Origin of the sequence: Nonomuraea sp. NPDC049695 (genome assembly GCF_040674955.1) — a bacterium.
Taxonomy (GTDB): domain Bacteria; phylum Actinomycetota; class Actinomycetes; order Streptosporangiales; family Streptosporangiaceae; genus Nonomuraea; species Nonomuraea helvata.
On sequence record NZ_JBFANV010000045.1, the window covers coordinates 1 to 57,671 of the forward strand.

Annotated in this window: 46 protein-coding genes and 1 tRNA gene (1 of these 47 running past the window's edge); 28 read left to right on the plus strand and 19 right to left on the minus strand. The window is 68.0% G+C overall.

Annotated features, from left to right (window positions below):
* Window positions 1-125 precede the first annotated feature (125 nt).
* The 3 genes from AB0J64_RS32310 to AB0J64_RS32320 are packed head-to-tail and all read left to right on the plus strand — an operon-like array spanning window position 126 to window position 5,181.
* On the plus strand, window positions 126-1,238 hold the full coding sequence (locus AB0J64_RS32310; RefSeq protein ID WP_364035234.1) for a hypothetical protein: 1,113 nt from the start codon (window positions 126-128) through the stop codon (window positions 1,236-1,238).
* Window positions 1,235-2,920: an ABC transporter permease subunit gene (locus AB0J64_RS32315; protein ID WP_364035237.1), complete on the plus strand. Its 1,686-nt coding sequence runs from the start codon at window positions 1,235-1,237 to the stop codon at window positions 2,918-2,920. The genes AB0J64_RS32310 and AB0J64_RS32315 overlap by 4 nt, the downstream gene beginning before the upstream one ends.
* Window positions 2,917-5,181, plus strand: a complete 2,265-nt coding sequence (locus tag AB0J64_RS32320; RefSeq protein ID WP_364035240.1) for a tetratricopeptide repeat protein — start codon at window positions 2,917-2,919, stop codon at window positions 5,179-5,181. Before AB0J64_RS32315 ends, AB0J64_RS32320 begins: the two co-directional genes overlap by 4 nt.
* A 2-nt stretch (window positions 5,182-5,183) precedes the next feature.
* Here AB0J64_RS32320 and AB0J64_RS32325 read toward each other — a convergent pair whose 3' ends face one another.
* From AB0J64_RS32325 to AB0J64_RS32350, 6 genes are all read right to left on the minus strand, one after another.
* The gene (locus AB0J64_RS32325) at window positions 5,184-5,879 is read right to left on the minus strand and encodes a zf-HC2 domain-containing protein (RefSeq protein WP_364035243.1); all 696 of its coding nucleotides are present in this window, start codon (window positions 5,877-5,879) and stop codon (window positions 5,184-5,186) included.
* Window positions 5,880-6,005: 126 nt separating this feature from the next.
* Entirely contained in the window at window positions 6,006-6,530 is a 525-nt protein-coding gene (locus tag AB0J64_RS32330) for a sigma-70 family RNA polymerase sigma factor (protein ID WP_364035246.1), read from the minus strand.
* 179 nt (window positions 6,531-6,709) lie between these two features.
* Entirely contained in the window at window positions 6,710-9,082 is a 2,373-nt protein-coding gene (locus tag AB0J64_RS32335) for a SpoIIE family protein phosphatase (protein WP_364035249.1), read from the minus strand.
* Window positions 9,083-9,124: 42 nt separating this feature from the next.
* Window positions 9,125-13,378: a HAMP domain-containing protein gene (locus AB0J64_RS32340; protein WP_364035252.1), complete on the minus strand. Its 4,254-nt coding sequence runs from the start codon at window positions 13,376-13,378 to the stop codon at window positions 9,125-9,127.
* A 225-nt stretch (window positions 13,379-13,603) separates the two neighbouring features.
* On the minus strand, window positions 13,604-14,497 hold the full coding sequence (locus AB0J64_RS32345) for a CU044_5270 family protein (RefSeq protein WP_364035255.1): 894 nt from the start codon (window positions 14,495-14,497) through the stop codon (window positions 13,604-13,606).
* Window positions 14,497-15,048, minus strand: coding sequence for an RNA polymerase sigma factor (locus AB0J64_RS32350; protein WP_364035258.1), 552 nt, complete (start codon window positions 15,046-15,048; stop codon window positions 14,497-14,499). Before AB0J64_RS32350 ends, AB0J64_RS32345 begins: the two co-directional genes overlap by 1 nt.
* 230 nt (window positions 15,049-15,278) lie before the next feature.
* On the opposite strand from AB0J64_RS32350, the gene AB0J64_RS32355 reads away from it, so the two are divergent.
* The gene (locus AB0J64_RS32355; protein WP_364035261.1) at window positions 15,279-16,493 is read left to right on the plus strand and encodes a hypothetical protein; all 1,215 of its coding nucleotides are present in this window, start codon (window positions 15,279-15,281) and stop codon (window positions 16,491-16,493) included.
* 55 nt (window positions 16,494-16,548) lie between these two features.
* Here the strand turns inward: AB0J64_RS32355 and AB0J64_RS32360 are convergent, their stop codons facing one another.
* Window positions 16,549-17,433: a helix-turn-helix domain-containing protein gene (locus AB0J64_RS32360; RefSeq protein WP_364035264.1), complete on the minus strand. Its 885-nt coding sequence runs from the start codon at window positions 17,431-17,433 to the stop codon at window positions 16,549-16,551.
* Between the two features lie 154 nt (window positions 17,434-17,587).
* On the opposite strand from AB0J64_RS32360, the gene AB0J64_RS32365 reads away from it, so the two are divergent.
* From AB0J64_RS32365 to AB0J64_RS32380, 4 genes are all read left to right on the plus strand, one after another.
* Entirely contained in the window at window positions 17,588-18,538 is a 951-nt protein-coding gene (locus tag AB0J64_RS32365; RefSeq protein ID WP_364035267.1) for an alpha/beta fold hydrolase, read from the plus strand.
* 49 nt (window positions 18,539-18,587) lie between these two features.
* The gene (locus AB0J64_RS32370) at window positions 18,588-19,355 is read left to right on the plus strand and encodes an alpha/beta hydrolase (protein ID WP_364035270.1); all 768 of its coding nucleotides are present in this window, start codon (window positions 18,588-18,590) and stop codon (window positions 19,353-19,355) included.
* Window positions 19,356-20,421: 1,066 nt separating this feature from the next.
* Window positions 20,422-23,169 (plus strand): alkaline phosphatase family protein, encoded by a 2,748-nt coding sequence (locus AB0J64_RS32375; RefSeq protein ID WP_364035273.1) that lies wholly within the window; start codon window positions 20,422-20,424, stop codon window positions 23,167-23,169.
* A gap of 53 nt (window positions 23,170-23,222) precedes the next feature.
* Window positions 23,223-24,137, plus strand: coding sequence for a hypothetical protein (locus tag AB0J64_RS32380; protein ID WP_364035276.1), 915 nt, complete (start codon window positions 23,223-23,225; stop codon window positions 24,135-24,137).
* A 160-nt stretch (window positions 24,138-24,297) separates the two neighbouring features.
* Here AB0J64_RS32380 and AB0J64_RS32385 read toward each other — a convergent pair whose 3' ends face one another.
* Together AB0J64_RS32385 and AB0J64_RS32390 are read right to left on the minus strand one after the other, a co-directional pair.
* Window positions 24,298-24,750, minus strand: a complete 453-nt coding sequence (locus tag AB0J64_RS32385) for an NUDIX domain-containing protein (RefSeq protein WP_364035279.1) — start codon at window positions 24,748-24,750, stop codon at window positions 24,298-24,300.
* A gap of 196 nt (window positions 24,751-24,946) precedes the next feature.
* Complete coding sequence (locus AB0J64_RS32390) at window positions 24,947-25,231, minus strand: hypothetical protein (RefSeq protein WP_364035282.1); 285 nt, start codon at window positions 25,229-25,231, stop codon at window positions 24,947-24,949.
* Between the two features lie 364 nt (window positions 25,232-25,595).
* Here AB0J64_RS32390 and AB0J64_RS32395 point away from each other — a divergent pair, with 364 nt between their 5' ends.
* Window positions 25,596-26,360 (plus strand): GntR family transcriptional regulator, encoded by a 765-nt coding sequence (locus AB0J64_RS32395; protein ID WP_364035285.1) that lies wholly within the window; start codon window positions 25,596-25,598, stop codon window positions 26,358-26,360.
* Window positions 26,361-26,610: 250 nt separating this feature from the next.
* On the opposite strand, the gene AB0J64_RS32400 is transcribed toward AB0J64_RS32395, so the two are convergent.
* On the minus strand, window positions 26,611-27,456 hold the full coding sequence (locus tag AB0J64_RS32400) for a GntR family transcriptional regulator (RefSeq protein ID WP_364035288.1): 846 nt from the start codon (window positions 27,454-27,456) through the stop codon (window positions 26,611-26,613).
* A gap of 185 nt (window positions 27,457-27,641) precedes the next feature.
* Between AB0J64_RS32400 and AB0J64_RS32405 the strand changes: the two genes are divergently transcribed.
* The 11 genes from AB0J64_RS32405 (at window position 27,642) to AB0J64_RS32455 (ending at window position 35,929) form a co-directional block, all read left to right on the plus strand.
* Window positions 27,642-27,866: a hypothetical protein gene (locus AB0J64_RS32405; protein WP_364035291.1), complete on the plus strand. Its 225-nt coding sequence runs from the start codon at window positions 27,642-27,644 to the stop codon at window positions 27,864-27,866.
* Window positions 27,863-28,219, plus strand: coding sequence for a hypothetical protein (locus AB0J64_RS32410; RefSeq protein WP_364035294.1), 357 nt, complete (start codon window positions 27,863-27,865; stop codon window positions 28,217-28,219). The genes AB0J64_RS32405 and AB0J64_RS32410 overlap by 4 nt, the downstream gene beginning before the upstream one ends.
* Window positions 28,220-28,221: 2 nt before the next feature.
* The gene (locus tag AB0J64_RS32415) at window positions 28,222-28,458 is read left to right on the plus strand and encodes a hypothetical protein (protein ID WP_364035297.1); all 237 of its coding nucleotides are present in this window, start codon (window positions 28,222-28,224) and stop codon (window positions 28,456-28,458) included.
* Between the two features lie 188 nt (window positions 28,459-28,646).
* A complete protein-coding gene (locus tag AB0J64_RS32420; RefSeq protein WP_364035300.1) occupies window positions 28,647-28,838 on the plus strand; it encodes a hypothetical protein in 192 nt (63 codons plus the stop codon).
* 33 nt (window positions 28,839-28,871) lie between these two features.
* Window positions 28,872-29,222: a hypothetical protein gene (locus AB0J64_RS32425; RefSeq protein WP_364035303.1), complete on the plus strand. Its 351-nt coding sequence runs from the start codon at window positions 28,872-28,874 to the stop codon at window positions 29,220-29,222.
* A gap of 344 nt (window positions 29,223-29,566) precedes the next feature.
* Window positions 29,567-31,486 (plus strand): cell division protein FtsK, encoded by a 1,920-nt coding sequence (locus AB0J64_RS32430; protein ID WP_364035306.1) that lies wholly within the window; start codon window positions 29,567-29,569, stop codon window positions 31,484-31,486.
* 459 nt (window positions 31,487-31,945) lie between these two features.
* Complete coding sequence (locus AB0J64_RS32435) at window positions 31,946-32,131, plus strand: helix-turn-helix domain-containing protein (protein WP_364035309.1); 186 nt, start codon at window positions 31,946-31,948, stop codon at window positions 32,129-32,131.
* 87 nt (window positions 32,132-32,218) lie between these two features.
* Entirely contained in the window at window positions 32,219-32,428 is a 210-nt protein-coding gene (locus AB0J64_RS32440) for a hypothetical protein (protein ID WP_364035312.1), read from the plus strand.
* Between the two features lie 11 nt (window positions 32,429-32,439).
* The gene (locus AB0J64_RS32445) at window positions 32,440-33,564 is read left to right on the plus strand and encodes a tyrosine-type recombinase/integrase (RefSeq protein ID WP_364035315.1); all 1,125 of its coding nucleotides are present in this window, start codon (window positions 32,440-32,442) and stop codon (window positions 33,562-33,564) included.
* A gap of 151 nt (window positions 33,565-33,715) precedes the next feature.
* Window positions 33,716-34,324, plus strand: coding sequence for a hypothetical protein (locus tag AB0J64_RS32450; RefSeq protein ID WP_364035318.1), 609 nt, complete (start codon window positions 33,716-33,718; stop codon window positions 34,322-34,324).
* A 111-nt stretch (window positions 34,325-34,435) separates the two neighbouring features.
* Complete coding sequence (locus AB0J64_RS32455; RefSeq protein WP_364035321.1) at window positions 34,436-35,929, plus strand: M28 family metallopeptidase; 1,494 nt, start codon at window positions 34,436-34,438, stop codon at window positions 35,927-35,929.
* A gap of 181 nt (window positions 35,930-36,110) precedes the next feature.
* Here AB0J64_RS32455 and AB0J64_RS32460 read toward each other — a convergent pair whose 3' ends face one another.
* Together AB0J64_RS32460 and AB0J64_RS32465 are read right to left on the minus strand one after the other, a co-directional pair.
* Window positions 36,111-37,610 carry a M20/M25/M40 family metallo-hydrolase gene (locus tag AB0J64_RS32460; protein ID WP_364035324.1) on the minus strand — a complete coding sequence of 500 codons (1,500 nt, stop codon included), beginning with the start codon at window positions 37,608-37,610 and terminating at the stop codon, window positions 36,111-36,113.
* 146 nt (window positions 37,611-37,756) lie between these two features.
* Window positions 37,757-38,704 carry an ATP-dependent DNA ligase gene (locus AB0J64_RS32465; protein WP_364035327.1) on the minus strand — a complete coding sequence of 316 codons (948 nt, stop codon included), beginning with the start codon at window positions 38,702-38,704 and terminating at the stop codon, window positions 37,757-37,759.
* Window positions 38,705-38,753: 49 nt separating this feature from the next.
* Here AB0J64_RS32465 and AB0J64_RS32470 point away from each other — a divergent pair, with 49 nt between their 5' ends.
* Complete coding sequence (locus AB0J64_RS32470) at window positions 38,754-39,350, plus strand: histidine phosphatase family protein (protein WP_364035330.1); 597 nt, start codon at window positions 38,754-38,756, stop codon at window positions 39,348-39,350.
* A 137-nt stretch (window positions 39,351-39,487) separates the two neighbouring features.
* Here AB0J64_RS32470 and AB0J64_RS32475 read toward each other — a convergent pair whose 3' ends face one another.
* A complete protein-coding gene (locus AB0J64_RS32475; RefSeq protein ID WP_364035333.1) occupies window positions 39,488-43,219 on the minus strand; it encodes a S8 family serine peptidase in 3,732 nt (1,243 codons plus the stop codon).
* A gap of 168 nt (window positions 43,220-43,387) precedes the next feature.
* Here AB0J64_RS32475 and AB0J64_RS32480 point away from each other — a divergent pair, with 168 nt between their 5' ends.
* The 3 genes from AB0J64_RS32480 to AB0J64_RS32490 all read left to right on the plus strand — a co-directional run bounded on the left by AB0J64_RS32480 (window position 43,388) and on the right by AB0J64_RS32490 (window position 48,626).
* On the plus strand, window positions 43,388-46,273 hold the full coding sequence (locus tag AB0J64_RS32480) for an AAA family ATPase (protein WP_364035336.1): 2,886 nt from the start codon (window positions 43,388-43,390) through the stop codon (window positions 46,271-46,273).
* Between the two features lie 265 nt (window positions 46,274-46,538).
* Window positions 46,539-46,928 (plus strand): hypothetical protein, encoded by a 390-nt coding sequence (locus AB0J64_RS32485; RefSeq protein ID WP_364035339.1) that lies wholly within the window; start codon window positions 46,539-46,541, stop codon window positions 46,926-46,928.
* A gap of 45 nt (window positions 46,929-46,973) precedes the next feature.
* On the plus strand, window positions 46,974-48,626 hold the full coding sequence (locus AB0J64_RS32490; RefSeq protein ID WP_364035342.1) for an FAD-binding dehydrogenase: 1,653 nt from the start codon (window positions 46,974-46,976) through the stop codon (window positions 48,624-48,626).
* Window position 48,627: 1 nt separating this feature from the next.
* Here AB0J64_RS32490 and AB0J64_RS32495 read toward each other — a convergent pair whose 3' ends face one another.
* On the minus strand, window positions 48,628-49,611 hold the full coding sequence (locus AB0J64_RS32495) for a reductase (RefSeq protein WP_364035345.1): 984 nt from the start codon (window positions 49,609-49,611) through the stop codon (window positions 48,628-48,630).
* A gap of 160 nt (window positions 49,612-49,771) precedes the next feature.
* Between AB0J64_RS32495 and AB0J64_RS32500 the strand changes: the two genes are divergently transcribed.
* Complete coding sequence (locus AB0J64_RS32500; protein WP_364035348.1) at window positions 49,772-51,139, plus strand: ATP-binding protein; 1,368 nt, start codon at window positions 49,772-49,774, stop codon at window positions 51,137-51,139.
* Between the two features lie 32 nt (window positions 51,140-51,171).
* Complete coding sequence (locus AB0J64_RS32505) at window positions 51,172-51,483, plus strand: pyrophosphatase (RefSeq protein ID WP_364035351.1); 312 nt, start codon at window positions 51,172-51,174, stop codon at window positions 51,481-51,483.
* Window positions 51,484-51,546: 63 nt separating this feature from the next.
* Here AB0J64_RS32505 and AB0J64_RS32510 read toward each other — a convergent pair whose 3' ends face one another.
* Window positions 51,547-53,334, minus strand: a complete 1,788-nt coding sequence (locus tag AB0J64_RS32510; protein WP_364035354.1) for a bifunctional metallophosphatase/5'-nucleotidase — start codon at window positions 53,332-53,334, stop codon at window positions 51,547-51,549.
* Window positions 53,335-53,442: 108 nt separating this feature from the next.
* Between AB0J64_RS32510 and mshD the strand changes: the two genes are divergently transcribed.
* A complete protein-coding gene (mshD, locus tag AB0J64_RS32515) occupies window positions 53,443-54,348 on the plus strand; it encodes a mycothiol synthase (protein WP_364035357.1) in 906 nt (301 codons plus the stop codon).
* Between the two features lie 9 nt (window positions 54,349-54,357).
* Here the strand turns inward: mshD and AB0J64_RS32520 are convergent, their stop codons facing one another.
* The 3 genes from AB0J64_RS32520 to dcd form a co-directional block, all read right to left on the minus strand.
* Complete coding sequence (locus AB0J64_RS32520) at window positions 54,358-55,362, minus strand: inorganic phosphate transporter (protein ID WP_364035360.1); 1,005 nt, start codon at window positions 55,360-55,362, stop codon at window positions 54,358-54,360.
* 5 nt (window positions 55,363-55,367) lie between these two features.
* On the minus strand, window positions 55,368-55,985 hold the full coding sequence (locus AB0J64_RS32525; RefSeq protein WP_106243913.1) for a DUF47 family protein: 618 nt from the start codon (window positions 55,983-55,985) through the stop codon (window positions 55,368-55,370).
* 166 nt (window positions 55,986-56,151) lie between these two features.
* Window positions 56,152-56,727 (minus strand): dCTP deaminase, encoded by a 576-nt coding sequence (gene dcd / locus AB0J64_RS32530; protein ID WP_344998011.1) that lies wholly within the window; start codon window positions 56,725-56,727, stop codon window positions 56,152-56,154.
* Window positions 56,728-56,833: 106 nt separating this feature from the next.
* Here dcd and AB0J64_RS32535 point away from each other — a divergent pair.
* A tRNA-Gly gene (locus AB0J64_RS32535) sits at window positions 56,834-56,907 on the plus strand.
* A gap of 103 nt (window positions 56,908-57,010) precedes the next feature.
* On the opposite strand, the gene AB0J64_RS32540 is transcribed toward AB0J64_RS32535, so the two are convergent.
* Window positions 57,011-57,671: the 3' end of a site-specific integrase gene (locus AB0J64_RS32540; protein ID WP_364035365.1), read on the minus strand. Its footprint extends 704 nt past the window's final position; 661 of the gene's 1,365 nt are visible here — the last part of the coding sequence; the start codon falls outside the window, past its right edge; its stop codon occupies window positions 57,011-57,013.

Genomic DNA, 57,671 nt, shown 5'->3' on the forward strand with positions numbered 1-57,671 from the left:
GCTAGAAGCGGCATGCGCGCCCCCTCAGTAGCGAACGGCTATGGTGCGAGCCTTCGCCAGGTCGTCGTGGTTGTCCACCTCGACTGGCCGGCTGCGCCGGCCAGCGGCCGCTGCAGGTGGCGGTGGTGTGGAGCGGCGAGGAGCTGCGGCGCTTCAACGAAGTGGTGGACGAGTACGGGTCCGTCAACGTCTATTCGGCGGGCGACAACATCGGCGCCCTGCTGCGTGGACCGGCCCAGGAGGTCCTTCCCGACGTGGCCGTGATCCCCCGGCTCGGCCTGCTCTTCGACCCGTCGATCCAGAGCCGCATCAGACCGCTGACCGAGGCGGGGTCCAGGCAGCCGGAGTTCTGGCGCGGGCTCGTGACGCCGTACGGGAGCGACGAGCGGCTCGGGGCCTGGTTCAAGATCGCGCACAAGTCGCTGGTCTGGCACCGGGCCGGCGAGGGCACGCCGCCCGCGAACCTGGACGGCTGGCAGCCCGGCAGGCTGGCGATCGGTGCGGCCGACGGCTGGGTGCTGAGCGACTGGTTCGAGAACGTGCTGCTGGCCTACGCCCCCGAGGTCTACGGCGGGCTGTTCCCTCCGCTGGACAATGCCGACTGGTGGCGCGCGCCGCAGGTGGCGAGCGCGCTCAAGCTGCTCGGAACGCTCTGGCGGAGCGCGTTCACCCCCGAGCAGGGCAGGCGCGCTCTCACCATGCAGTTCCACGACTCGATACTCGACGTGTTCGTCTACCGCACCGCCGACCTGGTGGCCGCGCCCGATTTCGCCCTGCCGGTCATCGAGCGTTACGCCGGCAAGGGCGTCGCGGCGCACTTCCGGTTCCCCGCCTACAGGCAGAACCCGGCCCCGCTGGTCGTCGGCGGCGACGTGGCGGTGGCCATGAAGGACGGCGGCGAGAAGGCGGTCGACTTCGTCAGCTGGCTGACCAGGGAGCGCAAGAAACCGGACGCGCTGACCCGCTGGGTGGCCGACGGCGGGTTCCTGACGCCGTTCACGCTGCCGCCGCACGAGCTGCTGCGCGAGCCCGCCCAAGAGCTGAAGTCCGCGGCGAACGCCCACTACGACCTGTCCGACCGGCTCCTCGGCGGCCTGGAGGGCGGCGACGGGCGCGGGCTGTGGCGGGTGCTCACCGAACTGTTCACGGATGTCACCGTCAACACGGTCGAGCCGGACACCGCGGCGCGCACGGCCCAGGACAAGCTCTACGCCGGCAGCAGGGAGGGCGCCCTGTGAACAGCTTCATGTTCGAGGTGGCGCCGCATCACGACGCCAGGATCCCGGTGGTCAGGCACGGGATAAGCCGCTGGCGCGCGTCGCTCTACCTCCTGCTGGCCGTCCTGCTGTCTGCGGGCGTCATCCTGGTCCCGCTCTGCGCGACGGTGGTGCTCAGCCTCTCCCAGGGGCTCGGCGCGTACGACGTGCTGTTCGACGGCAAGGTGCTCCAGGCGCTCGGCAACTCGTTCGTGTGGCTGGTGCTGGCCGTGGTCGTGTGCGTCGTGGGGCTCGGCCTGGCCTGGCTGGCCAGGAACGCGGGCCCCGTGCTCGGCGGCGTGCTGCGCTTCCTGCTGGTGCTGCCGGCCGCCGTCTCCCCGCTCACCACGGGCGCGATCTTCCGGCTGATGTTCGACGCCAACCCGCGGCGCGGCCTGGTCAACGCCCTGCTCGGCACGGAGGTGGCCTTCCTCGGCCCCGTGTGGATCTGGCTGGTGTTCGGGCTGGCGCTGATCTGGCAGTGGGCCGGGGTCGCGTTCCTGGTCTTCCACGAGGCGCTGGCCCGGATGCCGACCAACCTGCTGCGGATGGCCAGGGCGTTCGGCGTCGGGCGGCGGCGCCGGCTCTGGTCCGTGCTGCTCCCCGCGCTCGCCGGCCCGGCCGCGCTGGCGTACCTCTTCGCGCTGGTCGCGGCGGCCCGGGTGTTCGACGTCGTGCTGATGGGCGCGCCCGGGTCGATGCAGGCCGAGATCGAGGGCGGCGGGCTGTTCTGGTGGCGGCACCACGGCGACCTGGGCGACACGCGGGCCTCCGCGCTCTCCGTGGGGCTGTCGGCGCTCGTGGCCGTGATGGCGGTGCCCGCCCTGTCCGGGCTGCGCGGGCGGGCGACCTGGGCCGAGCCGGTGGCCGCCGCGCCTTCGCGGAAGGGCTGGCGGGTGTGGCTGCCGTCCGTGGCGGTGTCGGTGCTCTGGGTGCTGCCGTTCGCGGTGCTCGTGCTGACCTCGCTGCGCGACCCGGTCGCCGCGGCGCAGTCCGGGTGGTGGAGCGGCGGGCCGTGGACGCTCGGCTCGTACGCGGACGCGCTGGCCGACGCCGGATTCGTGCACGCGCTCGGCACCACGTTCCTGCGGGCCTTCGTGGTCGTGTGCCTGGTGCTGCTCGCCGCGGTGCCGGCCGCGTACGTGCTGGCGCACGAGCACCTGCTGCCGCGCCGCGCCTGGCGGCCGGTGCTGCTGGTCGCGGTGGCCCTGGCCGTGCTGCCGCCGCAGGCGTTCGCGGTGCCGCTGCAGCAGTGGCTCAGCCCGGTCGGCACCGCTCCGGCGCTGGCCATCGTGCACGCGGCGCTGGTGATCCCGCTGGCGGTGCTCGTGCTGCACAACGCGTTCGTCCGCGTGCCTGCGCCCATGCTGGCGCGTGACCGCTGGGAGCTGTTCCACGTGGTACGCGAGGCGCGCCCCGCCGTGGTGCTGGCCGGGGTTCTGGCGTTCGTCCTGGTGTGGAACGACACGGTCGTCGGGCTGCTGCTCAACTGGCAGGCGGGCGACCACCTGCAACTGATCGTGCTGGAGCAGTCGCGCCACTTCATGAGCGCCGCGAGCGCGGTGGCCGCGCAGTCGATGATCGCGACCGCGGTGCCCGTGCTGGTGGTCGTCGCCACCGCGCGCTGGCTGTACAGGGGGCTGACGCGAGGGGTACGCCGATGACGGACATCTCGCGAAAGGACCGCCTGCTCTTCCGCCTGTCCCGGCTCTCCAAGCAGGCCGGGGCACACCTGCCCGAGCTGGGGCTGGGCGGCCTGGTGACGGCGGGCGGCACGGTCCTGCTGCTGCAGGAGAAGCTGATGGAGCGGGTGGCGGAGTGGCTGCCGCCCTGGCTGCTCGTCATCCTGATCCTCTCGCTGCCGGTCGCCACGGGCTGGCTCACCCATGTCGTACGCAGCCGCCGCAGACCCGAGCCCCAGCCGATCTTCCACCGCCAGCCGTTCCCTGACAGGATCGACGGGCTCGTCGGCAGGGACGCCGAGATCCAGCAGGTCCAGGAGCGCGCCAAGGAGCGCGGGATCGTCGTCGTGCAGGGCGCGATGGGCATGGGCACGTCCGCCGTGTCGATCGCGGCCACCTGGGGCCTGACCGCCGACGCCCGCAAGCAGCGGTACGCCGACCTCCGCGGCCCCGACAGGGACCGTCCGGAGACGCCGCTGAGCGTGGCCCAGCGCGTCCTGCGTACCCTCGACCGGCCGCCCGGCGCCATCCAGGAGCCGCAGGACGCCACCGCGCAGGTGATGGAGGCGCTCACCGGCACCGACCGGGTGCTCCTGCTCGACAACGTCAGCACGTGGAGCCAGGTCGCCTGGCTGCCGCCCAGGGTGCCGGGCGCGCACATCGTGGTGGCGGGGACGTTCACCGACGAGCTGCCGCAGCACGTCGAGCCGATCCGGCTCGGCCCGCTCTCCTCGGAGGACGGGCGGCGGCTGCTGGCCCGCCACGTTGGCGAGGAGCGCGTCAACCGCGACCCCAAGGCGCTGGGGCTGCTGGTGGACGCCTGCCTCGGCACCCCGCTGGAGATCATCAGGATCGGCCGCTGGCTCGCCCGCAACCGCAAGGTCACGCTCCAGGACCTGGTCGACGACCTGCGGAGCGTGTCCGTCGACAAGATGCTCGACTTCGTGCTCGAGCGGAGCATCACGCAGCTCAGGCCGATGGCCCAGCAGCTGTTCGTCCTGCTGGCGGGGCTGCCGATCGCCGAGGTGGATCATCTGGCGGCCGCCGCGCTGCTCGGCGTGCCCTCGGCCGGGGACGCCATCGGAGAGCTGGCCGACCTGGGCCTCGTCGAGAACGTCCGCATGACGCGCGTCCGGGTGGCCGGCGCGTTCCGCCGTGGCGGCACCCCCCTGGAGGCCGCGGCCTGGCGGCGCCTGGTCGAGCACTTCGCCGACCGCGCCGACACGTACGGCGCCCTGCTGCCGGGCGAGGAGGCCCGCGCCTGGTTCGCGATCGAGGACCGGGTGCTGCTGCAGGTGCTGGCGTTCGAGAGCCCGGTGCCCAAGACCGCACGGGCGCTGGCGCGGATCGCGGACGGGCTGGAGACGTGGTTCAGGCTCGAGCAGCGGCACGAGGACCGGCTGCGGGCGGCGGAGGCGCTGGCCAGGGCGGCCAAGACGATCGGCGACGAGCACGTGCAGGCCACGGCCGAGCTGCGCCAGTGCGCGATCCTGCTCACCTGGGGCGACCCGCGCAAGGCGCGCCAGCACTTCGACCAGGCGGCGGCGCTGCGCGTCAAGGTGGAGTCGTGGCCCGCCGAGCTGCACCTGCAGCACGCGGCCATCCTGCTGGCCGGCGGCGACGAGTTCACCGCCGTCGAGTCCGCGCTCGTACGCTACGGGCAGGCGCTGTCCGGTGGCGACTTCGCGGGACACTCGATCCGGCTGACCAACGTGGCCGCGCTGCTGCTGCGCAAGGGGCAGACGCTCGACCACGACGGCCGCGGCACCGAGGCGCGGCGCCTGTACGTCGACGCCCGCGCCGTCCTGTACGAATCGCTCGCCCTGGCGGAGCGGGCCTCGGATCCGAGCGCGGCGGCACACGCGCAGGAGCTGCTCGCGCTCGCGCACCACTACCTGGACCAGCCCCACGACGCGAACTCCCACCTGAAGGAGGCCGAGCGGCTCTACGCGGAGAGCGCGGACGAGGTCGGGCGGGCCCGCTGCCTCGTGCAGCGGGCCGTGGCGCTGCTGGACCAGCCCGATCACCGGCAGGACGAGGTGGTCGCCCTGCTGGAGGAGGCCGAGCCGCGGCTGCCCCCCGCGGGGGTGAGCATGGCGCTGACCCACCTGCACCTGGCCCGGCTGCGGCCCGACCGGGCCGCGGAGCACCGGGCGGCCGGGCTGGCGGCGCTGGCCCCTTGGGACGGGATCGCCGAGCCGCGGCAGGTCAGCGAGTTGCGGGCGAGCTTAGCGGCTCTCTGATCTCACACCTGGATGGTGGCCAGGGTGCGGCCGTCGAAGGTCTCGACCGTGAAGTGGTTCAGCTCCGACTCCGGGAGGCTGGTGCCGCCGTGCAGCAGCAGGGGGTCGGGGGACCCGGGCACGCCGTACCCCTTGTCGGGGACGCCCCAGCTCGCCACCGTCTCCGAGCGGCCGTCGTCGCCCACCGCCATGAGCCGGCACTGCAGCGGGCCCTTGACGCCCTTGAGCTCCAGCGCGACGTGGGTGCCCCAGCCCTTGTCCTCCAGGCCGACGACGGCGGACACGCCGGTGGCCGGGTCGGCGGAGGAGTACGTGTGGCCGGTCATGAGGAGCGCACGGGCCGGGCTGTGGATGCTGTCGGGGTTCGGGCCGCCGGTCACCGAACTGACCGCGAGGAACACGCCGGCCGCCACGACGAGGCAGGCGGCGGCGGACATGAACGCGCGATGCAGCCGCCGGCGGCGGCGCTCGGTGGCGGCGCGGCGTACCACGAGCGACTCGACCTGGGGGTCGGGCGGGTGGGGCAGGAGATCGTCCGGGTGCACGCCCTTGATCAGCTCCCCCATCGCCGCGAACGCTCCGGCCTCCTCCGCGCAGCTCGCGCAGCCGCTCAGGTGACGTTCGAACTCGGCGCGCTCCTCCTCGCTGAGCAGGCCGAGCGCGTACGCGGCCACGTCCTCGTGACGCACCTCCGTCATGAGCGCGTCACCTCCTGCCTGCTGTCGTGACGCGGCTCTTGTGTCATGGCAACGTCACCCCCCTTTCCCCGTGACTTTCGTTGCGACTTTCCCGGTGACGCGGCTCCCGTGTCATGGCAGCGTCTGTCATGGCAGCGTCACCCCCCGTTCCTCCAGCGCGACCCGTAACGCCCGCATGGCGTAGTAGACGCGGGACTTCACGGTGCCCACCGGCACGCCGATGGTCTCCGCGGCCTCCTGGACGGTGCGATCCAGCAGGAACGTCTCTGTGAGCACCTGGCGGTGGGCTGGCGAGAGCGAGAGCATCGCGTCCGTCACGACGATCTCGCGGAGCAGCCGGTCGTCCTCCGCCGCCACGGCGTTGGCGCGTTCCGGGACGTCCTCGACGGTGTCGAGGGGGCGAGAGCCGGAGCGCCGCCGGTTGTCGATCACCACCCTGCGGGCCACCGTCGCCAGCCAGGGCATCAGCGAGCCGGAGTCGGTGCGCAGGTCGTGAAGGTTGCGCCAGGCGCGTACCAGGGTCTCCTGCACGACGTCCTCGGCCCAGCGCCGATCGCCTCCCGTCAGGCGGACGGCGAAGGCCATCAAGGGGGCGCCGTACTCGCGGTACAGGGCTCTGACCATGGCTTCGTCGGTTACGCGGTGATTCACGCCTCGGGCTCCTCGCACTGCGGATATCCCGAAATATCCCGCTGATATTGGAATTCTCACTGTAGCCAGCAGAAGAGCCGGGGGATGGCACTTTGCGCTTCTCGCTGTAGCGCTGGATTGATCGGCCGACGCAGGCGGACGCAGCCCGAGCCCCAGGGCCGCGCGGTGGCGCCGGCCGATCAGCGGAGTTGGATGCCGACCAGGCAGGTGTCGTCGTCGGTGTCCGAGTTGCTGTGGGTGAGCAGGTAGTCGAGGCGGTGCTCCAGCGTGGACGTGTGCCGCGTCGCCGTCCGCAGGAGTTGCTCCTGTGAGTGGTGCAGGTCGCGGTCACGCCGCTCGATCAGTCCGTCGGTGTACATGAGGATGATGTCGCCCTGCTCGAGCTGGACCTGCCCCTCGTCGTAGTCGGCCTCGGACACCGCGCCGAGCAGAACCCCGCCGATCATGTCCATCTCCACCGCCTCGTCCCCCCTGATGAGGATGGGGGGCAGGTGTCCGGCCCTGGCCCAGCGCAGCACACGGGTGTGGGGGTCGTAGAGCGCGCAGATGGCGGTGGCCGTGACGTTCTCGGTGAGGTGGTGGGCGACCAGGTTGAGCCAGCCCAGCATCTGGCTGGGGCTGGCGCCGGTGGCTGCCAGGCCACGCAGCGCGTTGCGCAGCACGACCATGCCGGTGGCCGCCTCGATCCCGTGGCCGGCGACGTCGCCCACCGACAGCAGGATCTGCTTCGACGGCAGGATGGTGGCGTCGTACCAGTCGCCGCCGACCAGATGCTCGTGCTCGGCCGGCCGGTAGCGGACGGCGATGTTCAGGTCGAAGGCCTCGATCGGCCCTCGGGTGGGCGGCATGATGGCCCGCTGCAGTTGCAGGGCCAGCCGGTTGCGCTCGGCGGCCTGCTGCTCGCTGTGGGCGAGCTGGTCGCGGGTGGCGGCAAGCGCCACCTCCGTCCAGTGCTGGGAGGAGATGTCCTGGAACGCGCCCCTGATGGCCAGCAGCCTTCCGTCGGGGGAGAGGACGGGGTCGGCGACCACACGGATGTGCCGGGCGATGCCGTCCGGCCGCTGCAACCGGAACGTGGTGGAGTCCGGCAGGCGGTGATACAGCAGCTTGCGCAGGAAACGGCCGATGGCATCGGCGTCGTCGGGGTGGGCGTAGTCGGCGAGCTGCTCCAGCGGGATGGGAGGCTGGCCCGGTTCGAGCCCGTGAAGGGCGTAGAGCTGGCTGCTCCAGATGATCTCCCGGGTGAGCGCGTTCTCCTCGAACGCGCCGATGCGGCCCAGACGCTGGGCATGCTGGAGCAGGCTGGCCAGGCGCGCCGACTCGTCCTGCAGCCGCCAGATCAGCAGCACGCCCTCGCCGTGACGGGTGACGCTGACGGTGGCGATGTTGTCCAGCGGCACCTGGTCCACCAGCGCCGTGATCGTCATGTGGTCGGCGATGAACGGCTCGCCGGTCGCGTGCACGCGCTCGATCACCGAGAACAGCCCGCCTTCGTCGGCGGCCAGCGGGTACGCCTCCAGCATCAGCGCGCCGCTGACGACGCCGGCCGGGCGGCCGGCCGGGTCCACGAAGCGGGGGTTGATGTGGCTGATGCGGAAATCGGCGAGATCGCCGTCACCGTCAAGATGCGGAGTCAGCACCAGGGCGGCGTCCGGCAGCGCGTCGGCCAGGTTGGTCAGCTCCGCCAGGCCGGGCGTGCCGCCGGGGTCAGCGGGCAGCTCGAGGGTGTGCGCGCACAGGTCGGCCAGGGCCTCGACCTGCTTGATCACCTGCGGCGGCTGCGGCTCCAGCGGAGTCGGCCAACCGATCTCCAACACGCCCAGGATGCGCCCGCCCGTCCCCGCAGGCACGGTCACCCGCCCCCCGTCCGGAGCCTCACGCATCCCGATCGAGGGCAGGCCGACCTCGCTGAGCGCCCGTGTCCACACGGCGTCCCGCTCGATCAGCGCGCAGTGGGCGGGAGTGGCGACACCCGGCGGGACATAGCGCCACCGCCCGGCCTCCGCCGCGCTGAAACCGGCATGGCCGACAAGGGTGAGGGAGGCGTCGGGTCCCGCCGCCCAGATGGCCACGCCCGTCGCTCCCAGCGGCGCAAGGGCGTGCTCCAGCAACGACTGCGCCACAGCCTGGGACTCGGTGGCCGCCAGCATGCCGATCTCGGCCGAGCGCAGCCGAACCGCCACATCGGCCACCTCGCGCGGGCTCCGTTCCGGCCGCATCGCGTCCAGGAAGTCACGCGCGGTCTGGCTGATGCGGTCGCGCGCCGCCTGGTTGATGATGTCGGCGGCCAGCTCGAGCTGGGTTAAGTCCGCCTGTTCCGCCAGGGTGGCGAGCTGCTGCGCGGCCGCGGTCGGGCCGCACTGCAGCCGTTCGACCAGGATGCCTTTGGCCACCTCGATCAGGGCGCGCCCCTCAGCGGCACGCTGGGCACGCCGGATCTCCTCACTCAGTCGGTCGACGGTGGCCGCCAACCGCCCCACGTTCGTGGCGGCGTCGGCTTCCGTACGGACGACCCGTGAGAGGGGGGCAGTCGGCTGCTGATGGCTTTGCAACTTCGGATGCTCCTTGCCGGTGACCTGCTACCTCGGTGAGCGTCAGGCGTTGAGCCAGTATTGGATCTGCTCGATGAGATAGCTGGTGTCGACGGGCTTGGTGACGTAGTCACTGGCCCCGGCCGCGATGCTCTTGTCCTTGTCGCCCGGCATAGCCTTGGCGGTGACCGCGATGATCGGCAGAGTAGCGTACTGCGGCATGGCCCGGATGGCACTTGTGGCGGCGTACCCATCCATCTCCGGCATCATCACATCCATCAGGACGATATCGACGTCGGGGTGGGCGATCAGGGTGTCGATGCCCAGCCGGCCGTTCTCGGCGTGCAGCACCGTCATGCCGCGGCTCTCCAGCATGCTGGTGAGCGCGAACAGGTTCCGCGTGTCGTCGTCGACCACGAGGACCGTCCGGCCCGCCAGAGGGCTGTCGCTCTCGACTACCGCGGGCGCCTGCACCGGTTCGCGCCGGATCAGCGGCGGCACCTCCCCGGCCCGATTGGCGGTGAGGTGCAGGGCGATGCGCTCGCGTAGCTCGTCCAGGCTGGACAGCTGTTCGAGCGGCCGGTCCGGGGAGTGCGCGGGCAGGCGCGTCTCCTGCCGGGTGGTGGTGCGCCAGCTGCTGTAGGCCAGGACAGGCACCCCGGCCAGTGCGGGGTCGCTCTCCATGGTCTCCAGCAGGTGGTAGGCCGCCCCCTCGGGCAGGTCCAGGTCGAGCACGATGCAGTGACAGGGCTGGTCGGCCAGCGTGGTGGCCGCCTCCTGCACTCCGGCAGCGGTGACGAGCTCGATCGTCTCGTCCCATCTTCCCGACAGCTCCGTGACGACCGTCTCGGTGACCAGGGAGAGCAGCCCGCGGGGCCGATGCTCGATCACCAGGAGCCGGCGGCGCTGCGGGGACGGCGCCGCCGGTGGGCCGGCTTCCGCGGGCTCGTCCTGTCCGGCCTCCTGCGCCTCGCTGGAGGGCTCCGCGAGGGCGGCGCGTTCCTCGAAATCGGGGTGGGCGATCGGCAGGTACAGGGTGAAGGTGCTGCCCTGGCCGGGCGCGCTCTGCGCGGTGATCGCGCCACCGAGCAGATGGGCGATCTCGCGGCTGATCGACAGGCCCAGCCCTGTGCCGCCGTACTTGCGGCTGGTGGTGCCGTCGGCCTGCTGGAACGCCCCGAAGATCATTTCCAGTTGGCGCTCGTTGATGCCGATGCCGGTGTCGATGACCCGGAAGGCGAGCGCCGCGCCGTGGGCGCGTACCGTGGCGGGGAGCTCGTTGTGGCCGGCCGGCTCGATGCGCAGCTCGACGCCGCCGCTCTCGGTGAACTTGACCGCGTTCGACAGCAGGTTGCGCAGCACCTGGCGGAACCGCGCGTCGTCGGTCAGCAGCTCCACGGGGATGCCGGGCGCGGTGACGATCTGGAAGTCCAGGCTCTTCTGGCTCGTCATCGGCCGGAAGGTGGCCTCGACGTAGTCGATCAGCTTGGGCAGGGACACCCGCTCGGGGTTGACGTCCATCTTGCCTGCCTCGACCTTGGACAGGTCGAGGATGTCGTTGATGAGCTGCAGCAGGTCCGAGCCGGCCGAATGGATGATCTCGGCGTACTCGACCTGCTTCGGGCTGAGGTTGCGCGTGTGGTTCTGGGCCAGCAACTGGGCGAGGATGAGCAGCGAGTTGAGTGGGGTGCGCAGCTCGTGGCTCATGTTGGCCAGGAACTCGCTCTTGTACTTGGACGCCAGCGACAGCTGGTGGGCCCGCTCCTCCAGCTCTTGGCGGGCCTGCTCGATCTGCAGGTTCTTGGCCTCGATGTCCTGGTTCTGGCTGGCCAGCAGCCGCGCCTTCTCCTCCAGCTCGGCGTTGGAGTGCTGCAGCTCCTCCTGCTGGAGCTGGAGCTGCGCGGAACGGGCCTGCAACTCGGCGGTCAGGCGCTGGGACTCGGCCAGCAGCTCGTCGGTGCGGGCGTTGGCCACGATGGTGTTGAGGTTGACGCCGATCGTCTCGGTGAGCTGCTCGAGGTAGGACCGGTGGACCGGGGTGAACGTGTGCACCGAGGCCAGCTCGATGACACCGAGCACCTGCTCCTCGAAGATGACGGGCAGCACGACCAGGGCGCTGGGCGGCGCCTCGCCAAGACCCGAGGAGACCTTGACGTAGTCCGGCGGGAGATCGGTGAGTGCGATGCTCTTGCGCGTGCTCGCGACCTGGCCGACCAGCCCCTCCCCCACCCTGAACCGGGTGGGACGGCCGGAGTCGGCGGAGTAGCCGCAGGCGCTGATCAGCCGGAGCTCCTCGCCGTCGGCCAGGAAGAAGGCGCCGTACTGGGCGGACACCAGCGGCGTGAGCTCGTTCAGGACCAGCTCGGCCACCGTGGCCAGGTCGCGGTGGCCTTGCATGAGCCCCGACATGCGGGCCAGGTTGGACTTGAGCCAGTCCTGATCCTCGTTGGCCCGGGTGGTCTCGCGCAGCGACTCCACCATCGAGTTGATGTTGTCCTTCAGGTCCGCCAGCTCGCCCTCGGCGTCCACGGTGATCGACCTGGTCAGATCGCCCGAAGTCACCGCGCTGGTCACCGCCGCGATGGCGCGCACCTGCCGGGTCAGGTTACCGGCCAGCTCGTTGACGTTCTCCGTCAACCGCTTCCACGTGCCGGAGACGCCCTCCACCTCGGCCTGGCCGCCCAGCCGGCCCTCGCTGCCCACCTCGCGGGCCACCCGCGTCACCTCGGCGGCGAACGACGACAGCTGGTCCACCATCGTGTTGATCGTGGTCTTCAGCTCCAGGATCTCCCCGCGCGCGTCCACGTCGATCTTGCGGGTCAGGTCGCCCCTGGCCACCGCCGTGGTGACCTGGGCGATGCTCCGTACCTGGTTGGTCAGGTTGTCGGCCATGGAGTTGACGCTGTCGGTGAGGTCCTTCCACGTGCCGGCCACGTTGGGGACCCGCGCCTGGCCGCCCAGCTGCCCCTCGGTGCCCACCTCGCGGGCCACCCGCGTCACCTCGTCGGCGAACGCGCTCAGCGTGTCGACCATCGTGTTGATCGTCTGTGCCAGGGCGGCCACCTCGCCCTTGGCCTCCACGGTGATCTTCTGCGACAGGTCGCCGCGTGCCACCGCCGTGGCCACCTGGGCGATGCTCCGCACCTGGCTGGTCAGGTTGGAGGCCATCACGTTGACGTTGTCGGTGAGGTCCTTCCAGGTGCCCGACACCCCGCGCACGGTCGCCTGGCCACCCAGATTGCCCTCGGTGCCGACCTCGCGGGCGACCCGCGTCACCTCGTCGGCGAACGACGAGAGCTGGTCGACCATCGTGTTGATGGTCTCCTTCAGCTCCAGGATCTCGCCGCGTGCGTCCACCCGGATCTTCTGCGACAGGTCGCCCTTGGCCACGGCCGTGGTCACTTCGGCGATGTTGCGTACCTGGGCGGTGAGGTTGTCGGCCATCACGTTGACCGACTCGGTCAGCGCCTTCCAGGTGCCCGAGACGCCCTTGACGTCGGCCTGACCGCCCAGCCGCCCATCGGTGCCGACCTCGCGGGCGACCCGCGTCACCTCGTCGGCGAACGACGACAGCTGGTCCACCATCGTGTTGAGCGTGTTCTTCAGCTCCAGGATCTCGCCGCGCGCCGACACGGTGATCCTCTGTGACAGGTCGCCGCGCGCCACCGCCGTGGCCACCTGGGAGATGTTGCGGACCTGGTCGGTGAGATTGCCGGCCATGAAGTTGACCGAGTCGGTCAGGTCCCGCCAGGTGCCGGCCACGCCCTTGACGTCGGCCTGACCACCGAGCTCGCCCTCGGTGCCCACCTCGCGGGCGACCCGCGTCACCTCGTCGGCGAACGACGACAGCTGGTCCACCATCGTGTTGACGGTGTTCTTCAGCTCCAGGATCTCGCCCCTGGCGTCCACGGTGATCTTCTGCGTCAGGTCGCCCTTGGCCACGGCGGTGGTCACTTGGGCGATGCTGCGTACCTGATCGGTCAGGTTGCCCGCCATGGCGTTGACGGACTCCGTCAGATCCCGCCAGGTGCCTGAGACACCCATGACCTCGGCCTGGCCGCCGAGCCGCCCGTCGGTGCCCACCTCACGGGCGACCCGCGTCACCTCAGAGGTGACCAGGGACAGCTGGTCGACCATGCCGTTGAAAACCGAGGCGATCTCACCGAACAGGCCGTCGGCGTCGGCGGGCAGCCTCGTGCCGAAATTGCCGTCCTTGATCGCCGTCAGTCCGGCGAGCAGCTGCCTCAACTCCGGCTCTCCCACCTCGGCCCCGGGAGTGCCGGCCGAGCGGGACCCCTCGATGGTCGAGCCACTCATGTCCACCTCACTGTCTGCCTCACGGTCAAGCCCGGTGCGATGCTGCGACCCATCACGAGGCGATCATCGCGCCCCGATCGACGCCCAAAGAGGAGCCTTGTTTCCTGAATCTTTAGACGTGAGATTACTTGATGGGGCACCGTTTGTAATCCGGCGGGATGTGCCGGGAAGGTAACATCGCAGTTAGAGGCGGCAGTCTCCTCGGCTTTACGGACGCCGCGGCATTCAGGCCGGTATGCACTTCGGCTCGGTGAAGGTCACCTTCTCCTTCGGGAGCGTGTCGAGCAGCTCCACCCTTTCGACAGCGCCTCCGCCGACCAGCTGTCCCTGCTCGTCCAGCGAGTTGTAGCCCAGGTAGCGGTAGGTCTCCGGCTCGAAGATGAGGACCAAGCGGTCCGGAGTCTGCACGCCGATGCCGCTGCGCCCCAGGGCGTCGGTGACCGACGGCTTGATGGAGACCCCCCTCATCTCCGAGATCAGCTTGAACAGCGAGGCACGCAGGCTGGGCCGTACCGCGGACATGCTGATCAGGTCCTGGAGCGTGTACATCTCGCGCAGCTCCGGCTTGGCGGGGTGCTTGGCCGCCGCCTGCCGTACCCGCTCTCTGAGCGCCGCCACGTCCGTGGGCCAGTTCTCGAGGTCGAGGTAGGTCGTGCCCATGGCTCTGCTGAAGCTGTCGGAGCAGAGCTTCATGAGGGTGACCTGCTCGCCCTGGCGCATCATGAACTCGCGTGAGCCGTCGGCGGGCGACCAGTCCTCCCGGGCCTCGGCCTGGATGCCCGAGGAATCGCCGGACCTCGCGCCGCTGGAGTAGAGGTCGCGGCCCACCGTATGCACGATCTGGCCCGGGCGCGGGTGGAGATCCGGCTCCGACCCGGCCGACTCCGCCGCCCTTGCCAGCAGTTCCTGCGCACTGGCCGGTTTGGCGTCCGTGGTCACCTGTACGGCGGCGAACCCCACGGTCAGCGCCGCGGCCAGCCCCCCTGCGACCGCGAATCTGACCCTCGCGCGGTCGCGCCGGGGCTGTCGCATGCCGTTCAGCAGCCGGCGCCGGGCCCCGGCCAGGTCGCGCTCGGTGCCCGCGGGGATCTCCGCCCACATGGTCTTGAGGTCGTCCATCACTTGTCTCCCAACGTCTCGCGAATCTTGGTGCGGGCCCGGTTGAGCCGGGAGCGCACTGTTCCCACCGGGATGCCGAGCGCGCCGGCCACCTCCTCATAGGTGAGCTCCGCCCAGGCGACCAGCAGCAGTACGTCGCGGTCGCCGCGCTTGAGCTTCAGCAGGGCCGCGGCCAGCGGCCGGTTGACGGCCAGCGTGTTGACCTCGTCCTCCACCGGCGGCACCCCCGGATGCACGCCACTGCGGACATACGCCTGGTACAGGCTCAGCTCGGTGCGTTTTCGCTTGCCTATGACATTCGAGGCGATGCCGTACAACCAGGGGCGCGCGTCGGGACGCGAGCGGTCGTAGCGGTCCCGGTGCTTGAAGGCCGCGAGGAAGGTGTCGGAGACGACGTCCTCGGCCGCGTCCGGGCCTAATCTGCGTACGGCATAGCGGTGCAACAGGGGTGCGTGCCTGTCGAAGAGCGCCGCGAAGACCTCCGGTTCACGGAGTGACTCTTGGATGAGGGTCGCGTCGTCGGACTGGTCGACTTCGCGGGTGATGGTCATGCATATGAGCCCTTCTTGGTATGTCAGCGGACATCGTTACTTACCGCCGCACGCCGAAAGGGTTCACGTTCGGGCCTGGGTGTGATGGCGATGCGTACGCTGCCAGGGAGCCGCGCACGCCATAGAGGGGTTGAAAGGTGCCGGATCCAGAGATCGTCGCAGAGGTCGCCGCCCTGGTTTCGTGGGGAGCCGCCGAACGAGATCACCGCCCGTCTCAACCATCTCGTGCCATGAGTGCCAAGCGCCTGGCCGCGTTATGTGCGGCTGCCGTCCTGTGCGCGGCGTGCACCGCGGCGCCGCCGCCGCGAGGTGCGTCCGCGCCGGCCGCCGGCTCTCCAAGCGTCACCGCGGCGCCCCCCGAACCCGCTCCAGTCCGTACGGCCCGGGGCCGGGGCTGGCGACTCGAGCACGTCGGCGACCAGCGCGGAACCCGGCTGAAAGCGGTCGCGGCCAGCGGCCCGCGCGACGTGTGGGCGCTCGGCAGCCCGCACGAAGGCACCGGCCGGCTGCTGCTCCTGCACTTCGACGGCGAGCGTTGGCGCGAGCACCCCGCACCCGAGGTGACGTGGGACTCCAAAGATGACGAGAGGTTTCCCGCGCTGGCGACGACCGGACCGCGCGACGCCTGGATCTTCGCCGCAACCGCCGCTCTGACCGCGCACCACTGGGACGGGGAGCGCTGGAGCCGGGTTCCGCTGCCGGACATGGACTACAACTCGGGCGAGCGGGCCGGCGCCACCGCCCTCGCGCCCGACGACGTGTGGCTGGTGGTCGGGGATCACGCCGCGCACTGGGACGGGCGGGCCTGGGCCGTCATGCGCCTGCCCGCCTGGGCGGCGTCGGTGTCAGCCGCCGCACCCGACCAGGTGTGGGCGGTCGGCGGCACCGGCCGGCCGCTCGCGCAGGGAAGCTTCAGCTCGCAGGCGGCGACCATGCGCTGGGACGGCCGGTCATGGCAGCTCGTCCCCGCGCCCGAGGACCGCACGCCAAGCAAGGAGATCAACAGCCAGGGCCGGCCGGACGGCAGCATCCCGTCGATCAGGCTCACCCGGGTCGTCGCCCACGGTCCCGGCAACGTGTGGGCGATCGGCACCCGCAAGGTGTTCGACTACGAGGACGGCAGCAGGAGCTCCACGATCACCATGCACTGGGACGGCACGGCCTGGTCGCGAGCGCCGGGCTCGGCCCACGTCAGCGCGGCCGGCTCCGACGGCGCGAACGGGATCATCCTGGTCGACTGGGACACCGCCACGGGCGGCTTGAGCGGGACCATCCAGGTCGCGCCCGACGGCAGCCGGACCGAGCTCCCGCCGATGGCTGGGGCGGACCGCAGACGCGAGATCGACGTCTCCGCGGTGAGCGCGGTGCCCGGAACGAGGACGGTCTACGCGGTCGGCCTCGCCTATGGCAAGAACTCCGGGCCCATGATCGCCCGTTACCACTGAGTTCACTCATGGTCTGAGGAGGTCGGACGGGGAGCCTTCTACCTGCGCAAGCGTCTCAAGCCGTCGAGAGCTGTCGTCGCAGGTCCGAGCGCGGTGGCTGGTTGGGCCATGCGGTGTCGTCAACCGCCAGCCATGGTTCGCCGGCCAAGGTCGTGGGGGTCACCCCGGTGAACGTCATGACGTCCCGATGCAGGTGGGACTGGTCGGCGTAGCCGCCGTCGGCCGCGACCTGGGCCACGCCTTCACCCGCGACCAGGCGGTGGGCAGCATGGTCGAAGCGGACCAGCTTCGCGGCGCGCTTGGGTGGCAGGCCGATTTGGGAGTGGAATCGGGACCACAGGCGTTTGCGGCTCCATCCGACCTCCGTCGCCAGGTGGTCGATCCGGACGAGGCCTCGGCTGACGGCGATCCGGTGCCAGGCCCAGGCCACCTCCGGGTCCACTGGCGGCGCCGCCTCATGTCGGCGGGCGAGCACCGCGTCGGTCAACGCGAAGCGATCCTTCCAGGAGGAGGCATCGCCCAGTTGCTCCCGGATCCGTGACGCCTCTCGGCCCCACAGGTCCTCAAGGGTCACCACGACATTTTCCAGCTCGGCCGGGCTGACGCCCAGAATCGCGCGTGCCACCGTCGGAGCCAGGCGCACCTGCACGCATTCGACGTTCTCGCCTCGCACCCGAATCGCGCCTCCGAACCCGACCCCGAGCCCGGCGACGACACTTCCCCGATGCTGCCGTCCGGCGGCGTCGTCCACGAAGGGTATGCCGTCACCGAACTCCACAGCCAGCATCACGGCCGGGTGCGGGACCATCCGGAGGCCGACCGCGGCCAGGCTACGGACACCGAACCCAGCCATGCTGACACCGGCCGCCCGGCTGGGCCGCGCGGGGCGTGCGACGTCCCACGCAGTCACATCGTCACGTTCGTACGCGGTGGACCGCATCGTCACATGCTAGGCGAGCCGACTGATCGGAACATTCGTTCAAGACGCTGACGCGCACCTGCAGCGACCGTAGACCCATGGTGATTCCTCTGGGGCTCGATGACCCCGCCATTTCGACGACACCGACCCGCGGACTCCGCACCGGCAGGCTGAGGTGAGCCGCACGGCACGGCGCCGGCGGCGCCTCCTGATCGCCTCGGCTGTCCTCTTCGCCGTCGTCGGGTTGCTTCTCGTGAACGCGGAGCTGGTGACGCGCCAGGGCGCCGAGGCCAGCGGGAATTCAACTCTGCCCCTCGACGGCGGGAACATCTACGTGCGCCAGGACGGCCCCAGCGATGCCCCTGCGCTCGTACTGGTCCACGGGCTCGCCGCGTCGACCCGCTCGTGGGACGCTCTCGTTCCGCTGCTGACCAAGTCCTATCGCGTCATCCGGATCGACCTGCTCGGGCACGGCCGGTCGGCCAAACCGGCCGGCGGCGGCTACGAGATCCCCGAGCAGGGACGCCGGGTCGGAGAGGCAATGGACCGGCTCGGCGTCAAGCACGCCGTAGTGGTCGGCCATTCCACCGGCGGCGTGGTCGTCACGTCCCTCGCCGAGCAACGACCGGACCTAGTGACCGCGCTCGCGATCATCGACACCGCACCCCGCTTGGACGCCTTCGTATCGAACAGCTTCGTCGGCGGGCTCGTGGGTGCCCCCGTCATCGGGCAGCTGCTGTGGCGGTTTCGGACCGACAGCGTGATCCGCAACGGCGCGAGCACCGCGTTCAGCCGCCGCGGCTACAAGATCCCGCAAGCGATCGTGGACGACGTGCGCGGCATGACCTACCACGCGTTCACCGCGACATCGCAGGCCGGCGACGACTATCTGAAGCAGCGCGCGCTCCCCGATCGGCTGATTCCCCTCGGCAAGCCGCTGCTAGTGATCTTCGGCAAGGAAGACCAGAGATGGCGATCCTCATCCGCCGCGGAGTACCGCGCCGTTCCTGGCGCGAAAGTCGAGGTGCTGCCCGGCATCGGACACACACCCATACTCGAGGATCCGCCACGGACCGCCGGACTTCTGCTGGCTTTCACCGCGAGCCACACTGCGCCATCGCACTGACCGAGACAGTGAGCCCGACGACAAACTTCGCCGAACCTAGGAGATCGCGATGCCACACACCAGTTCAGGCATTTACTGGGAGGAACACGGCCAGGGCCCTCTGACACTTGTCATGTTGCCGGGATTCGGCGCCTCGGCTGACCTCATGACCGGAATCGCGCGACACCTCAGCGGGTTCCGCGTCCTGATCTTCGACCTGCCCGGACATGGCCAGTCCGTACGCGCGCCGGCGGACGGGAGACTGACCACGCTGGCCGCGACCCTGCACGACGCGATCAACGACACGGGCGTCGACGCTTACTGCCTGGTCGGCTACTCCCTTGGCGGTGCGATCGCGATGCGTATCGCGCTTGACCACCCGGAGGAGGTGCGTGCGCTGGTCGGTGTCGTTCCGTGGAACGCCGCGGGGACGACCGCCGGCGACGAGGTGATCGCCGGCTTCGATGCCGCGTACGGCGATGTCGAGGCCCTCACGCAAGCAGTGGCAGCAATCTCCTTGGACCCGTCGAAGACCTCGGGTCTGACGAGCAGCATGCTGACCGTCACAGAGCGGATGTGGCACGGCTGGCTGGCCGGCGGCGCGCTGACAAGCCAGGCCGACGAGCTCTCTGAGATACGCGTACCGACCTGCTACATACTCGGCGGAAAGGACATCGTCGTAGATCAAGCCAAGCAGCTTGACGACGTGCGGCGCATCCCCGGAGGCCGTGCGGTCCTGCTGAGCGATCTTGGCCACTTGTGTGGCCTCGAGATGCCCGACGTCGTCGCGAATGAGATCTCGAACTTCCTGGAGCCAGTCCTCAAAGGTGGCCGGTGATCTGGCTGGAACCCCATCGGCTTGACCTTGACGCGACGGCAAGGAGAGCGGGTCCGGGGAGGTCTGAGGGGGTCGGACGGGGAGCCTTCTACCTGCACGAACGTCTCTAGCAGTCGGCACCCGTCGCTACAGGTCTGACTGCGTTGGCTCCCCCACTTGGCCCCCTCGCCCCGAACCGTCGGGTGGCCCGGAGGAGTCTCACCTCCGGGCCACCCGGCGGTTCGGGGCCCAGGGTGAGCACGGGTGTGCCTTCCCTACCGACGTTGGCGCGTCGGTCATGCTTGTGGATTCACATGATCACGGGAAGGTACACCCCTTCCCGATGATCCACAGATCTCAAGCATTGCTCTGGCGGCATCTACGGGAACTACTGGGGACAGGTCCTCCGCGATGTAGACACCGAGAATCTTGACCCCTTCGACCCAGGACTTGAAGCACTCGACGAGGATGGCGGTGGCGATCCGGAGGATCTCCTCGACGAACTCGGACTCCTATGACAAGCGTCCTCACCTGCGTCCGCGTGCCATGCATGAACACGGTCATGGAGAGATGGGGGCAGTCCCGCCGCCACGAGCTCTTGGACCGCTGCCTGCTCTGGAATGAACGCCACCTACGGCATGCCTTGCACGAGTACGAACACTTCTACAACGAGCGATCGCCTCCCCCGTCCGCGGCATCAGGCCAAGTGTGGTAGGCGAATCAAGTGTCCGGATCTTCCCGTCGATGCGGGGACGGCCAACGTCCTCAACCGCCGTACAGATGCCGTGCATTTTAACTTCAATGAGAGGTTTGGTCGGCTTGGCTTACCGCTCCTGTCGCTCTCACTTGCCACAGGCTAAACCCGGCCGAGGTTGAAAACTGATTCGCGAGTTCCATGGAATTACCTATTGATCGCCTGGAGATCTCCTTCGGAGGAGTCTGATTCGCCGGCTCCAGAGTTGACCGCCTCGCACAGGATGGCACAAACTGAAAGTAGTGCATCTGCGACTATGTGCAACCAACAGTCCAAAGGATCAGGCGCTGTAGACATGCAGCCAACCAGAAACGCACAGAAGAGGGACCCGCGATGAGCAGAACAGTGATGACGATGGGACGCACTGGCGTCGTCGCGCTTCTCCACGGCAGAGCTCCTCTTCACGTGGATTTTCGCGAGATCACGTTCGAGTGTCACTTCTCGGCGGATGCTGTGAACGGTGGCGCGACTCCCGCGCCTAAGCCCCGGATACAGGTAACGGTATCAACGCAGGCGCGTTGGTTCGAAGTGGAGATTATCCCACCCGGTGGTCAGCGTGAGGTCATGGAAAGGTCATCTCAAGGCGGTCGGATCTCGTGGGCCCGACCCGTTGTAATGGAAGGGGGTCGCCCGCAGGTCGAGCCGAGGTGGCTTGCGCGTCGTGCGATGGGCGCCTCCGACTGGGAGATTGACGATCCACTTGGCACTGTTGGTGGCCTGTCTCAGCACATTGACCCGACGCAGCCAGTTGGTGGGGGCGTTGGCCCAGGTGGCGGTGGGGGCGGTGGGAGCGCGTGGACGTACACACGGCTGCTTGATCCCGCGACGGACGAATCGGGAAGATGGACAGTAAGAGTTCATAATCTCGGTGACGACGATCAGGATTTCAGCATTGCAATCGATCATCCGGAAACCGTTCAAGAGCTCCGCGAGACTAGAATCCCGTTTCAGCTAATCAATCGAACCTTCGCCCAAGCGCTCCTGTCGATGCAGCTGCGTATCCATATCGACAGCGGTCAGGCTCGCATCGAGTTTGATAGAACGTTCCAAGAGCTCACAGGCGTAGAAAGCCAGATCTTTTCAGTTACCGATGCCCTCAAGGACATTAATCTGCAAGAGTTCAAGATCTGGATGGGCAACGAGGCGGGCATTCCAACGATCTTCGCCAGCCTCGACTTGGAGGAGCGCGGGGACGAGATAGGAGTTCCATATTGGCCCGACATCAACGTAGAGAATCTGGCAATTACCTGTCGAGTGCAATTGAAATTCGACTATCCACGTGGTCCGAACTTTTTCGATACGGCAATGAAGCGAGAAAACGCTCAGATACTTCGTAAACCAATATTGGTATCTGCCTTTCTCGATGCCAATCCACACATCAACAGTCTCTGGGCATCGTTCGCAGACATGATTTTGGCGATTTCCGGAGCTTTGGGGATAACAGACGCGTCCAGTATCGATGAATACGTTCAAGCTGCCCTCGAGGATGCCGAGGATAAGCTCGAGTTTGCGCTCCAGAAGGCCGCTCCGTACTTTCAAGACGTCATCATGAACTTGGTGGACAGAGAAGCCGTACTGTTTCGAATTAGCGCAGACGACAGTGCTATTGTCGTTTCTCATCACCGTCGTCCAAGCCTGCGAGACTTCTTGAATGATCACGGAGGGCCTATCGGAAACGGGACCAGTACGAGGCCTGTTGCCGATCGAGTTCCGGCCAGTCACTCGTCAGTGTCCCTTGAGGCACTGTCCGCGAGGTCGACAAACGTCGGCCCGAGGAATCACCCAAGGCTGTACGAAGGCAAAATTGACCATATCGTTGTCCTCATGATGGAAAATCGATCATTTGATCACATGCTGGGTTATCGCCATTTTTCCCATCCCGAGGTTCACGGGCTGACCGGTAATGAGTCGAATCCTTTCTCACAGGGCCCACCCTACGATGTACATCATCTCACGGCCACTGCGGGCCTCCGGAGCCCAGATCATGGCTTCAATGCGACGATCGAGCAGATCGCCGAGGGGGCAATGAGCGGTTTCGTGGAGAACTACTCCAGACGCTCTGTTGATCCGGGCCTCGTCATGGGGTACTACGAAGCCACGGAACTTCCCATGTATGAATTTCTCGCCAACAACTTCGCTATCTGCGATGCATGGCACAGTGCTCATCCTGGTGAAACGCAATGCAATAGGTTTGCTACCCTGACGGGTGCAGTTCCCGAGCTGACCAATCTTGAGCTTTCCGATCCGCGTTTGGGCTACTATGACGATTTGACAATTTTCGACTACCTGTCGCGGGAGGGTATTGATTGGGTTTATGCCGAAGGAAACGTTGCCTTCCTTAGGGTGTTTGACAAGTATCGGATCGACGTATCGCACGTCATTCCGTATCAAGATGACTTTAATCAAGGCATCGAGGACACGTTCGTGCAAAGAGTCCAGCGTGGAGAGTTGCCCAGCGTTTCGTTTATTGACCCTCGTTACATTGATGTTCCTCCGGCATGGGATGCAAATGACGACCTGCCGCCCGCAGATGTCTGCCGTGGCCAGCAGCTCGTCAGTCATGTGTACTCTCTACTGTCTAACGCAGCGACATGGCGGAAGACCCTTCTTCTCGTGACTTATGACGAGCACGGCGGGTTCTTCGACCATGAAGCGCCGCATGGTATGGCGGCATCACGCGTCCCTACGCCTTTTCCGCCTCTGCATCCGGACGGCCCCCAGCACCTTGGAGTGCGCGTTCCCGCGTTTGTCGTGAGTCCATGGATTGACGGCGGGAAGGTCTTGCACACCACGTACGATCACACATCGATACTGAAGACGATCCTGCAACGATTTGCACCTGCGGACTTCCCTATTGCGGACGTTTTCGGGCCGCGTGCCGCCGCAGCGAACGGTTTGCTCTCCGAGCAACTACGCACAAGCGCGCGCCTCCAAATACCGCAGGAACCGCACATCGAATGCATTCTTCGACCAACTAGGCTGCCGGCGGGGCCATCTGCGGAGCTAGACAACCGAGACTTTCACCTATCAATGCGATTGCTTGGCTTGCCTGCCAAGTACCGCGATCGCGCGGCATCCTGATAGGACAAGCGGTCAGTCCTGGGCGCCGACGCTCAACGACCGGAGAAGTAGACATGTCATCACAAACAACTAATGAGCGCCGCGAAAAGCGTCGATTCATAATTGGCTCGATTATGACCCCGATTTTGCTTGTAATCGGGGCGCTCTTTGGCACATACATCATTGCACCATGGCAAGACCAAAACGTGGAAAACGCCAGAAGACAGCGCTACGAGAATGAACCACCGTTGCGCGTCAGAATCAGAGAGATCTTGCCTGAACCCGTGACATATGTTTTCGATCAGCCACTCTCCATGGAGAGCAAGCGAGCACTCCAAACGGAACGGCTTTGGGAAGGCATTCTCGCCAAAGCAACGCCGTTCGACAGCCAGTGCATTGAAGACTCTATTGATCCATCCCTCAAAAAATCGGTATGTCAGAAGCACGAAGGTCGGACGCACCACGAGGTTACTCTTATTGGAAGACGTCAAGAAGCGGTTCGAATAGTAGACATAAGAGCTCAACTTATCGATACTCACACGCCGCCGACCGCAGCGATTGTATTCGGTCCCACTGGCGGCGGTGGTGACATCCGGGAAGGTGGGATCCCATTGGGCTCCAGCGACCTGCGGCTTCGAGACCCCGATACATCTCAGCACTACTTTGACGAAAAATTCGTCTATGTGTCCGAAAATGAGCCAGAAGTCTTTTTCGTTGACACGAGCAGCAGCACATATGACTTCTTGTGGGAAATAGTCATTGACTTGATGGTGGAAGGCGAGAAAGAGAACATGGTCGTGCGTGCGGACGGATCGACTCAAGTAAATGGGAAAATCTTTGGCCCCGACGGAACGCTCCTTCGAACAGATGGAAAGCTGACAGGGACCCCCTTCCGAAACCCTGGCCCAATACAACCCGTATCTGCCTACAAATCAGCCTTTTCTTGTGAAGTAGGTGAGGCCTGCAAGCCAACACTCAAGGAGGATTGAGACATGCGCCACGGCGCGCTAGCTATCGACAGCAGTCAGAGGTTCTGGCCCGCCTGCGCTGCTGCCCTCACCGCGCGACCGAGATGGTCCAGGTGATCCTCGTCCTGCAAACCGTCGAAGACGGCCGCCGCCGCTCTGGATGAAAGCGCTCAGTGCTGGATCAAACCGCCGACCGGGACGGGATTGACATGGCCCGCTGCCGGAAGGGTCTGTGCCAAAGTGAGGCCGACATCGACGATCGGCGGAGGCATGCAACGTCGGGAATCGGGGTCCAGGCCGACTCGGCGGTTTCGCCGTTCGGCTCAGGCCAGAGTTGGCCACCCGTGATACGAACCCGGTAGAAGATGTCCACATTCTGATGCTCGGGCAGGCCGGGCAAGCGGTCGGCCGCGGGAATCACCCTGGAATCCACACCCAGCAAGCGTTCAACCACCCCGTCACAGCCGGTCTCCTCGGCTACCTCCCGGATGACCGCGTCGAATGGATCCTCCCCGTGCTCAACCTTTCCGCCCGGGAGCGTCCAGTGCCGCTCGCCCTTCGGTCCTACGTAATGAGCGAGCAGCACCCGTCCGTCCTCGATGCACACGGCGTACGCCGCCAGTCGGAAGCTCATCGCCGCACGCTATCCCAGCACCCAAGACCCGCGAATTTCGTTATCGATCTTGGTTGACAGCCGCCTCACTGGAGCCCTTCCTGCCGGCCCAGGCAAGCGCCCCATGCCCATCCCAAGCAGCCACGTCAGGTTGAAAATGGCTCACTGGGGGCGTTGGCGCGATGATGCGGGACACGGTGGAGCGGGTGTGAGTCGGTCAACCGCACCGTCGCTCGTCGGGGTGACCAGGCAAACTCAGAGTCGGATTCTGATCATGATCGGGTCCGATCTGGCTGCCCAGCACGCGCGCCCGAGTACGAGAGCTCAGGTACAAGTGATACAGCGCGAGAGCGTTGTAACCGTCACGAACATCATCGATATTCAGATCGAACAAGTCGAGGAACTCGACTTTCGAAAACGCTCTGCCTGCTGCGTGCCCCTCCCCCAGCAGAGCCGCTTTGTGAGCTGTCGGATGGGCCAGGCTCCATTCATCCTGCGACATCTTGACCCACCCAGCGGAGCGTTCCGTCTTCGATGATCGCCGCTATGCGGACAAATGGCCGATCTTGCGTGAGCGGGTCCCATTCCCCCTTCTGCTCGATCTTTCCGCTTGCGTTCGTTGGCAAGGTCATGAGAACCGCTGTTACGCGCTCGCCTGCGAGTCCAGGGGAGTAGCAGCGACCACTGCAACCCCCGACCTTGCCCCCACGCTGGTACGTGAGCGTGTAGTCCCAGACAGCCGGCTGGCTTGGCCCTAGTAGGTGCATCTGCCCGTACCGTCCTCCCGCGCCAAGGAGACTTCGTATGTGCACATACTAGGTGCAGATCTCGTAGGCTGACACTCGGTTCTGTGAGATCCTCTGGGCATGACGGAGCGCGACACGTACAAGCCTCTGTACCTGGTTATCGCCGAAGATCTCCGAAGCAAGATCAAAAGTGGCGAGCTGCCTGCGGATGCGCAGGTGCCCAGCGAGCGCGGCCTGTGCGCCACGTGGGACTGTTCCGCGATCACCGCCCGTCGCGCGCTGACCGAGCTACGCAACGAGGGAACGATCTACACACTCAAGGGCAAAGGCGCTTTCGTCTCCTCCCAAAAGCGCCCATTGATTCGCGTTGCCCCTGATCGATTCCATCGGGCAAACAAGCATGTCGCTGCATACAGGAGAGAAGCCGAAGAATCCGGCATTGACATTCAAGTTGATTGGGAGACGGAGCGCACAGAAGCACCTGCGGAGGTCGCCGAACGCCTCGGGATCGAGGAGGGCGATCCTGTCACCGAGACCGCGTACAAGATCAGCATGGGCGGCGAGCCCATTTCAATGAGCCTTGCATGGGAACCTCTGGCAATCACCGGTGGCACGGAGATCGAACTCCCGCATGAAGGACCGCACGCAGGTGCGGGCATCGTCCCCCGTTTTGATGCCATAGGCCGGCACGTGGACATGGAGGAGGAACTCCTCCGTGCGCGCATGCCAGAACGACACGAAATCTCTCAGCTTAAATGTCCGCCTGGCGTTCCGGTCATAGAGATCTGGCAGACGTTCTGGGCGGATGACTTGGCGGTGGAGGTTGCGAAGATAATCTTCAGGGCGGATAGGTACGCTTTCCGGTATCGACTTCCGATCCATTAAGAGGTCAGAACATGTCCACCGAATTCGGCGGCGTGCAGCCTGAAGATCTCTGCGGAGACGAATACCTCGTCGAGGATTCTTGGGAAGCGTTCACAGTGACGTGCATCCTCATGCAAGGACACGATGGGGAGCACGTGGACAAGTCTGGCGCGTTCAAGTGGGCCTACCCAAAACCTAGCATGTGAACCAAAAACCGGCTCGCGTTCAGGCTGCATGAAAATCAGACATTCATTAATTAGGCCCGCTTGGCCTAACTAGGGTTTACCGCCATGCGAGTTGTATCGCCAGGCCACACGGTTACCGTGTAATCAACCGGCTGATCGTCTTCGTTGAAAGCTCGCTCCACTCGCACAAGCACGCATGCTGCGGGATGCAGCGCGAGCATCGCGGCCTCTGTGTCACTGGGATGACGGGCACAGATGTAGCTGTCCCCGATTTTGATCGGGCTCCCCGCGCATGCCGCCAATACTTCGTGCCATGGCTCATCGATTACAGCCGATGCGGCTAGAGGGGTGTTCTCCGTGGCGACGCTGGGAGCAATGTAGCTCACGCGAAACTGAACAGGATTGCCCGCGGAATCCGTCGTCACACGCCGCCGGACAACTACGGGAGCAGCGAGGTCGGCAAGACTCAGTGCCATTGCCACCTCGGGCGGTGCGGGTTCGCTGCGAACGTCGATGCTGTGGCCGGCGACGGACACGGTGCCCGTCGTGGTTATGACTTGCGCTGTGCGCACCGTAGGCGTAGGCGCGGGCACCCCTTGTCTTGAGACGGCGCCTAGACCGCCCTTCACGATCGTTTCACGTGCCGAGGCAGGCCGAATCGCTATATGCCCCCGCGTGCCTTCTGGGCGCGCGTACCCCGCGTTGACCAGCTCCGAGAGGACACGGCGTGCCGTTGTCGTGCTCACGGTCCACCGCACAGACATGTCCCGGATGGACGGCAGAAGCGCGCCCACCGGGTAGTTCCCCGCCTCGATATCCGCGATGAGTTCATCGCGGATGATCTCGTACAGCGGAGCCTTCGACTGATCTTGATCCTGGTGCTCGCTGGCCTGCAGTGATGCGGATGCGTCCCCTGTGCCATTGGCGGCCATCTTGCACCCCCTTCCACGTGCGGAAACTTCTCCATCGAACCCTAATGCACACAACTGTGCACGTCAATCTGTGCATGCACACTTGCGCGCGCACAGTCGAACGTGCATCCTGTGTGTACGCAATCGAGTGCACACAACTGAGTGCACACAGCCGTGGGGTTTGGCTCGGATGGAGGTGATCTTGGGTGACTGGTCTTCAGAGTGCACACCACGCCCGACTGATCACGGCTATCCGCACCCTGGCCGAGCTGCTCGACAACTGCACGGATGGCCTGATCTCCGGCGCTCTCGCCGCCACGGTGCTGCTGCTGGTGATCGTGGCGCTCCACGCGACGGCCGATGCCCTGGAGACCTGCCCTGACGTGCTGACCCTCTACGCCCCACGTTGGAAGGGAGCTGATCACCGATGATCTACGGCAAGTACCGCAAAGGTCACCGCGTCCGACTCATCGACGGGCTTCGCACCCTGGCCGCCTACCTGGAGGATCGGCCGGAACTGCCCGTACCGCACGATTCGAAGGTTGCTGTCAGCGTCCTGTACGGCACCGATGACGAGAAGGAAGCCGAGGTCAAGCGCATCGCGTGCTTGATCGGTTCGGCCCTCGACCCCGAGGCCCTGTCCCACGGTCACCTCACCGCCAAGGTGAGCTTCGGACCGGTGCAGTACAGCGTCACGGCGATCACGGAAGCCGCGACCGCGCGATGGGACGGCTGGTGGTCCTACCGCGACGCCATTTCCCCAGACCCGCCCGCAGGGGCGTGACCGTGGACATCCCACTGGTGATCATCGTCCTCGCTCTCATAGCCGCGCTGGCCGTACTGGCGCTGTTTGTGGTGCTGGTCATCGGCATCCGTGCCGACGATCGCACCCGAGCACCCCACAAAGGCCCCCGTAGCGAGGTCGAGCACCTGACACGGCGAGTTCTCCTCTACGCCCGCCCTCAGGAGCGCCCTGGGGGCGATGTGCCCAGCTCAGAGCCCGAGCGAGAGAGAAGGAGGTGATAGCGCTGCGCACATTCCCGCTGACGCGTGGGTGCCTCTGTGGTGCCGCTTTGGAGTCCAACAACCAGCGCTGCCGCAAGTGCCGCGCCCGCGCTCGCTGGCGTCGCCGCAAGGCCCGTCACGACGGCATCTGACCTCACGTTTCGTCACGTCCCGTGCGACCCAAGGTGGGAAGGAGGTGATATCCGGTGACCGTCTCAATTCCGCTCGTGCTGCTGCTCGGCGTGGCCGTTGTGCTGGCCGTGCGCTACCTGAAGCTCCGCCTGTGGATGGCGCTGATCTGTGCCGTGTTCGGCTACCTGCTGGCCGCAACCACGCTGGCGCCCGAGATCGACCGCGCTCTGAGGGCGTTCCTGGACTGGATAACCCCTGGTCCCTGACCTGTCCACCAACCCGAGAGAGGTGATGCCTTCGTGTCCTACCGCCACCCCTATCCTGACCCGGCTCTTCAGGAGGTCCTCGGCCGCAACCGCATCGCACACGAACTGATCGACACCTTCGCCCGCTCCACCGTCACCCTGAATGACCTCTGGCAGCACGTCACCGCCGCCCTCCAGGACACGCCCGTTCTGGTCGCGGAGATCATGCGACTCCGCACCGAGATCAGTAGGAACCGGCTCAGCCGATCAAACCTCATCGCCGCCATGCGCGCCGCGTTGCACGCCGACCGCGACGGGGAGCCCGACCCCCTGTCCTACCTGCGAGACGAACTCACCGACCAGGCAGGCCCCGATACACAGACCAGCGCGGACGGCGCCGCATGACCTGGCCACCCTCCGACCCCGACAACACGGGCAGCCCCTCCGGCTCGACCCCGTTGAACGGATTCGCCTGGTCTGCCCCACCAACGGAAAGCGATCACACAACGGCAGGTGCCAGCAGCGGTCCCGACCCCCACCGCGCCGGCCCCACCCCCGCCCCCGAGATCGGGGACGCAGAGGAGGATGCGTTCTTTGATCGGGAGTCGGTGCCCCTCGACCGACCGGCGGTCGGGCCGCCGGTCGATCGGCCCGATGATGCTGGCGTTGTCCCCGACCAGTCACAGACCGGTCGGGGGCGCGCCCCGATCCTGCCATCGTGGACGCGCACACGAGCCAGTAGGCGCGCCATGCTCGCCTGGTGGGCCAGAGATGCCGCCTACGTGCTCGGCTACCACACGGTTCGCCTGCCCAAGTACGCGCTCAAGACGGCGGTGTATGCGCCCATCGGGTTCGTCGCCGGCGTCGCCCGCGTGCTGCGCTGGGCCAGCGCTGAAGAGGGCAATCACGCGCTGCGGCAGGCCGCGGCCGATCGCAACGACCCCGCGACGTGGCTCAAGCTGGACAAGCAGCGCGAGCGGCAAGCGCGCTGGCGCTGGTCGGTGCTGCTGCTGGTCTGTCTGCTGACGGGGGCGTCGGTGGCGACGCTGCTTCTGCTGGACGTGACGGCGCCGGATTGGGCACGGTGGGCGCTGCTGGCCGTGCTGGTACCGATCATGGCGCGCGTAGGGCGTCCGGAAGACAAGCGCATCACTGATCGAGTCAGCCACGGGCCGCGCTATCGCAAGCTCACGGCCGAGCTGGTACGGCGTGCCCTGCTCAGCATCGGCATTGGGGCGATCAACCAGGCCGTAGCCAAGGACCAGCACGCGATCAGCTTCCCGACCGACATCCATCGCGACGGTCCGGGGCACCTGGCGATCGCGGATCTACCCTTCGGCGTGGAGGCCGCCGAGGTGGTCGCGCGGCGGGGACGGCTCGCGTCCGCGATGCGGCTCCCCCTCGACCAGGTGTGGCCGGACGCAGCCGCGGGCCATCCTGGGCGGCTGGCGCTGTGGGTGGGCTACCAGCCGGCCAGCAAGATGCAGACGCCACCCTGGCCGCTGCTGAAGAGCGGCAGCGTGGACGTGTTCAAATCCTTCCCGATCTTCACCACGCCACGCATGGAGATCGTCAACGCCATGCTGATCTTCCGGAACTGGCTGATCGGCGGACAGCCCGGGTCGGGTAAGACGTTCCTGCTACGGCTGCTGGTCCTGGCCGCCAGCCTCGACCCGCGCGCCGAGCTGCGGGGGTATGAGTTCAAGGGCGTCGGCGACTTCACGGTGGTCGAACCGGTCTGTGCCGAGTACGGCAACGGCCAAGACGACCAGACCATCGGCAAGGCCGCCGCGCTGATCAAGTGGCTGTACCACACCGAATGCCAGCAGCGCGCCGCGAAGATCAGCCACTATCACGCCCTCGGCATGGCCCCGGAGAACAAGGTCACACCCGAGCTCGCGTCCCGCAAGGGCTCGGGGCTGCATCCGCTGGTGGTCTTCCTCAACGAGGCGCAAGAGCTCTTCCAGCACAAGGATCACGGCGCGGAAGCCGGGGAGCTATGCGAAAAGGTGATCAAACTCGGGCGCGCGCTGGGCGTGATCCTGCTGCTCGACACCCAGATCCCGGACAAAGACAGCCTGCCCACCGGGATCACCCGCAACGTCAACACCCGCGTGTGCATGTCGGTACGCGACCAAGTCGCCAACGACATGATCCTCGGCACCGGCATGTACAAGGCAGGCTACCGCGCCACCGTGTTCGAACCAGGCGACGACACCGGCCCCGGTGATGCCGGCTGGGGCATCGTCGTCGGCGTGGGCAAGCCTGGTGCCCTCCGTAGCTTCGAGGTCAACGCCGACCAGGCCAAACAAGTCGTCGCACGAGCAATCGAGATGCGAGTAGCGACGGGCACCATGCCCGAACCCGACACCCAGACCCGACCCGATCCGCCCGCCTTCGACCTCCTATCCGATCTCGCCCGGGTCTGGCCAGCCGGGGAAGACGCCGCGTGGAACGCCGACCTGTGCGCGCGACTGGCCGAACTCCGGCCGCAGATCTACGGCGGATGGCGCTCAGAACAGCTCACCAGCGCGCTGAAGCCGCTGGGTGTCAAGGTCGGCCCCATCGGCCGCCGCATCGACGGCAAGAAGCACACAAGGCGCGGTATCTACCGCGCCGATCTCGCCCAAGCGATCGCAGAACGTAATCAAATCAGCCGTCCGGACTGAGCGCGGACGGTGCTTCCGGAAGCAGATGGCTCTGCTTCCGGAAGCACCCCCGCTAGCAGCCCAAAACACGCTCTGAACAGGCCGGTAGCAGGTAGCGACCTGACCTGAGACCAACCCCAAAAGCCCCTCAGGAGGTGGTTCCTTGACCCCATGCACGCTCATCGCTTCCGCAGCGATCACTGGTCTGATGCTGCTCACGCTGCGTTACATCTACCTCTGGTACGCCCGACCGTTCCGCGAACATGCCCGATGCAAGGGCACCGGCCGCATCCCCTATCTCTTCGGCCGTGGCTGGCGCTTCTGCCCCCGCTGCAGCGGCACCGGACTACGCCTCAGGATCGGCCGCCGCGCGTGGAACCGCATCCGTCGACTCCAGCGTGAGGCGGCTCTAACCGACGACCGGTCAACCGCCCGAAGGAAGGTGACGCCCAACGAGGGGACGGGAGCCGACGAAGGGAGGTGACGCACCTGAAGGCATACAAAGTCGAGGAGGTAGCCGAACTCCTAGGTGTAGGGCGGGACAAGATCTACGGACTGATCAGAACCCGCCAACTTCGCAGCATCAAGATAGGGCAATCAAGGAGGATCACCGATCAGCACTTGGCCGAATTCATCGCATCCCTCGAACAAGTCGATCAAGACTGATTCCGGTAACTGCATTGCAGTGCAATGCGCCTGCGCTCACACTCTCGGACAGAACCACAGCGCGAGGCCGAGAGCTAGGAGAACAAGTTGCCCACCGAAAACTACACGCTGCGACTCGACGGTGAACGTCGGAGGCAACTCCAAGAGATCGCAGACGAACAGGATCGCGACATAGCCTATGTCATCCGTAAGGCCATCGACGAATACATAAGCCGCTGCAAGAAAAGTCCCGGTCGCCACGAAGCTGGTGGTATGCCTCAAAAGCAGGCCGGGACACGCCCCGCGAAAATCGATTGAAGGGAGAGCGGATGGCAACAGTCTACATCGGCAAGCACCAGGCCAGTATCTATCGCGAAGGAAATGGATACACAGGAGCCCTATCACTCGGCTTCGATGCGAAAGGAAAGCGCCAGCGAATCAAGCGGAAGGGAAGAACCAAGACTGAGGTCAAAGAGAAGCTCATCGAGGCAGTCGAAGAGCTAGAGGCAGGCATCAAGACGGAGCAAACCTACACCGTCGAGGACTGCATCAACGACTGGCTGGAGAAGGGGCTCAAGGGCAGAGCGGAGTCCACGGTGAAGAGCTATCGCTCACTAGCCGTACACCAGATAATTCCGCACATCGGAAAGATCAAGCTCAAGAAGCTTACCGCCGATGAGCTTGATGACTGGCTGGACGAAAGAGCGGAGGAGCTCTCGACTCGCACCCTACGCCTCATCCACCAAATCGTTAAATGGGCAATACGTCATGCCCAGAAGAGAGACAAGGTCCAACGAAACGTCGCGAGCCTCGTCGATGTCCCGGAAGGACAAGAAGGTCGCCCATCAAAAGCCTTGAACCTCACCCAGGCAAAGGCTGTCATTCGCGCAGCACTCCCGAGCCCGATCAAGGCGTATGTGATCCTGTGCCTTCTCTGCGGGATACGCACCGAAGAAGCTCGCGCCCTTAGATGGACAGAGGTAGACCTAAAAGCAGGCACGGTTGCGGTTTACCGCGCCGAACGAGTGAACGGAGACACCAAAACACCAAAATCCCGCCGCGTCCTCAAAATCCCTAAGTGGGGCGTACGAGTCCTGACCGAGCTACACAAAGCCAGGGCAGCAGAACGCCTCGCATCAGGAGAACGAGGAGAAGACACCGCAAACGTCTTCCGCCGAGAAGACGGAACCCCGATGAACCGCTATTACATCTGGCGGGAATTCAGGCTCATCACAGAGGCAGCCGGGATAGGCACCAATTGGTGTCCGCGAGAGCTACGGCACAGCTTCGTGTCCTTGCTGTCCGCTCACGACGTGGCGATCGAAGAGATCGCCCGCATCGTTGGTCACTCATCAACACACGTGACTGAGACCGTCTACAGGCAAGAGATCAGGCCGGCCCTCACCAGGGGCGCGGTCGTGATGGACAAGATCTTCAAGCCGCAAGCCGGGTAGAGCAGTGGCTCCCCGTTTGGCTCCCAAAGATCAACAGTAACCCCCGCCTCCCCTTCTGAGCAGTCGAGAGAGCCGGAATCCCATCGGCTTGACCTTGACGCGACGTCAACGTTTCTAATCGGGGTTGATCGCGCCGAGAGAGAGGAACCCGATGGGCCGAGCCGTGCTGCGGATCGTGGGATTCGAGTTGAAGGGGCTGGCCGCCATCGGGCTGTGGATGATGCGGCGTCGGCATGGCGTGCCCGACGGGGCGGCCGTGGCGACGTACACGAAGGCGCAGACGTTCGTGCTGTCGCTGATGCTGTTCGCGATGGCGGTCGAGACCGTGGTGATCGATCTGCTGCTGGTAGCGCTCGATGTGCCGGCCTGGCTGCGGTTCGCGGTGCTCTACGCCGACGTGTACGGGCTCCTGTTCGGGGTCATGACGGCCGCCGCCTGCGCCACCAGGCCCCACGTCATCACCTCCGACGAGCTGCGCATCCGGTACGGCGTCTACTTCGAGCTGCGCGTGCCCGTCCAGCAGATCGCCTCCGTGCGGACCAGCCGCAACTACAACGAGAGCAGCATGGTCGCGGTCAAGGACGGGCGGCTCAGCGTGGCGGTCGCCTCGCAGACGAACGTGACGATCGAACTGACCGAGCCGATCGCCTTCGTGCGCCCGCTCGGCGGCCCTGCCGAGGCCATCTCGATCCGTTTCTTCGCCGACCAGCCGGAGATCGTCCTGGCGGCGCTGCGGCCCGGTCTGGCCCTCCATTCATAGGCCTAGGCGAACCCGTTCTGGCGGGTTACGTTCCTATGAGCACCATCTCGGGATCTTCCACCCTCGACCTCGGATGGAGGCACCACCATGCCGCTCACCTGCGGAAAAGGCATGCGATTAGGCATCGCCGCAGTGATCGCGTCATCCCTCGCGATCGCCCTGCCGGGTATACCCGCCCGGGCCGCCGCATCGCCGGACATCTCCCTGGCGAACGTCAAAGCCCACCTCGCCCAGCTCCAGTCCATCGCCACCGCCAACGGCGGCACCCGCGCGCACGGCCGCCCCGGCTACCTGGCCTCGGCCAACTACGTACGGGGCCAGCTGGACGCCGCGGGCTTCACCACCACCCTCCAGTCGTTCACCTACAACGGCGCCACCGGCTACAACGTCATAGCCGACTGGCCGGGCGGGGACCCCAACGACATCCTCATGGTCGGCGCGCACCTCGACAGCGTCACCGCCGGGCCCGGCATCAACGACAACGGCTCGGGCAGCGCGTCCATCCTGGAGACCGCGCTCGAAGTGGCCCGCCAGTCGCTCCAGCCGGCCAAGCACCTGCGCTTCGCCTGGTGGGGCGCGGAAGAGCTGGGGCTGCGCGGATCGCAGTTCTACGTGAACAACCTGCCGGCCGCGGACCGCGCGCGGATCAAGGCGTACCTGAACTTCGACATGGTCGGCTCCCCCAACCCCGGTTATTTCGTGTACGACGGCGACAACTCCGACGGCACCGGCTCCGGGCCCGGCCCGGCCGGGTCCGCGCAGTTGGAGAAGACCATCCAGGACTACTTCACCTCGATCGGGGTGCCGACCCGGGGCACCGACTTCGACGGCCGCTCCGACTACGGGCCGTTCATCTCGGCGGGGATCCCGGCGGGCGGCACGTTCACCGGCGCCGAAGGCATCAAGTCCTCGGCCCAGGCCACGCTGTGGGGCGGCACGGCCGGGCAGGCGTTCGACGCCTGCTACCACCGCTCCTGCGACACGTCGGCCAACATCAACGACACCGCGCTCGACAGGAACGCCGACGCGATCGCGTACGCGGTGTGGACGATCGCGACCGCGGTGCCGCCGGCCGTGGTCTGGCAGGACACGTTCGAGACGGCCACGGGGTGGACCGTCAACCCGTCGAGCACCGACACCGCCACCACCGGGCAGTGGGAGCGCGGCGACCCCGAGGACACCAACTCAAGCGGCGCCAAGCAGCTCGGCACCACCGTGAGCGGCTCCAACGACCTGGTGACCGGCCGGCTCGCGGGGACCTCGGCCGGTGACTACGACATCGACGGCGGCGTCACCTCGATCCAGTCGCCGCCCATCATGCTCCCGTCCACGGGCCCGCTGAACCTGTCGCTGTCGTGGTACCTGGCGCACGGCTCGAACGCCTCCAGCGCCGACTACTTCCGGGTACGCGTGGTCGGCACCACCACGACGACGGTGCTGAACCAGACCGGTTCGGCCGCCAACCGCAACGGCGCCTGGGCCACGGCCACCGCCGGCCTGGACGCGTTCGCGGGCCAGACGGTCCGCATCCTCATCGACGCCGCCGACGCCTCGGGCGCCTCCCTGGTGGAGGCCGGCGTGGACGACGTCAAGATCACCCGCTAGGGGGATCGCGAGGCCGCGCCCGACCATGCTGCCGGACGCGGCCTCGCCTCCTGGACCTCGCCTCCAGGACCTCGCCTCGGAGGACCTCGCCTCCTGGACCTGGCCCCCTGGGCGTGCGTTCCCCGGCCGAGGTGATGTGCTCGGCCGGGGAGCCCTCAGTTCCAGGGCGGAGCGGCGGGTGTCAGCTTGCCGTCTTGGCGGCCAGGGTCGCCGCCCCAGCGGCCGTCCTCAAAGGGATGGAACGGAGGTTGAAGGCATAGCGGGCGATCGAGTCGGCGATCGCGTCCACGTCCACGTCCAGCGCCGTGTCGTTGATGTTGGCCGTCGTGTCGCACGCCTGGTGGTAGCAGACGTCGTACGCCACCCCCGCCGTACCGCCGAACAGCGCCGCCTCCTCGGCCGTCTTGATCCCCTCGGCACCCGTGAAGATCCCGCCCGACGGGATCCCCACCGCGATGAACGGGCCGTAGTCGGAGCGCCCGTCGAAGTCGGTGCCGACGGTGGACAGGTGGCGCGAGCCGTAGAAGGCCTGGAGCTGCTTCTCGATCTCGGCGGATCCGGGCGGCCCTGCCGGGGAGCCGACGTTGTCGGAGTTGTCCCCGTCATACAGCTTGTACGCGTAGTTCGGCGAGGCCACCATGTCGAAGTTCAGGTACACCCTGATCCGATCGCGATCGGCCTCGGGCAGCGACTCGACGTACTGGTCGGACCCGAGCAGGCCGATCTCCTCGGCGGCCCAGAAGGCGAAGCGGACCTTGTTCTTCACCGGGAAGTGCGCCATCTCCTCGGCCACCTCCAGGATCGAGGCGGTGCCGGAGCCGTCGTCGTTGATGCCGGGACCGGCGGTGACGCTGTCGAGGTGGGCGCCGGTCATCACGACGTGGCGCGGGTCGCCGAAGCGGGATTCCGCGATCACGTTGTCATTGGTGCCGAGCACGAGCTTGGAGTCGACCTTGAGCCGGACGGTCGCGCCGGGCGTGGACGCCAGCTCGTTGCCGACGGCGAAGTCGGCGAACACCATCGGGACGTTGGCCCGCCACTCGCCGATGTCCAGCGGGAACGCGTCGGTCCGCCCCGGCTGCCCCTCGTTGAACACGATGATCCCGGCAGCTCCCGCGCGCCCCGCGTTGCGGATCTTCTGGGCGAAGGCGCAGGTGCCGCGCTGGATGAGCGCGATCCGGCCGGGCACGAAGCCGGCGAAGTCGGACTCCTCGCAGCCGCTGTTCGAGGAGGGCGCCGGGGTCGGCGGCAGCGTCAGGTCCACGCCCTGGACCTGCGTGGTCACGTCACCGGCCGGGGAGGGCTCGAAGGAGTAGAAGTCCTCGTTCGGCACGTACGACTTCGAGCCGGGCGCCGTCAGCGCGAGGGTGGGGGGTGCGTTCTCGGACCAGCTCTCGACGTAGCTGATCGGCTGGAGCGTCACCTTGTACCCGGCCTTGCGCAGCCTGCCCGCCACGTAGTCGCGGGAGGCGTTGTAGCCCGGCGTGCCCGCGGCGCGCGTGCCGCCGTTGGCGGTGGCGATCGCCTGCAGGGCCTCGAGGTGCTTCTTGACGTTCGGGCCCTTGACCTGTTTGACGAGCAGCTTGGCGAAGACGTCGTCCAGGCCGACGGCGCCGGCGGGCGTGGCCATGGCCAGCGGTAGGGAGAGTGCGGTGATCAGTGCGATGGCGATTCGACGCATGAAGATCCCTCTGCTGAACGGGAATGCGGCAAGTCCCCCGAGCCGCCAGGCGAACGTAACCCGCCCCGGGGATCACTGAGAAGGCGACACGTGCGTCAAAATCCGGACATCTCTAATGGTCTACCGCCGACGCCGGCGCTGTAGGGTCACTCGCCGCGACGGGCGCGGGCGCGGCGTTTGCCCTCGTGCATCGCCTGCACGCGGGCGACCGGGATCGTGTGCCCCTGCTCGACCAGGTCCGCGGGCAGCCGCTGCGGCTCCGGCATGAGCTCGGCCCACGGGTCGGCCCCCTTGAGCAGCTCCGCCGCCGTGTGAACGGTGAAGTCGGCGGGCGCGACGTCCTCGAGCGACTCCCACGCCACCGGGAAGGACACGGGCGCGCCGGGACGCACGCGCGGACTGTACGCGGCCACCACCGTGGCCCCGCCCGCCCTGGTCGAGTCGATGAACACCTTGCCGGCGCGGTCTTCACGGATGAACGCCGTGGTGGCCAGCGCCGGGTCCAGCCGCTCGGCCCGCGCGGCCAGCGCGCGGGTGGCCGCCGCCAGGTCCTCCATGCCGGTCCCCTCGGCCACGGGCACGAACACGTGCACCCCCTTGGCCCCGCTGGTCTTCACCGCTCCCGCCAGCCCGGCGTCGGCCAGCGCCTGGCGCACCAGCAACGCCCCGCGTACGGCCAGCGAAAAGGCGTCACTGCCTTCGGGCGGGTCGAGGTCGAGCACCATGTGCGTGGGATGCTCGCCCAAGAAGAGCGCCGGGTGGTACTCCACGGCCCGCTGGTTGGCGAACCAGAGCAGCGTCTTCCTGTCGTTGCACAGCGCGTACGTCACCTGCCTGCGTGACGCCTCGGCCCACACGGAGACCGACCTCAGCCAGTCGGGGGCGTACTTGGGCAGGTTCTTCTGCATGAACGGCTCCTGCCCCGGCCGCACCCGGATGACCGAGAGCGCCCGGTCGCGCAGGGCCGGGATGATCCGGTCGCTGACGGAGTCGAGGTAGTCGACCAGGTCGCGCTTGGTCGCCCCCGCTCCGTCGAAGAGCGGCTGGTCGAGGTTGGTGAGCGCGATCCCGTCGCGCGTCTCGTCGCTGGCCACGCCCTACCATGCCCATGACGTACATCCGAAATCAACAACGGGGGGCCCGATGACCCGATATCTCTACCTCGCCCGCCACGGCGAGGCCACGCCGGACGAGAGCGGTCTGACAGAGAACGGCCGCCGCCAGGCCACGCTGCTCGGCCGGCGGCTGAAGGACGTCCCCCTCGCCGCCATCCACCACGGCCCGCTCCCCAGGGCCGCCCAGACCGCCCGCCTGATCGCCGAGCAGCTCCCGGACGTGCCCGTGCGGGTCTCCGAAGCCGCCGGAGACTTCGTCCCGTACGTACCGGAAAAGGAGGAGCTGCCCCCGCAGCACGCGGAACAGCTCCTGGGCTTCGTCGGCCGCTTCCCGGAGGACGACGGCGCGCGGCTCGCCCGCGAGGCCGAGGAGCTGTTCACCGGGCCGGTGGAAGGCACGCGCCACGAGTTGGTCGTCACGCACAACTTCCTGGTCGGCTGGCTTGTCCGTGCCGCGCTGGACGCCCCGGACTGGCGCTGGCTCGGCCTCAACCACGGCAACGCCGCCCTGACCGTCATCAGGTACGCGCAGGACCGCCCGGCCTCCGTCCTGTTCTTCAACGACATGGGGCACCTGCCCGCCGACCTGCGGTGGACAGGCTTCCCTCCGGAGCTACGCCTCTAGGTGCCCACCGCGCTCAGGCTGGGGCCCTTTGAAGGAAGGGATGGGCAGCGGGCCGTGTCCCACAGTCGCACGGCGGGGGCCGATCGGCCGCCGTGGTCGCTGGCGGTCGATCGGCCCCCGGTGTTCAGGTCAGGAGGTCAGGGCTTCTTCCAGGGCTCGAAGTAGGCCACGGTCCCGAAGTCGAAGTCCAGGCTGTCGTTCGTGCTCCCGCTCGTCGCGGTCGCGCCGGTCACGAAGATCCGCACCCCCGCGGCCGCGTCCACGGCGACCCCGTGCGGCTGGTCGGACGCGCCGGCCGGCCCGTCGTACCGGCCCGTCCAGATCTCCTGTCCGGTGGCGGCGTCGTACGCGACCGTCACGTAGTCCTCGCCCTTGGCCTCGTCGTCGGCGCTCTGCCCGGTGACGACGGCCTTGCTGCCGTCCGGGGTCACGGCGACGTCCCAGGCGAAGTCCTCGCCCTTGGCCTGCCCGTCGCGGCGCTGCACCCACGACCGCTGACCGGTGGCCGGGTCGTAGGCGATCGTGGTGAAGTCGGACCGCGTGCCCTCCCCCTCGGTGTTGCCGGTGACGTACAGCTTGCCGCCGCCGGGGGCGAGGGTGATGGCGTGGGGGGTGTCGCTGCCGTGCGCCGGCCCGTCGTACCGGTCCGTCCAGAGCTCCTTTCCTGTGGCGAGGTCGTAGGCGATCGTGGTCACGTCGGTCTGGGTGCTCCCGTTGTCGGCGGACCCGGTGACGTAGACCGCCTTGGCGTCGACGGCCATGCCGGACGGGATGTCGGTCCCGTTCCCCGTGCCGTTGTACCGGCCCGTCCAGAGCTGCTCGCCGGTGGCCGCGTTGTAGGCCACCGTGCCCCAGTCGGCCAGGCCCGTGCCGGACGGGCCGCTGCTCTGGCCGGTGACGAAGAGCTTGGCCCCGTCCGGGCTCAGCCCGATCTTCCTCGCGTCGTCGGTGCCGCCTCCCGGCCCGTCAAAGTGCTGCAGCCAGGTGCGCTCTCCGTTCGCCGCATCGTACGCGATCGTGAAGTAGTCCTCCTTGCCGGCCTCGCCCAGCGTGGTCATGCCGGTGATGTAGACGCTCTTCCCGTCCGGGCTGACCGTCACCGCGTTGGACCAGTCGGAGCCGTTGCCCGGCCCGGTGTGCCGCGCGACCCAGAGCTCGGCCCCGGAGGCGGTGTCGTACGCGATCGTGACGGCGTCGTTGCCGGTGTCGTCCGTCCCCGCGCTCAGGCCGGTGACGAAGAGCCTGCTCCCGTCGGGGCTGACCTTGATCGCCGCCGGCTCGTCGAAGGTGCCGGCGGGACCCTTGTAGCCCTTGCTCCAGAGCCGGGCGCCGGTAGCCGCGTCGTAGGCGACGGTGGTCATGCTCGGGCTCAGCAGGCCGGGGGAGGTTCCGTAGCTCGCGCCGGACACGTACACCCGCTTGCCCTTGGGGTCGAGGGCGACGAACTCGGCGGAGTCCTTGCCGCCCACGGCCCCGTACGTGGCCGACCAGGTCTCGGGCACCGGCCGTACGAGGACGGGGATACGTACGGAGTGCCGCCGGTCCTTCCACGTCAGCTGACCGCCCACGTAGGCGTTCATCGGGGCCGTGGTCCGCGTGAACGTGACCGTGAACGACTTCGTCTGCCCCGGCCCCAACGTGAGCCTGCCCGGCGAGACCTTGACCGTCACCCCGGCCAGCCCGGCCGTGGAGGCGGTGTACGTGGCGGCCGAGCGGCCGACGTTGGTCACCGAGCGCGTCACGGTCTGGATGCCGGGCAGCCGCCCGACCGAGATCGAGGGGCCGTTGAAGTCGCTGGCATCCAGCGAGTACCCCTTCTTCTTCAGCGCGTCGCACACCTTCTGCGCCACGCCGCCGGTCGTCGCGCAGAGGAACGCCGTCCAGTCCTTCACCCCGCTGTCATAGACCAGCCCGGGATCGGCAGCGCTGTTCGGGGCGACGTGGCCCGCGCCCTGACCGAAGATCACCTTCGGGTCCGTGCCGGGCCCGTCCAGGACGTCGGTGCCGCTGGTCATCAGGGCCGACTTGACCGCCATCGGCGACCAGTCGGGGTGCAGGTCCTTCAGCAGCGCGGCGAGCCCGGCGACGTGCGGGGCCGACATGGAGGTCCCGCTCATCATGCCGAACTCGGCCCCGTTGTTCCCCGGCGGCGCCGTGGCCGCGAGGATGTCCTGCCCGGGAGCGGTCAGGTCGGGCTTCAGCAGGTCGCCGCCGCCGGCCGACAGCGGGCCCCTGGAGGAGAACGAGGCTAGGTACGGAGCCGGGACGTCGTCGCTGATCTTCGCCTGGTCGATCGTCGCCGTCGCACCGCTCGTGGCGGCGTAGTCCTTGACCGCCTGCCGGTCCTTCACCGCGAGGTGCACGGTGGGGATGGGGTGCAGGTCGGCGTTGAGTGAGTTCTCGTCGACGTTGACGAGGACCACGCCGACGCCGCCCGCCTCGGCCACGGCCGCGCTCTTGTCGACGCGCGGCGTCACCCCGCGATCGCAGATGACGATCTTGCCCTTGACCTTGGCCGGGTCGAGGACCGGTTTGCCGTCGTTGTTCCTGGTCGCGTAGCACTGCGCCACCATGGTGGCGTCCGCGCCGGGCAGCCCCGCCGCGCTGGAGTCGATCAGGGGCGCCGGGCCGGCCTTCGTCGCCAGCGAGGCCCCGGTGTACGTCGTGCCGTTCCCGAGCGTCACCGACCCCTGCGTGCCGCGGTTGTGCGTGCCCGCCGCGACCGTGGTCACCCACGGGGAGGGGTGGTTGACGGTGGAGGCGGCGGGGCCGTCGTTCCCTGCCGACGCGGAGACGAAGATGCCGGCCTGCGCGGCCGCCATGAACGCCGTCTCCGCCGGGTCGAGGAAGTCGGTGGCCGTACCGGAGACCGAGTAGTTGATGACGTCCACGCCGTCGGCCACCGCCTGGTCGATGGCCGCGACCAGGTCGGAGTAGTACCCGTTGGCCGTCGAGGCGTCCTGCGCCGACCAGAGCGCCTTGTAGATCGCCACCCGGGCGCGCGGCGCCATGCCGCTGATCGCGCCGAACGCCGCGGCCGGCCCGGTCGCGGGCACCGCGTGGTTACCCGCCGCCGTCGAGGCCGTGTGCGTGCCGTGCCCGTTGTAGTCGACCGCGGAGGTGAACTCCCAGGGCAGGAACTCCTTGACGCCGCCGTCACCGCCCCAGGCCGCGTCGAAGTGCCGCGCCCCGACGATCTTGCCGTTGCACACGGCCGGGCTGGTCTGCGGGCACTCTCCATGGAAACCGCGTATCGGCTTGTACGGCTTACCGCTGCCGTCAGGGTTGGCGAAGCTCTTGCTCGCCGGGGTGACGCCGGTGTCGATCACCCCGATGACCAGGCCGTCGCCCGCGCCCTTGCCGTGCCTGCCGCCGGTGGGGCCGCCGAGCTGGTCCCAGAGGCCACCGGGGGCGTCGAGGCCGAGGAAGTGCGGCGTCGACGACGTCTGCACCGTCACCTTCCTGTCCTCGGTCACGGCCACGACGTCGGGCATGGCCCGCAGCTCCCGCACCTGCGACTCGGTGAGCTTGGCCGCGAAACCGCCGTACGAGTACACGTACTCGTAGAGCTTCTTGCCGCCGCCGACCTTCTTCAGCGCGGCGTCGTGCCGGCCGCGCAGGTGGTCCGCGTACTTCTCCACGTCGGCCGAGCCGGGGTCGATCTTCTCGCCCTGCTGGGGCTTGGTGGTGGCCAGCCCGGCCACATCACCCTCGTACGTGGCGACGGGGTCCGCCGCCATCTGCACGATGTAGGTCTTCTGCTCTTCGGGGGCGGCCTCCGCCTCGGCCGCGCCCGGCCAGGCCACCGCGATCAGCGCGACCGCCGCCACGAGTAAGCGGCGTCCACGCGTAGATTCGGACAGGTCCATCGTCGCCCTTCCATGCACCGCCGCTGATCATGCGGATGATCGCCGAGGCTAACCAGGGGCGGACTGGAGCGACATCCGTACCGAATACGGAAATTTGGGCATTACGTAGATCCGGTAACCTGGCTTTCCGCTGATATTTCGTCATCAGGGCAGGTAGGGGGTGGTCACATGCCCCGCGTGGCCCCGTCGGGCGCCCTCTCCGATGTGCTGATCGGCCGCGGTTCCGAGCTGGCGCTCCTCCGTACCGTCATCGCCTCCCCGCCCTCACTCGCCGTCATCGAAGGAGAGGCGGGCATCGGCAAGAGCCGCCTGGTCGGCGAGCTGCTCGCGGCGCCGGAGCCGGCCGGGACGCGCCGGCTCGTGGGGCAGTGCGAGCAGCTCCAGGAGCCGCTGCCGCTCTCTCCCCTGCTCGACGCCTTCCGCCTGGCGGGCGACCTCGCCGCCGCCGGGCCGTTCAACCCGGTCGTGGGCGCGCTCGCGCCGCTGCTGCCCGAGCTCGCCGAGCACCTGCCGCCGCCGCTGCCCGCGCTGCCCGACCAGCGGGCCGAACGCCACCGGGTGTTCAGGGCGGCCGTGTCCCTGCTCGACCGGCTGAGCCCCTTGGTGCTCGTACTGGAGGACGTGCACTGGGCCGACGGCGGCACGCACGACTTCCTCGCCTTCCTCGCCGCCCACCAGCCGCGTGACGTCTCGGTGATCCTCACGGTCCGCACCGGGTCGGGGTCGCTGCCGGTCCGTGAGGCCTTCGCCCGCGCGCCGTCGGGTCCCGCGCGGGTGGTCAGCCTCACCCCGTTGAGCCCGGCCGAGGTGGAGGAGCTGGCGCGGAGCATCCTCAAGACCGATCTGCCCCATACGTTCGCCGCTCCGCTCTACGAGAAGACCGGGGGCATCCCGTTCGTCGTGGAGGAAGTGCTCCGTACGCTGCTGGAGCGCCTGCCCGCCGGCGAGATCCCCTGCCGCCCCGACGTGCTGGCCGGCCTGGCGGTCCCGACCGTGTTACGTGACGTCGTGCTGCAACGCCTGTCCTCGCTCGACGACGCCGCGCGGGAGATCCTCGGAGCCGCCGCCGTCATCGGCATGACGCCCGACGACCGGCTGCTGGCGGAGGTCACCGGCCGCGGCGCTCTGGAGATCGCCACAGCGCTCGCGTCGGCGCAGGCCGTGGGGCTGCTGCACGAACAGGACGGGCAGTCCTCGTTCCGTCATGCGCTGGCCCGGCAGATCGTGTACGAGTCCGTGGCCGCGCCGTCGCGGCGGTGGCTGCATCTCAGGACCGCGCAGGCCCTGGAGTCGGGGGCCGGTCCCAGGCCGGTGGCCCGGCTCGCCCACCACTTCCGGCGCGCGGGCCGTACCGGCGAGTTCGTGGCGAACGCGGAGGCCGCCGCCGACACGGCCCTGTCCCACGGCGACGACGCCACGGCGGCGCGGTTCCTGCTCCAGGCGCTGGAGACCGGCTCGCTGGAGCGCGAGCACCGCGTCCGGCTGGCCGTCAAGCTGGGACGGGCGGCGGTGGACGGCCTGGCCCACGCGGAGGCCGTGCCGACGCTCGAACGCCTCCTCGCCACCGAACCCCTCCCCGACCAGCTGCGTGGCGAGCTCCGCTTCGCCCTCGGCCGCCTGCTCCGGCAGCAGGGCGAAGCGCGTGCGGGCTATCTCCAGATCGAGCGCGCGGTCGACGACCTCGGAGAGCGGCCCGCGCTGCTGGGGCGGGCGCTGGCCGTGCTCGCGGCGCCGGAGACGGTGGTGGACCGGCATGTGAGCGACCACGCCGCCTACTGCGACGAGGCCGAGGAGGCCGCCCGCCGCAGTGGGGACCCCGATGTGGACATCGCGGTACGCATCGCGCGGGCGTCCCTCCTGCTGGAGCAGGGCGATCCGGCAAGCTGGCGGCTGATCGACGACCTGCTGCGTGACGACCGGCTCAGGAGCGTGCCCCGCGAGCATGCCCGCGCCTGCCTCAACTGGGCCCAGGGCGCGCTGCACATCGGGCGGCTCGACCGCGCCGAGGCGCTGCTGGCGGAGGGGCGGCGGGTGGCGGACCGGGCCGAGTACCTGCGGGTGATGGAGGTCGTGGAGCTGGTGACGGCCGCGGTCGATCGGGCGGCCGGACGGTGGGACGGCCTGGAGCCCCGGCTCCGCCGCCTCGGAGGCGCGTCCTCGAATGCGGAAGGCGGCGGGACGACGGCCTTCCCTGCCGCGTCGCTGGATTCGCGGCTGCTGCGGGGTGCGTTGCTGGCGGCGACGGGTCCGGCCGAGGAGGCCGTGGCGTGCCTGGGCGAGGTGATCGCGATCGCCGAGCGGGTCGGGGCCGTGTGGCCGCTCATCCCCGCCCGGATGACGCTCTCCCGCCTGCTGCTCACCCTGGACGACACCGCGGGCGCGGCCGAGCACGCCACCGCCGCGCTCACCCTGGTACGGGCCAAGGGCAACTGGGTGTGGGGCGCGGAAACCGTCCTGTGCCTGGTGGACGCGCTGGGAAGAACGGCCGGGACCGTGGAGCTCGTGGACGAGTTGGCCGCCGGCCTGGAAGGCGCCGACGCCCCGGCGGCGCAGGCCGCGCTCCTGACCGCCCGCGCCGGGCTGTCCCAGCGCGCTTCGGCGGCCGACCGGCTGCTCGACGCCGCACGTACCACCTTCCATGATGCCGGGCTGCGTTACGAGGAGGCCCAGGCCGCGGAGCGCCTGGGCCGATGGCGCTGCGAACGCGGCACCCCGGGCGGCGGGCACCTGCTCGAAGGCGCGCTGCACCGGTACGCCGCGATGGGGGCGGACCGGGACATCGCCCGCGTCTGCCGCGTCATGCGCCAGAACGGCGTACCCATCCCCTATCCGTGGCGGGGCGGACGGCCCTCACACGGGCAGACGCTGTCGTCGAGGGAGCGCGAGGTGGCGCTGCTGGCGGCGGAGGGGAAGACGAACCAGGAGATCGCCACCGAGCTGTTCCTGTCCAGACGCACTGTGGAGAGCCACATCGCCAGCGCGCTGCGCAAGCTGGGCCTGCCCTCACGCAAGGAGCTCAGGACCCTGACCGAACGGGTACGACGCAACAAGTAGGAGTCACCGATCCTGACGGGACTTCACCGGGGACCGGCCAGGCAGCAAACTGGTCTCTGCGGCCATCGCCCTGTGCTTCTCCGACGCGAACCGTGGCTCTTCGGAGGAGCATCACGCGGTGGCCGTCACCATGTCCGCCCTCAGCGCCGGCTTTCGGAAAATCCGCACCCGCTTCGGCGATCGATCGCTCCTGATCATGAACCGCTTGCCATCATGTGCACACACGGAGTGAGGCCCGGGGCGGCCATGGCGAAGGTAGGAGTGCGTGAACGTAGAGGCAGAGATCCTCGACTTGAAACGCCGAGTGGCAGCTCTCGAGACATTCGTGCGTTCCGGCAGGAACCCCGGCCAGCGCTCCCACCACTCCGGCCTCGTACCGGCACAGACCGGCCCGAACAGGCCCGGCCCGCCGGCCCACGTCCCGGAGACGGCGATGCGCCTCGCCGAGCTGAAGGCCGAGATCGCGGACGTCCGCACGGAGGTGGGCCAGGACTTCGAGGCTCTCATCGTGGAGATCGCCGGTTTCCGCGCGCAGACGAACGAGCACTTCAAGTCCACCCAGTCCGAGATCATGGAGAAGTTCGACTCCCTCCGGTGCGAGATGATCGACCTCGCGCTCAGACTCGACCGCCTGCTGGAGACGAACGGCGCGTGACAGCCCCCCTGGACCGGGAGATGTCGCAGACGCAATCATCGGCGCATGAACGCTGACGTCATCGTCGTCGGAGCCGGCCTGGCAGGCCTGGTGGCGACCTGCGAACTCACCGCCAAGGGCAAGAAGGTCGCCGTGGTCGACCAGGAGAGCGCGGCCAACCTGGGCGGCCAGGCATTCTGGTCCTTCGGCGGCCTGTTCCTGGTCGACTCGCCGCAGCAGCGGCGCATGGGGGTGAAGGACTCCTTCGAGCTGGCCTGGAACGACTGGCAGGGCAGCGCCCAGTTCGACCGGCTCGAGGACGAGGACTCCTGGGCCGTACGGTGGGCGCGCGCCTATGTCGAGTTCGCGGCCGGGGAGAAGCGCGCCTGGCTCGACCGGCTCGGCATCAAGCTGCTGCCCACCGTCGGCTGGGCCGAGCGCGGCGACCTGCGCGCGGACGGGCACGGCAACTCCGTGCCGCGCTTCCACGTCACCTGGGGCACCGGGCCGGGCGTGCTGAGGCCGTTCGTCGCCGGGGTGCGGCAGGCGGCCGCCCGCGGGCTGGTCACCTTCTACCACCGCCACCGGGTGGACGAGCTGGTCATGAGCGGCGGCGCCGTGAAAGGCGTGCGCGGCACGCTGCTCGCCGAGGACGACTCGCCGCGCGGGGCCGCATCCAACCGCGACGAGGTCGGCGAGTTCGAGCTGGCCGCGCCCGCGGTGATCGTCACGAGCGGCGGCATCGGCGGCAACCACGACCTGGTGCGCCGCTACTGGCCCGAGCGGATGGGCAGCGCCCCGGAGAGCATGGTGACCGGCGTGCCCGCGTACGTCGACGGCCGGATGCTGGACATCAGCGCCGAGGCCGGGGCACGGCTGGTCAACCGCGACCGCATGTGGCACTACACCGAGGGCCTGCGCAACTGGGACCCGATCTGGCCGGGCCACGGCATCCGGATCCTGCCTGGGCCCTCCTCGATGTGGTTCGACGCGCTGGGACGGCGGCTGCCGGACCCCTGCCTGCCCGGCTACGACACACTGAGCACGCTGCGCCACCTGCGCGGCACCGGCCACGACCACTCGTGGTTCGTGCTGACCCAGCGGATCATCGAGAAGGAGTTCGCGCTGTCGGGCTCCGAGCAGAACCCCGACATCACGCGCAACGATCGCAAGGCGTTCCTCCGCGAACGCCTCCTCGGCAAGGGCGCCCCCGCCCCGGTGGAGGCCTTCAAGCGCAACGGGGCCGACTTCGTCGTGGCCGACACCCTGGACGAGCTCGTGGCCAAGATGAACCAGCTCACGATCGAGCCGCTGCTCGACGCCGACCTCGTGCGCCGCCAGATCGAGGCCCGCGACCTGCAGGTCGCGAACCCGTACAGCAAGGACTCGCAGATCCAGGGCATCCGCAACGCCCGCCGCTATCTCGGCGACCGGCTGGGCCGCACCGTCACGCCGCACCGCATCCTCGATCCGGCCGCCGGACCGCTGATCGGGGTCATGCTGCACGTACTCACCCGGAAGACGCTCGGCGGCATCCAGACCGACCTCGACTCGCGCGTCCTGGGCCTGGACGGGCGGCCCATCGACGGGCTGTTCGCGGCAGGGGAGATCGCCGGGTTCGGGGGTGGCGGGGTGCACGGCTACAACGCTCTCGAGGGCACCTTCCTGGGCGGCTGCCTCTTCTCCGGGCGCCAGGCCGGCCGCGCCGCAGCCGGCTGACCTACGCCTGCCGCAACAGCCGCGCCTCCACCTCCGGGTCCAGGCCGAGGGTGGGGCGGTCGGGGCGCATCGGGGCCCGGCCGCCGATGCTCTGCAGCCACGTCCACGTGTCCTGCACCGTCTCCTCCAGCGGCCGGCACCGCAGACCCGCCGCCAGCGCCTTGGACACGTCGCCACCGTGGATGAAGTCGTAGTCCTCGCCGGTCAGCCAGATCGGCAGGTCCTTCCACGGCTCCACCCCCGCCGCCAGGATCCGCTCGGCCTCGACCCATCGCAGCTCGGCGTCGGATCCCGTCACCTTCACGCAGGTCTCCAGGAGCTGCCCCGTCGTCACGAACCCCATCGGGCTCACCACGTTGTACGCCCCGCCGAGGCCGCGCCGGCCCGCCTCCAGGCACCAGATGGCCAGGTCACGGGCGTCGATGTACTGCAGGGCGAGGTCTCTCGGCGCCGGGGCGAGCACGGGGCCGCCGCGGGCGATCCTGTTCAGCCACCACGGCAGGCGCCCGATGTTCTCGTACGGGCCGATGATCGTGCCCACACGGGCCAGCAGCGCCCGGTCGCCGAAGGCCGCGACCGCGCCCAGCTCGGCCCCCGCCTTGTTCCTGGGGTAATCGCCGTCCCCGTCATCGGCCGAAGCCTCCACGACGGGCGCGCTCTCGTCCGCGCCGTACGCCACCGGGTAGGTGTAGACCGAGCGGCTGGAGACGTAGACGTAGTGGCCTGCCCTTCCGGCCAGCAGCGACGCGGTGTCCCTGACCGCGTACGGCGCCCACGACCAGGTGTCGACCACCACGTCCCACTCCCCGCCCTGCAGCGCGGCCAGCCCGCCGGGCGCAGTCCGGTCACCGCGCAACGCCGTCACACCCGCCGCCGGCTCGTGGCTGCCGCGGTTGAACGTCGTCACCTCCCAGCCCAGCGCCTGCGCCTCCTCGACGACCGCCCGCCCCACGAACTCCGTACCACCCAGCACCAGAAGCCTCATGCCGTCCACCTTGGCCCTCCCGCCTCCCGGGCGATAGGTGTCACGCCGTCAGCGGAATCGCCAGAAGCGAAAGCCCGGGGCGCTCACGAGAGGCCATATTGCGATCGCCGTCCGAAGGGTAAATGTCACACACAGTGACGCAGAGGGGGGATGGGATGGGATGGTGAGACGGCTCTTTCCGCGCTCGATCCGGGCGCGCCTGACCGCGGTCGCGACCTTGATAGCGGCGCTGGTCTTCACTGTCACGTCCGCCATCACGCTCAGCACCGTGCCGGACAACCTGCGCGGTGTCGTACAGGCCAGGGTCGAGGCGGCCGTGCGGCGGGCGGCGAGCGAGGCACGTACGGGAGAGCTGTCCCCGGCGCTGGAGCCCCCGACGCGCGTCCACCTGCTTGAGGTGGTCTCGGCGGACGGAACGGTGGTCGCGAGCAGCCACAGCGTCCCCAAGGGCCTGGAGGTGACGAGCCTCCGTGCCCCCAAGGCCGAGACCCTCTACACCGCCGAGCGCACCGTCTACCGCAGCCCGGACGAGGCCGAGGGCCACTACCTGATCATGGCACTCACGGTGCGGACGCCCCGAGGCCCCGTCACGGTCTACGGGGCGTCCTCCCTGGCCGAGGTCGACCGGGTCCTCATCTGGGTCTATCTCGTGGTGTTCGTCGGCACCCCGCTCGTCCTGGTGAGCGTCGCGGGCATCGCCTGGGTCACCGTCGGGTCGGCCCTGCGTCCCGTCGAACGCATCCGAGCCGAGATGGCCGAGATCACCGGCCAGGACCTCAGCAGGCGCGTGCCCGTGCCCGACACCGGCGACGAGATCACCGACCTCGCCACCACCACGAACGACACCCTCGACCGCCTGGAACGTTCCGCCGAGACCCAGCGCCGCTTCGTCGCCGACGCCTCGCACGAGCTGCGCAGCCCCATCTCCGCCCTCCGCGCCCAGCTGGAGGTGGCCACCGCCTACCCGGACGAGACGGACTGGAAGGTCACGGGCGAGCGGGCGCTGGCCGCCGCCGACCGCCTCACCGGCATCATCGAGGAGCTGTTGATGCTGGCCAGGCTCGACGCGGGCGCGGTCCCGGAGCGCCGCGTGGTGGACCTGGCCCACGTGGCTCAGGAACAGGTACGCCGCCGCGAAGGCTCTCCGGTGCCCATCGTCCCCGACCTGTGTGCCGCGGCCCCGGTCTTCGGCTCGACCCTGCAGCTCGACCGCCTCCTCACGAACCTCCTCGACAACGCCACCAGGCACGCCGCCGGCCGGATCGACCTGAAGGTGGCGGTCGAGGGTGACAAGGTCGTCGTGACGGTGACCGACGACGGGGAGGGCATCCCGCCGCAGGACCGCGAGCGGGTCTTCGAGCGCTTCACCCGCCTGGAGAGCGCCAGGGTCAAGGACAAGGAGGGCAGCGGGCTGGGCCTGCCGCTGTCCAGGGAGATCGCCGCCGCCCACGGCGGCAGCCTCACCATCGCCGACCACTCACCGGGCGCCCGCTTCGTGGCCGTCCTCCCGCTGTACGGCCCACCGTGACTGACCCAGGAGTCGCTCCTACACTCCCTTGCATGGACCTGCGCGGGCTCTCCACCGAGATCGAATCCATTTCCAGCCAGTACGCGGAACGGCTCGGGATCGAACGCGACGACACCTGGTTCCTGCTCAAGCTCCAGGAGGAGCTCGGGGAGCTGACGCAGGCGTTCCTCATGCGCACGGGCCGGGCCAGGACCAAGGGGCGCACGGCGGAGGAGCTCGAGACCGACTTCCGCGCGGAGCTGGCCGACGTGCTGTGCCACGTGCTCCTCATGGCCCACCACCACGGGGTGGACCTGGAGGAGGAGGTCGCGCGGAAGTGGCTGGCCTGGAAAACCGAGAAGTGAGCAAGGCGGCCCGCCCGGGCAGAGCCGGACGGGCCGCGGGGCCGTAGGGGCCGTGAGAAGGGATCAGTCGACCGCGGTGATGCGGTTGGTGGCCGGCGGGGCCACCGGGTTGTTCTCGCCGAGGTGTTCGACGAAGGCGTCGATGTCCAGCGGCCCGCTCCACAGGTCGGTCCCGTCCTTGAAGCCGAGGAACGCGTCACCCCCGCCCACCAGGAAGTTGTTCGCCGCGACCCGGATCGACTGCGTGTCCGTCACCGGAACCCCGTCGATCTTCATGTCGGACACCTTGGAGCCCCAGGCGGCGCCCCGGCTGTAGGTGTAGGTGAAGTTCGCCGAGGGCTGCAGGATCTTGGTGAACGCCTGGTTGTTGGGGCCGCCGGTGAACTGCTGCTCGAGCACCGTCTTGAGCTGGGCGCCGGTCAGCGTGACGACCTGCATGAGGTTGTTGAACGGCTGCACCGTGAACGCCTCGCCGTACGTGACGACGCCGTCGCCCTCGTTCGCCGGGGAGGTCGCGTACGTCAGGGACGCGCGCACGCCACCCGGGTTCATCAGGGCGATCTGGGCGTTGCCGCCGGTCTTGGTGGCGGCGAGCTGGGAGTCGGCGATGAGGTCGCCGAGCGGGGACTCGCCGGAGGGCGCGGCCACGTTCGTGATGTCGGCGGTGATCGTGCCGACGGGCTTGTTGGCGACGGGCGCGACGCGGTCCTTCCACGTCTGAACGAACGCCGAAATTTCGGGATCAGGGGTGACTGTCCGGGTCACGACGTGGTTGTCCGCCACGACCGAAGCGCGGTCGATGTCGTGCGTCTTGACGTTCACGTTCAGGTCCACCTGCGTGATGACCCGCCCGAACGAGCCGCCCTGCGAGTAGAGGCGGTCGTTGCCGGCCGGGTCCTTGACCTTGCACAGGTACGCCTGGTGCGAGTGCCCGCTGAGCACGACGTCGATCTCCGGGTCCACCTGCGTCGCGATGCGGTTGCCCGCCCCCGGGACGGCGCTGCACGCGTCGGGCGACTGCCCGGCCGTCACCTGGTCGCCTTCGTGCACCAGCACGACCTGCGCCTTCACCCCGACCAGCTTCAGCAGCTTGGAGGCGACGTTGGCGGCCTTGACCTCGTCCACGAACTTGAGGTCCTTGATCCCCTCGCTCGTCACGATGCTGGGCGTGGTCTGCGTGACCAGGCCGATGAAGCCGATCGGCACGCCGTTCATCCACTTGATGCTGACCGGCGGCAGAGCAGGCACGCCCCAGTCCGACAGCACCTGCTTGACCTGCGGCGAGCTCGAGCCGCCGAGCGCGGCGAGCGCGTCGGTCTTCTCGTTGGAGTTCTTGAACAGGACGTTGGCGCCCACGTAGTCGAACGCCGCGCCCTTCCACGGGCCGGCGGGCGAGCAGCCGTCCACCGGGTGGCAGCCGCCCTTCATGATCCGCCGCAGCTCGGTGTAGCCCTCGTCGAACTCGTGGTTGCCCACCGCGGCCACCTTGAGCCCCAGCTTGCCCATGAACTCGACCGACGGCTCGTCGTGGTAGGCCGCCGAGATCAGGGGGGTCGCCCCGATGAGGTCGCCCTGGGCCACGGCGATCGTGTTCTTGTCGGCCAGCGCCTTCATGTGCGTGGCCACGTACGCGGCGCCACCGGCATCGACGGTCTTGCCGTTCTCGTCCACCATGCGGCCGGAGGACCCGGTGGGAGGCTCGAGGTTGCCGTGGAAGTCGTTGAGCGCGAGCAGCCGTACGGGGACCGTCTTGGCACCGCTGCTCGCGTCCGCCGGGAGGGTGGCGAGCATGACCGCACCCGAGGCGACGGCTCCGGCCATGGCCAGCCGGAGGAAAGAACGAGACGTCATGCCCCAAGACGTTACGGCCCGAACCTATGCGGCCAATGTCGCAAAGGTAACGATTTGCCAGGCTGTCACCTAGCGTTATTTGCCAGTCGGACGCCTAGAGTTCGTTCTGTGAGCGTACACGTGAAGGTCAGGGAACAGCTCGATGACGCGGAGATCGCCGAGGTGCTCGGCCTGGTCGAGGTGGCGACGGAGGCCGACGGCGTCCGCCCGCTCAACGAGCACGTGATGCTCCACCTCCGCTACGGCGGCGATCCGCAGGCCCGCTCCCTCCTGCTGGAGGCCGGCGGCGCTCTGGTGGGCTACGCCCACGTCGATCCCACGGACGAGGTCGAGGGTCCGAGCGTGGAGCTCGTCGTCCACCCCGGCCACCGCCGCCAGGGACACGGCACGCGCCTGCTGAGCTCGGTCATGGAGCTGACGGGCGGCAGGCCGCGCCTGTGGGCGCACGGCGACCACGCGGGGGCCGAGGAGCTGGCGGCCAAGTTCGGCTTCGAGCGGGTGCGCTCGCTCTGGCAGATGCGCCGATCCCTCTTCGCGCCTCTCGCGGCTTTCACCCTGCCCGACGGGGTACAGCTGCGCACATTCGTACCCGGCCAGGACGAGGAGGCCTGGCTCAAGGTCAACTCCGCGGCCTTCGCCCACCACCCCGAGCAGGGCGCCTGGACGATGGACGACCTGCTCCGCCGCGAGCAGGAGCCGTGGTTCGACCCGGAGGGCTTCTTCCTGGCCTTCCGCGGCGACAGGCTCGCCGGCTTCCACTGGACCAAGATCCACGGCTCCTCGTCCCACGGCCACGAGCCCGTGGGCGAGGTGTACGTCGTGGGCGTCGATCCCGCCCAACAAGGCACAGGCCTGGGCAAGGCGCTTACCCTGGCCGGGCTGTGCCACCTGCGCTCGCGCGGCCTCGCCCAGGTGATGCTGTACGTGGACGAGGCCAACACGGCGGCGATCAGGGTGTACGAGTCCCTCGGCTTCAACCGCTGGGACGTGGACGTGATGTACGGGCCCGCGTGAGCCGGGGGCTTACTCGATTATCCCGTGCAGGATGAAGTAGGACAGGGCGGCCACCGCGGCGGCGGCCGGAATGGTCAGGATCCACGCGGTCACGATGTTCCCGGCGACCCCCCACCGCACGGCGCTGAGCCGCTTGGTGGCTCCCACGCCCATGATCGCCGTAGTGATCGTGTGCGTGGTGGAGATCGGCGCCCCGAACCCGATGGCGGCCCCGTACAGCACGGTCGCCGCCGCCGACTCCGCGGCGAAGCCCTGGGGCGGGTCCAGCGCGATGATGCGCCGCCCCAGCGTACGCATGATGCGCCAGCCACCCGCGTACGTGCCGAGGGAGATCGCCCCGGCGGCGGACAGGATGACCCACTGCGGGATCGGATCGGACGGGGCGGCGAAGCCGCCGACGGTGAGCGCCAGGAAGATGACACCCATGGTCTTCTGCGCGTCCTGCAGTCCGTGCCCGAGCGCCATGGCGGCGGCCGAGACGGTCTGCGCGTAGCGGAAGCCCCGGTTGGTCTTGCCCGGCTGACTGTGGCGGAAGATCCAGTAGATCGCGATCATGATCAGGGCCGCCAGGGTGAACCCGATCAGCGGTGACAGCACCATCGGGATGACGACCTTCTCGAGGACGCCGCTCCAGTGCACCACACTGGCCGAGGCCAGCGCGGAGCCCACCAGGCCACCGATGAGCGCGTGACTGGAGGAGGAGGGCAGTCCGAAGTACCAGGTGATCAGGTTCCAGGCGATCGCTCCGATGAGCGCCGAGGCCACGATGACCAGCCCGTGGGGGCCGTCCGGAGCGTCGATGATCCCCTTGCCGACCGTCGAGGCGACCTGGGTGCCCAGATGGGCGCCGATGAAGTTCATGGCCGCGGCCATGAACAGCGCGGCCCTGGGGGTCAGGGCCCTGGTCGAGACGGAGGTTGCGATGGCGTTCGCCGCGTCGTGGAACCCGTTGGTGTAGTCGAAGGCCAGGGAGATGACGACCACGCCGATGACGAGGGCGAGCGTGAGGTCCACAGGGCTTAGCTTTCCTTGACCGCGATCGACTCGACGGTGTTGGCCACGTGCTCGAAGGCGTCGGCCGCCTCTTCGAGGGCGTCGACGACCTCCTTCATCTTCATGACGGTGAGCGCGTCGTACTCCCCGCTGAACAGCTTGGCCAGCAACCTGCGGTAGACCTGGTCGCCCTGGTTCTCGAGGCGGTTGACCTCGATCCAGTACTCGTTGAGGTTCTTCATGGACCGCAGCCGCGGCATGGCCTCGGCCGTCAACTCGGCGGCCCGCTCGAGCACCTCGACCTGCCTGACCACGTCTTTCGGCAGATGGTCGATCTGATACAGCACGATGAGGTCGGAGGCGGCCTCCATGGCGTCCATCACGTCGTCGAGGTTGGACGCGAGGCGGTAGATGTCCTCGCGGTCGAACGGCGTGATGAAGCTCTCGTTGAGCCGGTTCATGATCGCATGGGTGCGTTCATCGCCGGCGTGCTCGCAAGCACGCATCTTCTCGGCCAGGGCCTCCCTGTCCGATCCGTCGCTGATGATCTCAACTAGCAGGCGGGATGCGGTGACCAGATTGTTCGCGGAGTCGGCGAACAGGTCGTAATAGCTGTCCTCACGTGGCGTGAGACGCAGGCGCACGTCGTTCTCCAGATGTGCGGGGATGGTCCGTGTAGAGGGTACGGGCTACCAGGCGAAATGCGAACTTCATGTCCCCTTCTCCTTCTGGCTACCCCACGTATGTTCTACGACACCGGGACAGAGAGTACTTTGAGATCTTTTTTTGCCTTAACGGGGGGAGCCCCTATCAGACCTTGGTGCGGTGAAAGTTCCTGAACGACCGCGACGGCGTGGGCCCACGCTGCCCTTGGTACCGCGACCCGTACTTGGCCGACCCGTACGGATGCTCGGCGGGCGAGCTGAGCCGGAACACGCAGAGCTGTCCGATCTTCATCCCCGGCCAGAGCTTGATCGGCAACGTGGCCACATTCGACAACTCCAACGTGACGTGCCCGCTGAACCCGGGATCGATGAACCCCGCCGTCGAATGCGTCAGCAACCCCAGCCGCCCGAGCGAACTCTTCCCCTCCAGCCGCGACGCGAGGTGGTCCGGCAACGTGATGACCTCGTAGGTGGAGGCCAGCACGAACTCACCCGGGTGCAGGATGAACGGCTCATCCCCGTCGGGCTCGACCATCCGCGTGAGATCCGGCTGCTCCACGGACGGATCGATGTGGGGGTAGCGATGGTTCTCGAACACCCGGAAGAACCGGTCAAGCCGTACGTCGATGCTGGAGGGCTGGATCATGTCCCCGTCGAAGGGATCGAGGGCAAGCCGCCCGGCGTCGATCTCGGCAAGGATGTCACGGTCAGATAGCAGCACGGTGAGCAACTTACCGTCCGGCCGGAAACTGTGCGGGGCCGGGATTGCTGTTGTACGCCAAGTTTCCGCTACAGTGGGGGGCGCGGCTTCGGGGTTGGGGTCGTATGCGGGTGTAGTTCAATGGCAGAACATCAGCTTCCCAAGCTGACAGCGCGGGTTCGATTCCCGTCACCCGCTCCACACACGAAAGCCCAGGTCGGAAGTGGTTTCCGAGACCTGGGCTTTGATCTTGTTAAGGCTGGCTGATCTTCCCGTGCCATTAGCGTGCCATTAGGCTTGTGGATCATCCGGTGGGTATCAGCAGTTCGGGCGGGTCATCCTCGTCGCTGTCGTCTTGATCACGTGCCAGATCGCGTGCCCGTTCGTGCCCGATCAGGTGCTTGTCGATCGCTTCGGTGATGACCTGGTCGGCACCTCTGACCGCGTGCTGATAGATCATCGCCGCTCTGACGTTGTCGTGTCCCATCCTGGTCATCAGGTCCTTGAGGCCAGCGCCGGAGCCCGCCGCGAACATGTTGCCCGTGTGTCGAAGGTCATGGACATGTAGGTTCGGCACCCCGATGGACCGTACGGCTTCCGCCCAGCCAGCCAGCCGATTGAAGCCACTCCGCCTCATAGGACCGCCCTTGATCCCCGCGAAGAGCAGGGCGGTTGACTCGGGCTTCACGTAGATCTTGAGGTGCTCGCGGAGTGCCGGGATGATCGCCTGCGGGATGCCGACCACGCGCTTGCCCGCCTTGGACTTGGGCGGCCCGAGAACGAGTTCGCCCGTCGAGCGCTCCACGAAGGCCACCCGGACGCGGACCGTTCCCGCATCGAGGTCGAGATCACCTCGGGTCAGCGCGGTGATCTCGCCCCATCGCAGGCTCGCGAAGGTCGCGAGGAGGATGAAGGCTCGGTAGCGCCGATCATGGAGGCAGTCGGACTTTCCCTCGTCGATCATG

Bases quoted from the DNA above. Each gene is read 5' to 3' on its own strand.
- AB0J64_RS32320 (WP_364035240.1), top strand. From the start codon at position 2,917: ATGACGGACATCTCGCGAAAGGACCGCCTGCTCTTCCGCCTGTCCCGG.
- AB0J64_RS32325 (WP_364035243.1), bottom strand. From the start codon at position 5,879: ATGACGGAGGTGCGTCACGAGGACGTGGCCGCGTACGCGCTCGGCCTG.
- AB0J64_RS32340 (WP_364035252.1), bottom strand. From the start codon at position 13,378: ATGAGTGGCTCGACCATCGAGGGGTCCCGCTCGGCCGGCACTCCCGGG.
- AB0J64_RS32345 (WP_364035255.1), bottom strand. From the start codon at position 14,497: ATGGACGACCTCAAGACCATGTGGGCGGAGATCCCCGCGGGCACCGAG.
- AB0J64_RS32350 (WP_364035258.1), bottom strand. From the start codon at position 15,048: ATGACCATCACCCGCGAAGTCGACCAGTCCGACGACGCGACCCTCATC.
- AB0J64_RS32355 (WP_364035261.1), top strand. From the start codon at position 15,279: ATGAGTGCCAAGCGCCTGGCCGCGTTATGTGCGGCTGCCGTCCTGTGC.
- AB0J64_RS32360 (WP_364035264.1), bottom strand. From the start codon at position 17,433: ATGCGGTCCACCGCGTACGAACGTGACGATGTGACTGCGTGGGACGTC.
- AB0J64_RS32370 (WP_364035270.1), top strand. From the start codon at position 18,588: ATGCCACACACCAGTTCAGGCATTTACTGGGAGGAACACGGCCAGGGC.
- AB0J64_RS32375 (WP_364035273.1), top strand. From the start codon at position 20,422: ATGAGCAGAACAGTGATGACGATGGGACGCACTGGCGTCGTCGCGCTT.
- AB0J64_RS32380 (WP_364035276.1), top strand. From the start codon at position 23,223: ATGTCATCACAAACAACTAATGAGCGCCGCGAAAAGCGTCGATTCATA.
- AB0J64_RS32385 (WP_364035279.1), bottom strand. From the start codon at position 24,750: ATGAGCTTCCGACTGGCGGCGTACGCCGTGTGCATCGAGGACGGACGG.
- AB0J64_RS32390 (WP_364035282.1), bottom strand. From the start codon at position 25,231: ATGTCGCAGGATGAATGGAGCCTGGCCCATCCGACAGCTCACAAAGCG.
- AB0J64_RS32395 (WP_364035285.1), top strand. From the start codon at position 25,596: ATGACGGAGCGCGACACGTACAAGCCTCTGTACCTGGTTATCGCCGAA.
- AB0J64_RS32400 (WP_364035288.1), bottom strand. From the start codon at position 27,456: ATGGCCGCCAATGGCACAGGGGACGCATCCGCATCACTGCAGGCCAGC.
- AB0J64_RS32410 (WP_364035294.1), top strand. From the start codon at position 27,863: ATGATCTACGGCAAGTACCGCAAAGGTCACCGCGTCCGACTCATCGAC.
- AB0J64_RS32430 (WP_364035306.1), top strand. From the start codon at position 29,567: ATGCTCGCCTGGTGGGCCAGAGATGCCGCCTACGTGCTCGGCTACCAC.
- AB0J64_RS32445 (WP_364035315.1), top strand. From the start codon at position 32,440: ATGGCAACAGTCTACATCGGCAAGCACCAGGCCAGTATCTATCGCGAA.
- AB0J64_RS32450 (WP_364035318.1), top strand. From the start codon at position 33,716: ATGGGCCGAGCCGTGCTGCGGATCGTGGGATTCGAGTTGAAGGGGCTG.
- AB0J64_RS32455 (WP_364035321.1), top strand. From the start codon at position 34,436: ATGCGATTAGGCATCGCCGCAGTGATCGCGTCATCCCTCGCGATCGCC.
- AB0J64_RS32460 (WP_364035324.1), bottom strand. From the start codon at position 37,610: ATGCGTCGAATCGCCATCGCACTGATCACCGCACTCTCCCTACCGCTG.
- AB0J64_RS32470 (WP_364035330.1), top strand. From the start codon at position 38,754: ATGACCCGATATCTCTACCTCGCCCGCCACGGCGAGGCCACGCCGGAC.
- AB0J64_RS32475 (WP_364035333.1), bottom strand. From the start codon at position 43,219: ATGGACCTGTCCGAATCTACGCGTGGACGCCGCTTACTCGTGGCGGCG.
- AB0J64_RS32480 (WP_364035336.1), top strand. From the start codon at position 43,388: ATGCCCCGCGTGGCCCCGTCGGGCGCCCTCTCCGATGTGCTGATCGGC.
- AB0J64_RS32490 (WP_364035342.1), top strand. From the start codon at position 46,974: ATGAACGCTGACGTCATCGTCGTCGGAGCCGGCCTGGCAGGCCTGGTG.
- AB0J64_RS32495 (WP_364035345.1), bottom strand. From the start codon at position 49,611: ATGAGGCTTCTGGTGCTGGGTGGTACGGAGTTCGTGGGGCGGGCGGTC.
- AB0J64_RS32500 (WP_364035348.1), top strand. From the start codon at position 49,772: ATGGTGAGACGGCTCTTTCCGCGCTCGATCCGGGCGCGCCTGACCGCG.
- AB0J64_RS32505 (WP_364035351.1), top strand. From the start codon at position 51,172: ATGGACCTGCGCGGGCTCTCCACCGAGATCGAATCCATTTCCAGCCAG.
- AB0J64_RS32510 (WP_364035354.1), bottom strand. From the start codon at position 53,334: ATGACGTCTCGTTCTTTCCTCCGGCTGGCCATGGCCGGAGCCGTCGCC.